Annotated in this window: 43 protein-coding genes and 3 pseudogenes; 35 read left to right on the forward strand and 11 right to left on the reverse strand. The window is 60.4% G+C overall.

Annotation, left to right across the window (positions count from 1 at the left end; genetic code table 11):
• The 8 genes from LJE93_00145 to LJE93_00180 all read left to right on the forward strand — a co-directional run.
• Nucleotides 1–1,257: Na(+)-translocating NADH-quinone reductase subunit A (locus tag LJE93_00145; GenBank protein MCG6947316.1), on the forward strand; the 1,257-nt coding region annotated here is incomplete at its 5' end.
• On the forward strand, nt 1,254–2,486 hold the full coding sequence (locus LJE93_00150; protein MCG6947317.1) for an NADH:ubiquinone reductase (Na(+)-transporting) subunit B: 1,233 nt from the start codon (nt 1,254–1,256) through the stop codon (nt 2,484–2,486). The genes LJE93_00145 and LJE93_00150, both read left to right, overlap by 4 nt.
• Entirely contained in the window at nt 2,470–3,255 is a 786-nt protein-coding gene (locus LJE93_00155; GenBank protein ID MCG6947318.1) for a Na(+)-translocating NADH-quinone reductase subunit C, read from the forward strand. Before LJE93_00150 ends, LJE93_00155 begins: the two co-directional genes overlap by 17 nt.
• Nucleotides 3,249–3,872, forward strand: a complete 624-nt coding sequence (locus LJE93_00160; protein MCG6947319.1) for an NADH:ubiquinone reductase (Na(+)-transporting) subunit D — start codon at nt 3,249–3,251, stop codon at nt 3,870–3,872. The genes LJE93_00155 and LJE93_00160 overlap by 7 nt, the downstream gene beginning before the upstream one ends.
• Nucleotide 3,873: 1 nt before the next feature.
• A complete protein-coding gene (gene nqrE / locus LJE93_00165) occupies nt 3,874–4,491 on the forward strand; it encodes an NADH:ubiquinone reductase (Na(+)-transporting) subunit E (GenBank protein MCG6947320.1) in 618 nt (205 codons plus the stop codon).
• A 12-nt stretch (nt 4,492–4,503) separates the two neighbouring features.
• Nucleotides 4,504–5,730, forward strand: coding sequence for an NADH:ubiquinone reductase (Na(+)-transporting) subunit F (gene nqrF / locus LJE93_00170; GenBank protein MCG6947321.1), 1,227 nt, complete (start codon nt 4,504–4,506; stop codon nt 5,728–5,730).
• 158 nt (nt 5,731–5,888) lie between these two features.
• A complete protein-coding gene (locus tag LJE93_00175; GenBank protein ID MCG6947322.1) occupies nt 5,889–6,821 on the forward strand; it encodes an FAD:protein FMN transferase in 933 nt (310 codons plus the stop codon).
• Nucleotides 6,822–6,842: 21 nt separating this feature from the next.
• The gene (locus tag LJE93_00180; GenBank protein MCG6947323.1) at nt 6,843–7,037 is read left to right on the forward strand and encodes a hypothetical protein; all 195 of its coding nucleotides are present in this window, start codon (nt 6,843–6,845) and stop codon (nt 7,035–7,037) included.
• A gap of 109 nt (nt 7,038–7,146) precedes the next feature.
• Here the strand turns inward: LJE93_00180 and dusB are convergent, their stop codons facing one another.
• The 3 genes from dusB to LJE93_00195 all read right to left on the reverse strand — a co-directional run bounded on the left by dusB (nt 7,147) and on the right by LJE93_00195 (nt 10,524).
• Nucleotides 7,147–8,280 (reverse strand): tRNA dihydrouridine synthase DusB, encoded by a 1,134-nt coding sequence (dusB, locus tag LJE93_00185; GenBank protein MCG6947324.1) that lies wholly within the window; start codon nt 8,278–8,280, stop codon nt 7,147–7,149.
• Nucleotides 8,281–8,334: 54 nt separating this feature from the next.
• Nucleotides 8,335–9,825, reverse strand: a complete 1,491-nt coding sequence (locus LJE93_00190) for a leucyl aminopeptidase (GenBank protein MCG6947325.1) — start codon at nt 9,823–9,825, stop codon at nt 8,335–8,337.
• A gap of 132 nt (nt 9,826–9,957) precedes the next feature.
• Nucleotides 9,958–10,524 carry a macro domain-containing protein gene (locus LJE93_00195; protein MCG6947326.1) on the reverse strand — a complete coding sequence of 189 codons (567 nt, stop codon included), beginning with the start codon at nt 10,522–10,524 and terminating at the stop codon, nt 9,958–9,960.
• Between the two features lie 578 nt (nt 10,525–11,102).
• Between LJE93_00195 and LJE93_00200 the strand changes: the two are divergent.
• The 6 genes and pseudogenes from LJE93_00200 (at nt 11,103) to LJE93_00225 (ending at nt 17,487) form a co-directional block, all read left to right on the forward strand.
• Nucleotides 11,103–11,204, forward strand: a pseudogene (locus LJE93_00200) (enoyl-CoA hydratase).
• Between the two features lie 182 nt (nt 11,205–11,386).
• Nucleotides 11,387–13,204 (forward strand): ABC transporter ATP-binding protein/permease, encoded by a 1,818-nt coding sequence (locus tag LJE93_00205; GenBank protein ID MCG6947327.1) that lies wholly within the window; start codon nt 11,387–11,389, stop codon nt 13,202–13,204.
• Nucleotides 13,205–13,284: 80 nt separating this feature from the next.
• Complete coding sequence (locus LJE93_00210) at nt 13,285–14,181, forward strand: YicC family protein (protein ID MCG6947328.1); 897 nt, start codon at nt 13,285–13,287, stop codon at nt 14,179–14,181.
• A 50-nt stretch (nt 14,182–14,231) separates the two neighbouring features.
• Nucleotides 14,232–15,827, forward strand: coding sequence for a HAMP domain-containing histidine kinase (locus LJE93_00215; GenBank protein MCG6947329.1), 1,596 nt, complete (start codon nt 14,232–14,234; stop codon nt 15,825–15,827).
• Nucleotides 15,827–16,216, forward strand: coding sequence for a response regulator (locus tag LJE93_00220; GenBank protein MCG6947330.1), 390 nt, complete (start codon nt 15,827–15,829; stop codon nt 16,214–16,216). The genes LJE93_00215 and LJE93_00220 overlap by 1 nt, the downstream gene beginning before the upstream one ends.
• A gap of 137 nt (nt 16,217–16,353) precedes the next feature.
• Nucleotides 16,354–17,487 (forward strand): EAL domain-containing protein, encoded by a 1,134-nt coding sequence (locus LJE93_00225; protein ID MCG6947331.1) that lies wholly within the window; start codon nt 16,354–16,356, stop codon nt 17,485–17,487.
• 66 nt (nt 17,488–17,553) lie between these two features.
• Here the strand turns inward: LJE93_00225 and LJE93_00230 are convergent, their stop codons facing one another.
• The gene (locus LJE93_00230) at nt 17,554–18,990 is read right to left on the reverse strand and encodes a PilT/PilU family type 4a pilus ATPase (protein MCG6947332.1); all 1,437 of its coding nucleotides are present in this window, start codon (nt 18,988–18,990) and stop codon (nt 17,554–17,556) included.
• Between the two features lie 85 nt (nt 18,991–19,075).
• On the opposite strand from LJE93_00230, the gene LJE93_00235 reads away from it, so the two are divergent.
• The 10 genes and pseudogenes from LJE93_00235 to LJE93_00280 all read left to right on the forward strand — a co-directional run bounded on the left by LJE93_00235 (nt 19,076) and on the right by LJE93_00280 (nt 28,315).
• Entirely contained in the window at nt 19,076–19,690 is a 615-nt protein-coding gene (locus LJE93_00235; GenBank protein ID MCG6947333.1) for an RNA polymerase sigma factor, read from the forward strand.
• On the forward strand, nt 19,647–20,273 hold the full coding sequence (locus LJE93_00240) for a hypothetical protein (protein MCG6947334.1): 627 nt from the start codon (nt 19,647–19,649) through the stop codon (nt 20,271–20,273). The genes LJE93_00235 and LJE93_00240 overlap by 44 nt, the downstream gene beginning before the upstream one ends.
• On the forward strand, nt 20,270–21,220 hold the full coding sequence (locus LJE93_00245; protein ID MCG6947335.1) for a PDZ domain-containing protein: 951 nt from the start codon (nt 20,270–20,272) through the stop codon (nt 21,218–21,220). Before LJE93_00240 ends, LJE93_00245 begins: the two co-directional genes overlap by 4 nt.
• A gap of 102 nt (nt 21,221–21,322) precedes the next feature.
• The gene (locus tag LJE93_00250) at nt 21,323–21,880 is read left to right on the forward strand and encodes a cob(I)yrinic acid a,c-diamide adenosyltransferase (protein ID MCG6947336.1); all 558 of its coding nucleotides are present in this window, start codon (nt 21,323–21,325) and stop codon (nt 21,878–21,880) included.
• Between the two features lie 160 nt (nt 21,881–22,040).
• Entirely contained in the window at nt 22,041–23,012 is a 972-nt protein-coding gene (locus LJE93_00255; GenBank protein MCG6947337.1) for a PhoH family protein, read from the forward strand.
• Nucleotides 23,009–25,333, forward strand: coding sequence for an HDIG domain-containing protein (locus LJE93_00260; protein ID MCG6947338.1), 2,325 nt, complete (start codon nt 23,009–23,011; stop codon nt 25,331–25,333). The genes LJE93_00255 and LJE93_00260 overlap by 4 nt, the downstream gene beginning before the upstream one ends.
• Before the next feature lie 52 nt (nt 25,334–25,385).
• Nucleotides 25,386–25,706 (forward strand): annotated as a pseudogene (ybeY, locus tag LJE93_00265) (rRNA maturation RNase YbeY).
• Nucleotides 25,703–26,971: a hemolysin family protein gene (locus LJE93_00270; protein MCG6947339.1), complete on the forward strand. Its 1,269-nt coding sequence runs from the start codon at nt 25,703–25,705 to the stop codon at nt 26,969–26,971. Before ybeY ends, LJE93_00270 begins: the two are co-directional and overlap by 4 nt.
• A gap of 2 nt (nt 26,972–26,973) precedes the next feature.
• Entirely contained in the window at nt 26,974–27,963 is a 990-nt protein-coding gene (era, locus tag LJE93_00275) for a GTPase Era (protein ID MCG6947340.1), read from the forward strand.
• Nucleotides 27,964–28,057: 94 nt separating this feature from the next.
• Entirely contained in the window at nt 28,058–28,315 is a 258-nt protein-coding gene (locus tag LJE93_00280) for a glutaredoxin family protein (GenBank protein ID MCG6947341.1), read from the forward strand.
• A 19-nt stretch (nt 28,316–28,334) separates the two neighbouring features.
• Here LJE93_00280 and arfB read toward each other — a convergent pair whose 3' ends face one another.
• The 3 genes from arfB to LJE93_00295 all read right to left on the reverse strand — a co-directional run bounded on the left by arfB (nt 28,335) and on the right by LJE93_00295 (nt 30,250).
• Nucleotides 28,335–28,757: an aminoacyl-tRNA hydrolase gene (arfB, locus tag LJE93_00285; protein ID MCG6947342.1), complete on the reverse strand. Its 423-nt coding sequence runs from the start codon at nt 28,755–28,757 to the stop codon at nt 28,335–28,337.
• Nucleotides 28,758–28,918: 161 nt separating this feature from the next.
• Complete coding sequence (locus LJE93_00290; protein MCG6947343.1) at nt 28,919–29,221, reverse strand: TlpA family protein disulfide reductase; 303 nt, start codon at nt 29,219–29,221, stop codon at nt 28,919–28,921.
• 12 nt (nt 29,222–29,233) lie between these two features.
• The gene (locus LJE93_00295; GenBank protein ID MCG6947344.1) at nt 29,234–30,250 is read right to left on the reverse strand and encodes a hypothetical protein; all 1,017 of its coding nucleotides are present in this window, start codon (nt 30,248–30,250) and stop codon (nt 29,234–29,236) included.
• A gap of 212 nt (nt 30,251–30,462) precedes the next feature.
• On the opposite strand from LJE93_00295, the gene mtnA reads away from it, so the two are divergent.
• From mtnA to LJE93_00325, 6 genes are all read left to right on the forward strand, one after another.
• Nucleotides 30,463–31,554, forward strand: a complete 1,092-nt coding sequence (gene mtnA / locus LJE93_00300; GenBank protein MCG6947345.1) for an S-methyl-5-thioribose-1-phosphate isomerase — start codon at nt 30,463–30,465, stop codon at nt 31,552–31,554.
• Nucleotides 31,551–32,552 carry an esterase-like activity of phytase family protein gene (locus tag LJE93_00305; GenBank protein ID MCG6947346.1) on the forward strand — a complete coding sequence of 334 codons (1,002 nt, stop codon included), beginning with the start codon at nt 31,551–31,553 and terminating at the stop codon, nt 32,550–32,552. The genes mtnA and LJE93_00305 overlap by 4 nt, the downstream gene beginning before the upstream one ends.
• 232 nt (nt 32,553–32,784) lie before the next feature.
• Complete coding sequence (locus LJE93_00310) at nt 32,785–34,032, forward strand: sensor domain-containing diguanylate cyclase (GenBank protein ID MCG6947347.1); 1,248 nt, start codon at nt 32,785–32,787, stop codon at nt 34,030–34,032.
• 155 nt (nt 34,033–34,187) lie between these two features.
• On the forward strand, nt 34,188–34,532 hold the full coding sequence (locus LJE93_00315; protein MCG6947348.1) for an STAS domain-containing protein: 345 nt from the start codon (nt 34,188–34,190) through the stop codon (nt 34,530–34,532).
• An 89-nt stretch (nt 34,533–34,621) separates the two neighbouring features.
• Nucleotides 34,622–35,806 carry a glycine C-acetyltransferase gene (locus LJE93_00320; GenBank protein ID MCG6947349.1) on the forward strand — a complete coding sequence of 395 codons (1,185 nt, stop codon included), beginning with the start codon at nt 34,622–34,624 and terminating at the stop codon, nt 35,804–35,806.
• Between the two features lie 22 nt (nt 35,807–35,828).
• On the forward strand, nt 35,829–36,551 hold the full coding sequence (locus tag LJE93_00325; GenBank protein ID MCG6947350.1) for a DNA alkylation repair protein: 723 nt from the start codon (nt 35,829–35,831) through the stop codon (nt 36,549–36,551).
• A gap of 33 nt (nt 36,552–36,584) precedes the next feature.
• On the opposite strand, the gene LJE93_00330 is transcribed toward LJE93_00325, so the two are convergent.
• Nucleotides 36,585–37,349, reverse strand: coding sequence for a class I SAM-dependent methyltransferase (locus LJE93_00330; GenBank protein ID MCG6947351.1), 765 nt, complete (start codon nt 37,347–37,349; stop codon nt 36,585–36,587).
• A gap of 180 nt (nt 37,350–37,529) precedes the next feature.
• Here LJE93_00330 and LJE93_00335 point away from each other — a divergent pair, with 180 nt between their 5' ends.
• Nucleotides 37,530–38,663, forward strand: a complete 1,134-nt coding sequence (locus LJE93_00335; protein ID MCG6947352.1) for an HRDC domain-containing protein — start codon at nt 37,530–37,532, stop codon at nt 38,661–38,663.
• Here LJE93_00335 and murA read toward each other — a convergent pair.
• Nucleotides 38,660–39,970, reverse strand: a complete 1,311-nt coding sequence (murA, locus tag LJE93_00340; GenBank protein MCG6947353.1) for a UDP-N-acetylglucosamine 1-carboxyvinyltransferase — start codon at nt 39,968–39,970, stop codon at nt 38,660–38,662. The two genes, LJE93_00335 and murA, sit on opposite strands and share 4 nt — an antisense overlap.
• 170 nt (nt 39,971–40,140) lie before the next feature.
• Between murA and LJE93_00345 the strand changes: the two genes are divergently transcribed.
• The 3 genes and pseudogenes from LJE93_00345 (at nt 40,141) to LJE93_00355 (ending at nt 42,440) form a co-directional block, all read left to right on the forward strand.
• Complete coding sequence (locus tag LJE93_00345) at nt 40,141–40,566, forward strand: DNA polymerase III subunit chi (protein MCG6947354.1); 426 nt, start codon at nt 40,141–40,143, stop codon at nt 40,564–40,566.
• A 401-nt stretch (nt 40,567–40,967) separates the two neighbouring features.
• Complete coding sequence (locus LJE93_00350) at nt 40,968–41,852, forward strand: alpha/beta hydrolase (GenBank protein ID MCG6947355.1); 885 nt, start codon at nt 40,968–40,970, stop codon at nt 41,850–41,852.
• Nucleotides 41,853–41,912: 60 nt separating this feature from the next.
• A pseudogene (locus LJE93_00355) lies at nt 41,913–42,440 on the forward strand (SDR family NAD(P)-dependent oxidoreductase).
• Between the two features lie 5 nt (nt 42,441–42,445).
• Here the strand turns inward: LJE93_00355 and LJE93_00360 are convergent.
• A complete protein-coding gene (locus LJE93_00360) occupies nt 42,446–43,630 on the reverse strand; it encodes an acyl-CoA dehydrogenase family protein (GenBank protein MCG6947356.1) in 1,185 nt (394 codons plus the stop codon).
• Nucleotides 43,631–43,680: 50 nt separating this feature from the next.
• Nucleotides 43,681–45,480 (reverse strand): carbon starvation protein A, encoded by a 1,800-nt coding sequence (locus LJE93_00365; protein MCG6947357.1) that lies wholly within the window; start codon nt 45,478–45,480, stop codon nt 43,681–43,683.
• 33 nt (nt 45,481–45,513) lie between these two features.
• Here LJE93_00365 and LJE93_00370 point away from each other — a divergent pair, with 33 nt between their 5' ends.
• Nucleotides 45,514–45,882, forward strand: coding sequence for a hypothetical protein (locus tag LJE93_00370; protein MCG6947358.1), 369 nt, complete (start codon nt 45,514–45,516; stop codon nt 45,880–45,882).
• Nucleotides 45,883–46,020: the final 138 nt, after the last annotated feature.

Here is a 46,020-nt window from a genome sequence, read left to right on the forward strand (position 1 = left end):
CGTATGCATGTGCAGATCGGCGATGAGGTGAGGCGCGGTCAACTGTTGTTCGAGGACCGCAAAACCGCGGGTGTGCGGTTCACCTCGCCGGGTGCGGGAACAGTCGCTGCGATCAACCGTGGTGCGCGTCGCTCCCTGGAATCCGTGGTGGTGGAATTGACACCGGGGGAACGACGGGGGAGCCCCGCCGAAAGCGATTTTCGCACTTTTCGCGCGTTCACCGGCCGGGATGTGCAGTCCCTCCGTGGGGAGGAACTGAGAGAGCTTCTGGCGGAGTCTGGCCTGTGGACGGCCATTCGGCAGAGGCCTTTCTCAAAGGTGCCGTCCCCGAGCTCCAGCTGTCACTCGATCTTCGTCACCGCGATGGACACGAACCCGCTTGCGCCGAACCCCGAGGTCGTTCTCGAGGGACAGATGAAAGATTTCCAGCGAGGCCTTCAGGCGCTCTGCAGCTTGACCGAGGGAATCGTCTATCTGTGTCGAGCGCCGGGTGCAAGGATCGAACCTGGCCCCGCAGAACGGGTTCGGGTGGAGGAATTCGACGGTGAGCACCCGGCCGGGCTCGCCGGGACGCACATCCACTTCCTGGATCCAGTTCATCGCGAAAAAGTTGTCTGGTACGTCGGTTACCAGGACGTAGCCGCAATCGGACGGTTGATTGAAACCGGGAAGCTGCCAGTCGAGCGTACCGTTGCCCTCTGTGGTCCGATCGTTATTCGTCCTCGGTTGCTGACCACCCGGCTCGGAGCCGAGGTCGAGCCGTTGATCGACGAGCAGCTTTTTTTCGGTGAGGCACGGGTCGTTTCCGGATCGGTGCTTTTTGGCCACCGGGCAAGGGGAACGAAATTCGGCTATCTCGGACGTTACGCAAACCAGATCTCGTGCATCGCCGAGGATCACCGTCGGCGATTCCTGGGCCTGATGACGCCGGGATGGGACCTCTTTTCGACCACCCGCGCATATCTTTCCGGTTTCCGCAGTCGCACGACGAAGTACGATTTCACGACCTCCGCCCGGGGCAGCCGTCGTGCGATGGTGCCGATCGGTCTCTTCGAGAACGTCATGCCGCTCGACATCATGCCGACGTTTCTCCTCCGCGCTCTTCTGATGGATGATCTCGAGCGCGCTGAGGCCCTCGGCTGTCTCGAGCTCGATGAAGAGGATCTCGCACTCTGCTCCTTTGTCAGCCCGGGTAAGGAAGACTTCGCACCTCACCTTCGCCGCAACCTGTTCGAGATCTGGAAGGAGGAGTCATGAGCACCCTCCGTCGGTTCCTCGATGATCTGGGTGACCGGCTCCAATCAGGGGGCAGACTCGATCGCCTATACCCGCTGTACGAAGCCATCGATACATTCCTCTACACGCCGGACGCTGTCACAACCGGCACCACCCACGTTCGTGACGCGCTCGATCTGAAGCGCATGATGTCGGTGGTTATGGCCGCCCTTTCTCCGATCGTCATATTCGCGATGTACAACACCGGGCTTCAGGCCCACCGAGCGATCATGGCCGGAGCTCAGCCTCTCGATACCTGGCAGACGCAGGTCTTCTCGGCCTTCGGCGGCAGCTTCACAACCGATGTCTGGGCGTGCCTGTTCCACGGAGGGCTCTATTTCCTGCCAATTTACATCGTCGGATTTGCGGCCGGCATCACGGTCGAGCTGATCTTTGCCAGTGTGCGGGGCCACGAGGTCAACGAGGGGTTTTTCGTTACCGGTTTGCTGCTTCCTCTGACCCTGCCGCCGACCATTCCCCTCTGGCAGGTGGCCACGGGGGCGATCTTCGGAGTGCTCATTGGCAAGGAGATCTTCGGCGGCACGGGAATGAACATCCTCAATCCGGCATTGACGGCCCGCGCCTTTCTGTTCTTCGCGTATCCGGCGGAGATTTCCGGAGATAAGCCCTGGATCGCCGCGAATTTCGTGGGCGTCGACGGTTTCTCCGGCGCGACCTGGCTTTCACGGGCCACAGTCGAGGGTGTCGCAGCCCTCGGAGAAGTCGGGAATGACCTCTGGTGGGAGGCGTTCTTCGGTTTCATCCCTGGATCGATGGGCGAAACATCGGCGGCACTCTGTCTCCTCGGTGCACTGGTTTTGGTGGTCACCCGAATCGGTTCGTGGAGAACCATGGCCAGCGTAACCGTCGGTACGATTGCCATGGCGTCGGTGCTCAACCTTGTCGGTTCCGATACCAACGCCTTCTTTGGCGTGCCTTTCTGGTGGCATCTGGTGCTTGGTGGCTGGGCCTTCGGCACCGTCTTCATGGCAACTGATCCGGTTTCGTCTGCCTTCACCAATCCCGGCAGATGGATCTACGGTTTCGGCATTGGCGTTATGGTGATTCTGGTGAGAGTCGTCAACCCGGCCTATCCGGAAGGGATGATGTTGGCAATTCTGTTCATGAATATGTTCGCACCGTTCATCGATCATTTCTTCGTGCAGGCGAACATCAAACGGAGGTTGGCGCGTCATGCGGCAGGACAGTAACCTCTACATAATTGGCTTCGCGACGGCCGTCTGCCTGGTATGTTCGATCGTCGTCTCGACCTCTGCAGTAGCCCTGCGGGATCGTCAGGACCGCAACAAGGTGCTCGACCGCCAGACCAAGGTGCTGGTGGTCGCCGGAGTGATGGAAGAGGGCCAAGCGGCTACTCCAGAGGAAGTCGAGCGGCTTTTCGAGTCTCACATCGAGACGCGGATCATCGATCTCGAGAGCGGCGAATACGACGAAACGATCGATCCCGAAACCTACGACCAGCGAAAGGCGACGCGCGAACCCGACCGGAGTTCGGTGGCGCCACCGAATAACGCGGGACTCACACGCCTGCCGGAAAAGGCGATTGTCTACCGTCGCGTCGAAGGCGGCGAGGTTCAATCCCTTATTCTGCCAATTGAAGGGAAGGGTCTGTGGTCGACGTTGTACGGATTCATCGCCCTTGCACCTGACACGACAACCGTGCAAGGGATTACCTTCTACGAACACGGGGAGACACCGGGACTCGGCGGCGAAGTCGACAACCCGAATTGGAAGGCGCTGTGGGTCGGCCGTCAGGCGTACGATTCGGAGTGGCAGCCCGCGATCGAGGTCATCAAGGGTGTTGCTGGGCCGGTGGCGGAAGATCCTCACAGCGTCGATGGACTTTCAGGATCGACCCTGACTTCTCGAGGCGTCACCAACCTCGTGCAGTTCTGGCTCGGTGAGAACGGCTTCGATCCCTATCTCGAGCGGGTCCGTAATCAGGGGAACGCATCATGAACGCGAATCAGAAGAACGCGCTTCTCAATCCCCTTTTCAACGACAACCCGATTGCCGCTCAGGTGCTCGGCATCTGCTCGGCGTTGGCGGTCACTACAAAACTCGAAACCTCAGTGGTGATGTCGATTGCGGTGATCGCGGTGCTGTCGATTTCGAACCTATCGGTGTCGTTGATCCGCAACCTGATTCCGTCTTCGATCCGCATCATCGTCCAGTTGACGATCATCGCTTCATTGGTCATCGTCACCGATCAGGTATTGCAGGCCTTCTTCTTTGACATTTCGAAGCAGCTGTCAGTCTTTGTCGGGCTGATCATCACCAACTGCATCGTCATGGGTCGCGCCGAGGCCTTTGCCATGCAGAACCCGCCTTTCGAAAGCCTGCTCGATGGTCTCGGCAACGGTTTCGGATACAGCCTGATTCTGATCATGGTCGGCTTCTTCCGCGAGCTGATCGGCGCCGGCAAGCTCTTCGGTTATCAGGTTCTGCCACTGGTCACGGAGGGAGGTTGGTACCAGCCGAATGGTCTCTTCGTGCTGGCTCCAGGTGCTTTCTTCATCATCGGGATTCTGATTTGGTTGCTCCGCACCTGGAAGCCTGAGCTGCAGGAGGACTGAGATGTTGGAACACTACCTCAGCCTGGCCGTCAAAGCGATCTTCGTCGAGAACATGGCGCTCGCTTTCTTTCTTGGCATGTGCTCCTTCCTCGCGGTTTCGAAGAAGGTCGACACATCGCTCGGCCTGGGTGCCGCAGTCACCTTCGTGTTGACCGTGACCACACCGTTGAACAATCTCGTGTACAACTACCTGCTGAAAGAGGGCGCGCTGACCTGGCTGAACCCGGCATGGTCCACCGTCGATCTCAGCTTCGTCCGATTCCTCGCCTTCATCGGCTCCATAGCTGCCTCGGTGCAGGTCGTGGAGATGGCCCTCGATCGCTACGCTCCCAAGCTCTATGCGGCGCTCGGTGTATTTCTCCCGTTGATCGCCGTCAATTGCGCCATCCTCGGCGGCTCCTTGTTCATGGTCGAGCGCGATTACACGCTCGCCGAGAGCGCAGTCTTCGGGTTTGGTTCCGGCTTCGGTTTTCTTCTCGCGATCGTCGCCCTGGCCGCGATCCGCGAAAAGATGGTCTACTCCGATGTTCCGGCTCCGCTGCGCGGGCTGGGAATCACCTTTCTTGTCACGGGACTGATGGCGATCGGCTTCATGGCGTTTGCCGGGATCCAGTTGTAGGCAGGTGGCTTGATGCTGACTATCATCCTCGGAGTTGCGGTGTTCGTTCTGGTGATCGTCGCCTTGGTGGTGGTTTTGATGGTGGCCAAATCGAAGCTGGTGGCGGCGGGCGAAGTCACCATCACTGTCAACGAAGACCCGGACAAGGCGATCAGCACGAATGCCGGAGACACGCTGCTCAACACCCTCGCGGCGCAGAAGATCTACATTCCGTCGGCCTGCGGGGGAAAAGGAACCTGCGGAGTGTGCAAGGTCTCGGTATTGGACGGCGGGGGTGCGCTGCTGCCAACTGAAACCTCCCATGTCAGTCGTGGAGAGGCCCGCGAAGGGGTGCGGCTTTCCTGCCAGGTCAAGGTCAAGCAGGACATGAAGATCGAGGTCGAACCGGAGATCTTCGATGTCCGAAAGTGGCAATGTCGAGTTCGATCGAACAGAAATGTCGCGACCTTCATCAAGGAGATCGTGCTCGAGCTTCCAGAGGGAGAGGAAGTGCCCTTCCGCGCCGGCGGATACATCCAGATTGAATGTCCCCCGCACGTCGTCAAGTACGCCGATTTCGAGATTGAAGACGAGTACCGCGGCGACTGGGACAAGTACGACATGTGGCAGTTCGTGTCCAAGGTAGAAGAAGATGTGACCCGTGCGTATTCGATGGCCAACTACCCGGGCGAGGAGGGCATCATCATGCTCAACGTGCGGATCGCCTCGCCGCCGCCGAACATGCCGAAGGTTCCGCCGGGCAAGATGTCGTCATTCATCTTCAACCTCGAGCCGGGCGACGAAGTCACCATTTCGGGTCCCTTCGGGGAGTTTTTTGCCAGGGAAACAGACAATGAAATGGTGTTCATCGGCGGGGGAGCCGGCATGGCGCCAATGCGCTCCCACATTTTCGACCAGTTCAAGAGGATCCGGACTGACCGCAAGGTGTCTTTCTGGTACGGAGCGAGAAGTCTCCGAGAGGCCTTTTACCAGGACGACTTCGACGAGATCGCGGCTGAAAACGACAATTTCGAGTGGCACCTCGCGCTTTCGGATCCGTTGCCCGAAGACGACTGGGATGGCGATACCGGGTTCATTCACCAGGTCGTGTACGAGAAGTACCTCAAGAACCACCCGGCCCCGGAAGACGTTGAATACTATATGTGTGGACCGCCGATGATGAATCAGGCGTGCATCAACATGCTGCTCGATCTCGGGGTCGAGCCTGAGAACATCATGCTCGACGACTTCGGCGAGTAACAGCGGGGGAAGAGTTGTCTCGAACGAGCGGCATCCCACCTCTCCGCCGCTTCATTGTTCCGGCACTCTTTGTGGCCGGTCTGTTCGTGGTCACCATTTTTCGTCGAGACCCTTCGCCCGTCGTCCCCTCACGCGAGATGGAGCTCACGGGGCCCACCATGGGGACCACGTTCACCATCAAGGTTGTCACCGACGAGTTGACTGACGAGGATCGTGTACGCATCGAGAGAGCCGTGCGGCGGGTGATGGACCAGATTGATGAAACCATGTCCACCTACCGTCCGGAGTCCGAAATCGAGGCGTTCAACCGCAGTGGAACGGAGCTGTTTCAGGCGTCCCCCGGATTTCTCGAGGTGGTCACAGAGGCGCAACGCATTTCTCGGCTCACGGGAGGCGCGTTCGATATCACCGTCGGTGCGCTGGTGGACATCTGGGGATTCGGGCCCTCCGGCGCGGCCGACCCCCCGAGCGACGAGAAGCTCCAGGAACTGGTGGCGATCACCGGCTACGAACAGCTTGAGGTCGATACGGAAGGTGGGACGCTACGAAAGGCCAGGGTCGACTGTCGCATCGATCTCTCCGCGATTGCCAAGGGATATGCCGCCGATAGGGTTTCGGCCACCCTCGTGCAGCAGGGACTGCCCGATCACATGGTGGAAATCGGCGGCGAGGTGTGCGCACGAGGTCGGAATGGCAACGGGGAAGCGTGGAAGATCGGAATCGAACGGCCATCCGCCGGTGGTAGGGCTGTGCATCTGGCCGTCAACCTCGCCGACCTATCGCTGGCGACGTCGGGCGATTACCGCAACTACTACGAGCGCGACGGGGTCCGCATTTCTCACACCATTGATCCGCGCACAGGTCGGCCAATAACCCACAATTTGGCGTCGGTCTCAGTGATCAATTCGAGCTGCATGACCGCTGACGCGTTAGCGACGGCGCTCGGCGTGCTCGGGCCTTACCAGGGCTTTGAACTTGCTGAGCGGCACGACATTCCGGCGCTGTTCTTGATTCGGGTCGGTGACGGCGTCTTCGAGGAGAGGCAGACACGTGTGTGGTCTGCCTTGACCAAGAATGTTCAGGGCTCCTGAATTGTTGATGCAGAGGAAACGATGCAGACTCTTGTACTGACCTTCGTCTTCTTTACGATTGCGGTTCTCCTGATGACCGCCGTTGTGCTGATCAGCGGTCGTCGCCTCAAGGGATCTTGCGGTGGCCCGAGTTGTCAATGCACGAACGAGGGCAAGGATATTGGGAGCTGCGAAACCGATGGATCGGTTCTGCCCACCCACCCATCCCAGTTCTGAGTGTCGAGTTATGAGTTTTGAGTTACCGCCCACCCTGCCCGGTGAACCGTGGGGAGGCGGGGGATAACTCAAAACTCAAAACTGAAAACTCAAAACTCTGACGCGGCCCTCAGCCGCCGGAGACTACGTCTTCGGCGTCAGGAGGGGAAGGATCGTCGAGATCGTCCCAGAATCCTTCCGGGAGAATGACCTTCTGGGTTCCACTGCGTTTGCCGCGGCGAACGAGATGGCCCTTTTCGGTAAAAGGTTCGTTGCGATCGATGGTGGCCAACACCCCTTTCAGCTCGGAGACGCTCGTGACTCGCATCAACCGATCCCGGAGGCGCGCGCTCGACCGGAAACCCCTGGTATACCAACCGCCGTGCTTGCGGAAAGAGAGCATGGCCTGGTGTTCGCCAAAACAGTCAACCAGCATTCGAGCGTGCTCGACCATGACGTCTGCCACCTCGCCAAAGGTCGGCGGTGAATGCGGCTCACGGCCGGCGAAGGCGTCGGCGAGTTCGCGGAATAACCATGGCCGCCCGAGACATCCGCGGCCGACCGCGACGCCGTCACAGCCGGTTTCACGCACCATACGCAGGGCGTCATCCGCCACCCAGATGTCGCCGTTTCCAAAGACGGGTATTGACGACAGGCTTCGCTTGAGTTCGCCGATGGCTTCCCAACGCGCGTGGCCGTCGTAGAGCTGCGCAGCGGTTCGCGCGTGCAAGGTGACTCCGGCGCAACCCTCTGCCTCAGCGATTCGGCCGGATTCGAGAAAATCGAGATGCTGGTCGTCGATTCCCAATCTGAACTTGATTGTGACCGGGATTTCGCCGGCCGCCTGCACCGCTGCTCGGACGATGGAAGCCAGGAGCCGCGGTTTGGCCGGAATGGCTGCCCCGCCGCCCTTGCGGGTCACCTTTCGCACCGGACAGCCGAAATTGAGATCGAGGTGGTCGACCCGTCCCTCGCCGACGAGGCGCAGCACCGCCTCGCCGACGTATTTGGGATCGACCCCGTAAAGTTGGAGGCTCCGGGGGCTTTCATCGGGACCGAAATCAGCCAGCTTGAGAGTCTTCTCTCTTCCCTCGACGAGCGGTCTCGCGGTGATCATTTCGCTGATGCAGAGGCCCGCCCCGAACCGTCTGCAAAGTGCCCGAAACGGGAAATTCGTGACCCCGGCCATTGGCGCCAGGACGACGGGAGGGGTGACCTCGATCGGGCCGATGTGGACCGTGGGGATCGGCATAGAACAGAGCATAAATGAAAAACGCCGCGAAGCGCGCGGCGTTTTGGTTTCGGTCGTCCCGAAGGACTATTTCAACAGATTCTCGAGGAATGTGGCTGCGAGCACGACTCCGAAGCCGGACGCCCCTTTTGGCAGACCATTGTGTTCCTTCTCGTTGTAAGCGACGCCCGCGATATCGAGGTGTGCCCAGCTCACCTTTTCGGGGACCCACTGCTTGAGGAAGGTGCCGGCGGTGACCGGCCCACCCCAGCGTCCGCCGACATTCTTGATGTCTGCCCACTCGCTCTTCAGGTAGGTGACGTACTCATCGTAAAGAGGCATCGGCCACACTCGCTCGCCGACCTGCTCGCCGAGCTTGCGAAGCTCAGCGAGGAGATCCTCGTCGTTGCCCATCATGCCGGCGGCTTCGTGGCCGAGCGCCACGACACAAGCTCCGGTAAGGGTGGCAAAGTCGATCACGATGTCAGGATTGAATCGCGCCGAGTAGTGCAGCGCGTCAGCCAGGATCAGCCGGCCCTCGGCGTCGGTGTTGTCTACCTCGACCGTCTTTCCGCTCGAGGTCGTGAGGACGTCTCCTGGTCTGATCGCGGTTCCCGACGGCATGTTTTCGACCGCAGGAATCAGACCGACGACCTTGATTGGCAGGTCGAGATCGGCGACTGCACGCATGGTGCCCATGACGGTGGCGGCGCCGCACATGTCGTACTTCATCCAGCCCATCCCGGCGGCAGGCTTGAGTGAGATGCCGCCGGCGTCGAATGTCACGCCCTTACCGACCAGCACCACGGATTTCTTCGGTTTCTTCGGCCGGTGCTCGATGACGATCATCCGCGGCTCCTGCTCGGATCCCTGGCAGACACCGAGGATGCCGCCCATCTTCTCTTTCTGGAGCTCTTTCAAACCGAGAATCGTGACCCGTAGCCCCTTGATGTTTTCGGCCATTTCCTTGGCCGCCTGGGCAAAGCTCTCGGGGTTGAGATCATTGGACGGTCGGTTACCGAGATCCCTCGCGATTTGCTGGGATGTTCTCAAGAGGCGGACCTTTTTCAGGCACTCTTCGAGATCTTCCTCGGACTCCTTGACGAGAGGAAGAATGTGAAGGCCATCGATCTTCTCAAACTCGTTCTTCTTGGATTTGAACTGGTCGTAGGTGTAATCGGAGATCGCGGCCTCGCGGAGCGCGAAGAGACGCGATTCGGCCGCTGTGAGGCCGTGGACCTTGACCGGAACGCCGATTGCGATCTGATACTCGCGGTTTTTTGTTGCCTGACGCATGACCCGGTTGAGGGTTTCACGCATCTTCGCGTGCGTGATCTCCTGTTCCTTGCCGATGCCAACGAAGGTGACCCGATGAGCGAGATCGAGCGGACACTCGCCCGAAATCATTTCCCCCTCTTCTCCGCGCGGATTGAGGGCCTTTGCCTTGGCCCTCAAGGACTTCCGTTCCTTGGCCGAGAAATCCAGCCCGCTGAGGGGATCGCTTTCGGTGCTCTGGAAGATGTAAATGCAATCGAGGGGTTCTTCGGGGGTTTCGCGAAACTGATGAAGATCTGCCATGGGATGAGGTGGACCCTCCTTAGATAAGTCATCAATACGGCCGCGCATTGTAGCATATCTCTGTCAAGTTCATTTAAGATATTGTTATTCAGTATTTTATGCTTCACGGATGGGCTGAAATCCTGCCTGAAATCACGATTCGGGCATGAAGGTTGCTAGGGCGCGGACTGCAGCCGTGAAATGATCGGCAGTCGGTTCGTCGAAGGCGGTGAATCGTACCAGTCGAAGGGTCGATTCCGGATGATCGGTGAGCCAGGTTCGGACGGTCTCGACGATCAGCGAGGTGCCTTCCTTCTTCGGGTAGCCGAAAATGCCGGTGGAGATCGCCGGAAAGCTGATCGAAGTAACCCCCAGCTCCGCCGCTCTCTCGAGGCTCGCGACCACCGCGGATTCGAGGAGATCGTGCTCGTTTCCCTGGCCCCATATCGGGCCGACAGCGTGGATGACCCAACGGCTCGGGAGGGTGCCGGCGCCGGTGACTGCAGCGCCACCGGTGTCGATCGGTGCGAGCCGGTCCGACTCTTCCTGGATTGCGGCGCCGCCGCGGGCGACGATGCCTCCGGCGAGTCCCCCGCCGTGAGCGAGGTGGCTGTTCGCAGCGTTGACGATCGCGTCCACCCGTTCGGCAGTCACGTCTCCGAGAACGGCTTGAAAAACGAAGCCAGCTTCGTGATGCTCAGCCATGACCCTGGATTCCATGGCCACATTCTAGCCCGCATTGCTGATGAAGTCCCCATTGTGGACAGTGGTGCGGGTAGACTCTGTGCATGAGGAGATTTCGGTGGGACCACAACCGGGATGCACTGGAACAGATTGACAATCTCCATTCGTCGGCACGGGAGATCGGGTATCTGAGAGTCGAGTTTCCGGCGGGTGGTGACGGAAGCCGGATACCGTGGTTGTCTCTCGAGCCGTGGACTAGGAGCCGGGCGGTCACTGTAGCTGTCGTCGAAAGCGGAGAGATTGTGTCGCCGGCATTGGATGTCGCCCTGTGCTCCGACCTCGTCTATCTGTGCCCGAAGGTTGTGCTTCGGCTCTCCACATCCACCGCGCCACCGTCGGATGGCGTGATCTGGGCTCTTGGCCGATCGGGCCGTGCGGCCCTCGCCCGTGGGTTGTTGGAAACCCGAGATCTCAATCCGACCGAGGCCGTGGTGCTTGGTCTCGCGACGGCAGAGGTCGCTGAGGACTGCCCTCTGCCGATTCCGGATGACGCCTCGGTGGCTTCGTTGACCGCGGCCCGAGACCTGATGCGGGCGTCGGCGCGCGGGAGCTCCGGCCTCGCCCTCGAGTTGGCGAGCTTTCGCCTTCTGTTTGCCGCCGGCGATCCCGAGGAGGGTGCGCGGGCGTTCCTCGAGAAGCGCGATCCGAAGTTTTGACGGCGCATCGATACCTGGCTCCGTCCACAACAATCAGCAACGAAAAAGTAAGTGGTCTTCGGGTCCACGCACTTCCCGGTGGAGAGAAAATCGAACCGATCACGGGTGCATCCCTAGCTGACGACTCCGGCCAGTCCGGGTTCCAGCCGCCAGCACTATCCCGCCTCTGCTAACCTCCGGCCATGGGCGATTTTCTGCGTGTCCTGAGGCTCGCAAAGAAACATGGTATGTGGATCCTACTTGCCGCCGTGAGCATGATTGCGGTGGCCGGAACGACCGTGTTTGCCGTCAATCTCGTTCGTCCAATCATCGATCAACTGCTCGGACCGGCCGTTCCGTTCGAACCGGGGCTCGAGCTGCGGCCAGGCGGGCTGGTGGCAGTTCTCGACGATCTGGTGGTTCGAGCGGAGAACGGGATGCAGGGTTGGCTCGGCGGTGAAAAATTGGCAATCGTGATCTTGGCCCTTGTCGCAATTGTGATCAAGAGCGCCTCTTCCTTCCTCGCGCGATATGCCTCGGCCCGGTTCGGCCTGGCGACGATTCGTGATCTGCGCGAAAGGCTATTTCGTTCAATGCTCGCGCAGAGCCCCGCCTTCTACCACGATCGCTCGACCGCAGGTCTGGTGTCGCGGGCGACCAACGATCTCCAGTTGCTGCGCGAAGCTTTGGCTGAGCGGTTTGGTGATGTCGCTCAGGATCTCGTTACGGTTCCGGCAATCTCGATTTACCTCCTGTCCCTGGACGTTCGGCTTACATTGGTGACGGCCATCGCGACACCACTGTTCTTCGCGCCGGTCGTGCACCTCAGCCGCAGGCTGCGGGTACGCGCCCGTCAAGCTCAGGAACGCACCGAAGAGGTGGCGGTGGTGGTGGACGAAACAACGCGCGGAATTCGTGTCGTCCAGAACTTCGGCATGGTCCACCCGATGATGGATCGCTTTCGCCTTGCAAACCAGGAGCAATATGCTGCCAGCCTCGGAGCTCGCGCAATCCATGCCGCCAATGCGCCGGTCATGGAGGTTGTGGGTGCTGTTGCGGCACTGGGCTTGGCCGTATACGCGGGACTGCAAATCACGGCTGGCACGATGACCCCGGGAGACTTTTCGGCCTTCGTGCTCGGAGCCTACGCGCTGTACAACCCGCTCAAGAGACTCAACAAATTCAATTTCAGTCTGCAACAGGCGGCTGTGGCTTCTTCCAGGGTCTTTGAGGTCATCGATGCAGTTCCGGCGGTGAGCAGTTGCCCAGGTGCGAGGCCCGTCGAACGACTCGATAGCGGAGTTCATTTTTCAGGAGTAGGTTTTTCGTATCCGTTCCGGTGCCGCGTCCTGGACGCGCTCGACCTCTCAATTCCATTTCGATCGACGGTGGCGCTCGTCGGGCCCTCGGGGGCAGGCAAAAGCACGGTTGCCCAGTTGATCCCCAGGTTCATCGATGTCGGAGAGGGAGCTGTGAAGGTCGGGCAACACGACGTCAGGGATCTCGACCTTGAAAATCTGCGCTCGAGGATCGGTTTCGTGACCCAGGAGACCTTCCTCTTCAACGACAGTGTTCGAGCCAATGTCGTCTGTGGACGCACCTGGGTCGGCGATGAAGCTGTAGAAAGGGCCGTCAGGCTCTCCGGGGCCGACGCCTACATCGCGAATCTACCGAAAGGACTCGACACGCTGGTGGGTGAAGGCGGCGCGAAACTGTCGGGAGGACAGCGTCAAAGATTAGCGATTGCCCGTGCGGTCCTCTCGGACCCTGATCTTCTGATACTCGATGAGGCGACCTCCGAGCTCGACGCCGAGTCGGAGGCCAAAATCATGGAAGCTCTCGCCGGGAACGGTCACGACTGTACAATCCTGGTCATTACCCACCGGTTGGCAGCCATACGTCGAGCGGACCATATCGCCGTCCTTGCAGATGGGAGAATCGCTGAGCTCGGAACTCACGAAGAGCTGATGGCTGCCAATGGTCGATATCGCCAGATGGTGGAACGACTGGAAATCACCTAGGCTAAATATCGAATGTTCAGACGTTTGTTTTTGGAGCGGGAGCGGGTAATCTGGGAGTTCGGGTAGGCTGGAGTGCGGATATGACCCTCATGAGTATGACTGGGTTTGGCCGAGCGCGGGCAGAGCTGTCGGATCGATTTGCGGCATCCGTAGTGGTGCGTTCAGTCAATCACCGATATCTCGACATTCAGGTGCGGACCAACACCCGCGAAGAAACGCCTGAGATCGATGCAGTTGCTCGTGCGGGCGTTTCGGAGCATTTTCGCCGCGGTCGAGTCACGGCGCAGATCAATCTCGAGCGGAAAACCTCTGCTGATGTCGATGTTGTGGTCAATACCGAGGCCGTGCAGGCGGTGCTCGACCAGCTTGCCCGAGTCTCTTCGGGTCGAGAAATCGGCGGGTCGGTGAGAATCGGGGACATTCTGTCAGTTCCCGGATTGATTACTGTTGCGTCGCCGGACACGATCCTCGACCAGGGGGAGCTGGATGCTCTTCGATCCGCGGTCAACGAAGCGGCTGCGGAGGTTGTGGCAATGCGGCGCGACGAGGCTGCTCGTCTCGTACAACAGATCGAGTCAGAGTTGAGTGAGCTTGCCTCTTTTGTCGATTGGTTCGAGCCGCAGATGTCGGATCTCAGAAAGCGGATTTTCGAACGAACCCAGGAACGGATCGATGGCCTCCTCGGTCCGGAGATAAACGTCGATTCAGAGCGTGTACTGCAGGAGGCTGCGATACTCGCCGACCGGGCAGATGTCGCTGAGGAGGTGGTTCGTCTTCGCTCTCACATGGAGAATTTCAGAGAGCGCCTCGAATCCGGAGGGGTCGTCGGGCGTTCTCTGGACTTCCTGTGCCAGGAGATTCACCGAGAGCTCAACACACTGGGATCGAAATGTCGTGAGTTCGGAGTCGTGGATCGCCTGGTGGATGCCAAGTCCTCTGCCGAACGAATTCGGGAGCAGGTCCAGAACCTGGAGTAAGCGGCGCGCGATATTATCGGAGGGCAGATGGATGGGAGGGCTGCGGACTTGTGACTCGGCGGCGCATCTTGTTGCAGACGAGAATCGCGCGTCACATCACATTCACGGTGGTGGTGAGTCTCGTAATCAGTGCGCTGGTGCTCGTCGTATTCCGTCACCAGTTCGTACGCCGGAACATGGAGCGTTCTGCGCGCACGTACGCGTCGCTGATCAGTGAGCCTCTGACACACCTCGTGCAATTTCTCGGCTCATCGGGCAAGGGCTTGCTCGATCAACAAGTTGCACAGCTTCGAATGATGAACGACGATATCGAACGCCTCGAGATTGTTGATGTTCGAGGCCAGGTCGTGCTCCGCGCCGAGGGTGACAGCGTTGTTCTATTCGGTGACGGCGTCGAGGCTCCGGTGATCAACGATCGAGAGCTCCTTCGAGCCATTTCTGGACTCGAACCGACTGCGAGACAAGTCACCGAACCGGATGGGAGCGATGCATACCAGGTGGTGGCTCCAGTCGTGAAGCAATGGGGAGAGCACGTTTACTCCCTGGTTGGGACCTTCACCTACGCCAATGTCGATCGGCAGCTCCGCTCTTCGCTGTGGTTGTCCGCTTTGATTCTGGCGATCGGTCTGGTGCTGGCGCATCGGGTGTCGGTGATGCTGGCCGGCGGCATCACTCTCGATCTCGATCGTCTGCGGGCAGGTGTGACGAGAATTCAGGAAGGTCGGCTCGAGGAACGAGTCTCGATCAACTCCCGTGATGAGATCGAGGAGCTTGCCAACGCGTTCAACCTGATGGCGGATGAGTTGGTCGCTACAATTCGCCAGCTTCGCGAGGCCAACCGGGAGCTCGAAACCCTTGACCAGACCAAAGCCGACCTGGTGGCAAACGTGTCGCACGAGCTCAAGACGCCATTGACAGCGTTGCGCGGCTACCTCGAATTGATATCGGACGGTGGGCTGGGGACCGTATCGGAGCAAGCGACAGAAGCGGTCATGGTGTGCAGGAAAAACGTCCAGCGACTCTCGCTGAGAGTTGAAGAGCTCGTTCAACTTGCTCATATCGATCGGTTTACCGCCCTCGATGCTGCGCGCGAGGAAATCGATCTCCGGCCGATCTTGGACGGAGTCATCGACACCATTCGTCCGCGCATCGAAGGCAGAGGGGTCAAATTCGTCCTGCAAGTGCAGCCGGACCTCACGACCTTGGAGGCCAATCCGGAGCAGATCGAACGGGTATTCCTCAACCTGCTGGACAATGCCGCCAAATTCACCCCGGAGGGTGGCTCGATCGTCATCATCGCGGAGGCTTCTCGGCATGAAGGTCGCGAAGGGGCCCTGATTCGAATTCAGGACAGCGGTGTTGGCATTCCGACTACCGAGTTGGTCCGGATATTTGATCGCTTCTATCAGGTCGATCCGAGCTCACGCCGGCGGTTTGGTGGGATGGGCCTCGGCCTGTCACTCGTGCGCAGCATCGTCGAGGCTCACCGTGGAGCGGTCTGGGCGGAGAGCGAAGAGGGGATTGGATCTACGTTCTTCGTCTGGCTGCCATTCAAGGAGGTCGAGGAGGACTCTGCAGCGGAGGACGATCAGTCTGTTAGACTCGAAGGTGCTGGCTTGAGTCCTTCTACGATTGGGGAGGTTTGATGGCTCGGGTTTTCGTTGTCGATGATGAGCCGGATATGGTGGATCTCCTTGCGACGATTCTCAAATCCGACGGTCTTGAGGTCGAGACCGATACTGATGGGCGCTCAGCTCTCGCGCGGCTCCTGGCCGACCCCCCCGATCTCGTGTTGCTCGATCTCATGATGCCCGATCTCGATGGAATGGAGCTGCTCAAGCTGCTGCGGCTCGACGCCAACGGAGCAGGGGTCCCGGTGCTCGTGGTCAGTGCCAGGAGCGGCCATCAGGATCAGCTCGGCACGTTGCAGTTGGGAGCGAACGCATACATCTGCAAGCCATTTTCTCCGCGCGAGCTTGTGCGACAGGTGCGCCAGCTTCTCGATGAGGCCTCGCAAGGCGAGACGAGCGCCTGACACGAATGTCTTCCGAAGAATATGCCTCCTCAGATCCCGTCGAACTGAAGACGAGGATTCTGCAATACCGGGCGAGTCTTTTCGACCCTGTCACGAAGCTACCCACCCTGCCCGTGGTTATCGACCGGATTCGGAGAATGCTCGACGAACGTGGAACATTGCAGGTGCTCCTGGTTCGCATCGAGCATGAGCAGAACCTCGAGCGCATTGTTGGGTGGGAGCGGTACGACGCTGTTCTTTCCAGCGTCGCGGTCCATCTCGGTGGTCTGCTCGAAGAAACTGCGGGTTCGGGAAGCCTGTTGTGCCAGGAGCACGTTCGGGGTGACATTTTCCTGGTCGTTCTCGCCGATCACTTCGAAGCGGGAAGACTCCACGATTCGTTCGTCGACGGAATCACCATTACACACGAAACCGGGGAAAGCGAAAACATCGCTGTGCGGGTGGGCCAAGGTGTGATCAAGATGCGGCCGGCTCTTCGGGTCGAAAGGACGATCTACAACGGCATTCTCGAAGCACGCCAGGATTTTCATCGCCGCGGAGAGGCGCTGGATCAGGCGCGGCTGGACGAGGTTCGTCGAATTCTGCGCGAGGGAGAAGTCCGCACGCTGTTTCAACCGATCGTCAAGGCGCCGAGTCGGGAGATCGTCGGATTCGAGGCGCTCAGCCGTGGACCCGAGGGGAGCTACTTGGAAACCGCTGACAATCTCTTCGGTTTCACCGAAAGGGCCGGGATGCTCGGGGAGGTGGAGTTACTGTGCCTGGATCAGGCGCTCGAAAACGCGAAGGCGCTTCCCGGAGGTGCCATCCTCTTCCTGAACCTTTCGATGCTCGGTCTCGAGTACATCGAGTCCGAGGGATTGGGTTTGATCGGTCGGATCAAGGAATCCGGCCGCTCTCCGAGCGAGTGCGTCCTCGAAATCACCGAACGAACCTACGCCGAGAGTGCGAGCAGACTGAGAGAAAGAGTTTCCGAGCTCCGAAAGCATGGATTTCGAATCGCCATCGACGACATGGGAACCGGGTACAGTGCCCTCCACGTCCTTGCCGAACTGCAACCGGACTTCATCAAGCTCGACAAGATGTTGGTGCGTGACCTGCCTGAGGAACCGATCAAACGCAATCTGGTGTCTGCGATCATCGGATTCGCGCGTGACAGCCAGTCGGTCATCATTGCCGAAGGCGTCGAGACCGAAGACGAGGTGGAGACTCTGAAGATCCTGGGAGTCGAACTCCAACAGGGATTCTTCTTCGGCTATCCCAAATCCCACTAGCGACATTGCCAAAAATGAATCGATGGAATGCCGTCGAGCCGACAATCCGGGCGGGTTGAGCCGGTGCTACCGCTTGAAGAAGCCTGACGAGCTCTTTCCGCCATTGCCCTGAATCTGCTGGTTGAGCTCCCTGATCCGCTCGTTCAGTGCATTGATCTTCTGTTGGGACTCTTCCCTGGCTCGCTGGACCTCTGAGCGGGCTATCTCGGCTTCGCGACGCAGCTCGTCGGTGCTGCCGGATGTTTCTTCGATCTGTTGCCTGAGGGCAGTGAGATCCGCCTCGAGGGCCTCGATCTGCTCGTCCTTTTCCTCGATCTTTGCCCGGTGGCGTTCTTCCATTTCTTCATAGAGACGCTTGGTCTCCAGCAGCTCGGTGATCTGAGAAAAATCTGCGGGCGACGGTGCCATTTCACCCTCCCTGAAGCGCTCTTCGATGGACGGGAACATCTCGCGCAGCTTGAGCGAGAGCTCATCCGGCTCGGCCGACGCATCGATCGCTTGCTCATAGGTGATCTTGTTGTGCGCGAGGAGAGAGATCAACGACTGATTCATGCTCTGCATGTGATAGAAGTTGACCGAGTTCTCCATCTCCTCGAGGATTTCCTTGATTTCGCCATTATCGATGTGCTTTGAGATCTTGGGCGAGTTGACCAGGATTTCAAGTGCCGGGAGGCGTTCCTTGCCTTCGGCATCCTCCAGGAGCTGCATCGATACTATCGCTCTGAGGACGAGTGCGAGCTGGCTCCGTACCTGATTCTGCTGATCGACCGGGTAGGAGTCGATGATGCGATCGACAGTCTGGGCGGCGTTGTTCGTATGCAGGGTCGAAAAGACAAGGTGCCCAGTTTCGGCAGCTGTGATTGCCGTCGACATCGTCTCGAGGTCACGCATTTCACCGACCATGATGACGTCGGGATCCTGACGCATACAGTTCCTGAGTGCTTCGTGGAAGTTTGGAGTGTCGGTGCCGACCTCGCGTTGCGAGAGGGTTGCCTTGTCGTCCTGGAAGAGAAACTCGATCGGGTCCTCAATCGTGACGACGTGGCATGGACGTGCCTTCGAGATCATATCGATCATCGATGCCAAAGTCGTCGATTTTCCGGATCCGGTAGGACCCGTGATCAGAACCAATCCCCCGGGATACCGGGTGAAAGTCCCGATGACATCCGGAAGGTTCAATTCTTCGACGCTTTGAATGTCAAACGGCACCCGCCGAAAGACGCCCGCCATCGTGCCCCTCTGCATGTAGATGTTGCACCTGAAACGGGCGATACCGGGCACCCCGTAGCCCATGTCCACGGCCTGTTCCTTCTCGAATCGGGCGCGTTGGCCGGGTTTCATGATGTCGCCCAGCATTTGCTCCACTTCGTCCGGCTGCAAGGGGTTCGCCTTGATCGGAATCAACCGTCCCTGGATTCGCAGGAGCGGTGGCCGCATGGGCTTGATATGGAGGTCTGATGCCCCCTTCTTCGTCATGAACATGAGAAGTTCGTTGAGCTCCACCAACCCTCCTCGGGGCCTCGATATCCACCTTCGAGATTAACATATGGGGTTGCGACCTTTTGTGATCCCGATGCATCTTGTAAGGATGATGAGCACAGGGAAAGGGTTCTTTGCAGAGGTCGATGACGTGACGCTGGCAAGGGCGAGGCGCGGGGACATCGACGCTCTCGAGGGTTTGTACCGGGTCTTTTCGTTGCCTGTTCACACCATTGCGACACGGATCTGCAGATCTCGTGATGAAGCTGAAGAAGTTCTTCAGGAGACCTTCCTCGAGGTTTCACGCAGCATTGGCACTTTTCGAGGTGAGGGGGCCCTTGGAGCCTGGGTGCGCCGCATCGCAGTCTCCAAGGCATTGACATCCATGCGTCGCCGGCGCCGCGAAACAGCGGCCGGGTTTTCCAAAGGCGATGTCGACCACCTCGCGAAGGGGCCTGCCTGCGATGGGACGGTCGGCTGGAAGAGAATCGATCTCGAAAGGGCACTGGCACGTCTGCCGGATGTGGCGAGGGCGGTTGTCTGGCTCCATGACGTCGAGGGTTTCACTCATGCCGAGATCGCCGGCTTCTTTGGCCGTTCAGAGAGTTTTTCGAAATCGCAGCTTTCCCGCGCGCACGAGAAATTGAGATCGTGGCTCGGGTTGGCTGGAGGTACTTCATATGCATCCGACAACGGAAGAACTGCTGGTATTGCGCGACGGTGAGGACGCCGAAGAGACGGCGCGTCACCTCGAGGAGTGTGACGAGTGCCGCAATCGGCTGGAGGAGCTTCGAGCTGTTTCGAGCGCGCTCAAGGAACTGGCTCAGGTCCCACCGCCAGAGGACTCGTGGACGGAGATCCGAAAGAGGGCGATTGGCAAGAGGCGGAGGCCGGTTGGCCTCCAGGTGGGTGTCGCCGCGGCGGTCCTGCTGGCAGTTGCTGTGGCGGCGATGGTCGGGCATTTCGGGGGAGAGAACGGATTCCCCGAAAGAGCTGAATCTGCCGGAACCCGTGAGGCCATCGAGCAGCTGTCGAGTGCATCTCGGGAGCTCGAGCTTCTGTTGAGGGATTCCTCGCTTCAGTCACCGGTCCTGAGCACCCAGAGGGCCGCGATGATCGTGGAGCTCGAGGATCGGATCGCAGTCGTCGACCTGATCCTGGCCCAGAGCTCCTTTGAACAGGATGAACGCACCGTCGTGCTGTGGAGCGATCGCGTCGAGCTTCTGGACGCACTGGTCGCCGCCCGCAGCGGGCAGATCCCCATTGGCGGGATCGTCCATGCAGTCAATGAAGGGAGTCAACGATGAAGAATATTCTGATCGGGGTGTTTTTGATTCTTGTTGCGGGAGCGCTACCGGCTGTGGCAGTTTCCGACGGCGTTCAGGAAGACCGGACCGATTCCAGAAACCCGCACAGGGAGCTGCGCGAGGCGGTAGCCGAGATCCGTTCGCAATACGCAACCGGCGACAGATCGTTCACTGCCCCCAGGATCGCGGGCATGAGCTCGAACATGCGGCTCGGCATTATCCTCGGCGGGAGCTGGCATCAGGCCCGCGAAGAGGCGGCGGGAGCCGCGATCATGGCGGTGACTCCTGGGAGCCCGGCAGAAGAAGCCGGTTTGATGGCAGGCGATGTTGTGATCAGCTTCAACGGAGAGCCGCTGTTTGAACAAGGTCTTGAGCTGCCAGTGGCGTCGATGAAGGCATCGCAGCGCCTGGTGGAGCTTGCCCGTGACCTCGAGAATGGCGATGCCGTGGTCCTCGAATACATCCGAGATGGCTCCACGCACCAGGCCGACCTGGTGGCGCGCGAAATTGACTTCGGTCCAATGCTCGGCAAGCTGCCCGACCACGAGGATCTGGCGGGACTCTACCGTGGCCAGCTGGCCTTCGCCCACCCGGGCGACGGCAAATGGTTCCTTCCACGGACGTGGCTCGACATGGAGCTGGTTGCCCTCAACCCCGGGCTTGGCGAGTATTTCGGGGTGGACAGCGGAGTCCTGGTGGTGCGGGGCCCGGATGACGGGGATACACTTGCCCTCGAGAGCGGTGATGTCATCTTGGGGATCGGTGGTCGCCAAGTGCGTAGCCCTGAACACGCGATGCGCATCTTGCGCTCCTACGAACCGGACGAGGAGCTCACCGTCGAGATCATTCGCCACGGTCGATCGGAGACTCTGACCGGCACGGTCCCGAGTGTGCCGATCCAATTCGACTTCGAATTTCGGGACGCGGGGATACCTGCCGACCACTGATCGTCAGATTCTGCCGCGAGGATGCGTGCTGTCGGTCGGCGATGTCAGTTCTGTCGGCCGATGGAAGTGGCCCGTCGAACGAGAAGTCGGTACAATGCCCGGATGAAGGTCTACACGAGAAAAGGAGACGCGGGAGAAACCTCTCTTCTTTCGGGCGAGCGCGTCCGCAAGGAAAATCCCCGCGTGGAGGCGTACGGTGCGGTCGACGAGCTGTGCTCGCTAGTTGGTCTGCTCCGGAGCGAGTTGCTGCCCGAAGATCTCGATAAGCGGCTGATGGCGGTCCAGGAGGTCCTCTTCGAAATCGGTGCCACGTTGGCCGATCCCGAGGACCATATGGACCACGATTCACGGTCATGGGATGCGGCGCCGATCGAGGAGTGGATCGACCTCATGGATCGGGAGCTCGATCCGCTGAGATCCTTTATTCTCCCCGGGGGCAGCAGGGCCTCCTCGATCGCGCATCTCGCCCGCGTTGTGTGTCGACGCGCTGAGAGGCGGGTTGTCGCCCTGGACGGAACTGGAAGCGCGGTGCCGCAGGGTGTTCTGGCATATCTCAACCGGCTGTCTGACGCCTTGTTTACGCTGGCTCGCGTGATCAATGCTCGGGCCGGTATTCCGGAGACCGAGTGGCGTTCTGACGGCTTGACGGACCCTCCCTGATACAATCGCGAACTTGTGGAGGGGAAGAGTTCGGCCGATTGCCGGTTGTGTCGTCGGCAGACGCGAATCAGTGGAACACTCGGATCCTCGGAGATACCAGATTTCGACCTTGCGAGCCGTGCCGCCTTCTGAAGGGATGGCGGTGAGGAGTAACGCTTAGATGCAACACGTGACCCTCAGCGAGGGCCATCTCGAACAGCTTTTCGGCACCCGTGATGAGAACCTGCGATACCTCGAAGAACGCCTCGGGGTTACGGTTGCTGCCCGGGGGCCCGAGGTCCAGGTGACCGGGAGTAAAGAATCAGAGATGATCGCCAGCAGGATTCTTGAATCCTTCGACCGCATGCTGGCCTCCGGTGGAGCGGTCACGAAGGAGGAATATCGGACCGGCGTGCGTGTGCTCGAAGAAGACGCGGGCGTTGACCTGGTGGATTTCTTCCTCGACGCGTCGATCGCGACTTCTCTCCGGCGTTACGTGACTCCGAGGAACCTCAACCAACGGCTCTTCATCCGCTCGGTGGCCTCCCATGATTACGTCTTTGTCACCGGCCCCGCGGGGACCGGTAAGACCTACCTCGCGGTGGCCTTGGCTGCGGCCGCGCTGATGGACAAGCAGGTGCGGCGCATCGTATTGGTCCGACCTGCTGTGGAGGCCGGGGAGCGGCTCGGCTTCCTGCCAGGTGACCTCGTCGAGAAGATCAATCCCTACCTGCGCCCGGTCTACGACGCACTCTACGACATCCTCGGTTATGAAAAGGTCTCCAAACTCCTCGATCGCCAGGTCATCGAGATAGCCCCGCTAGCGTTCATGCGAGGGAGAACCCTCAACGACGCGTTCATCATTCTTGACGAGGCTCAGAACACCACCCACGAGCAGATGAAGATGTTCCTCACGCGCATGGGATTCCACTCCAAGACGGTCATAACGGGCGACATCACACAAATCGATCTGCCAGGTGCCCGTTCGTCGGGTCTTGTCGAAGCTCTCGAGATCTTCGATGGTGTCGAGGGTTTTGCGTTTATCCGTTTCACACATCGAGACGTCGTGCGCCATCCCCTGGTGCAGGATGTCGTCGATCGTTACTCGCGGTGGGAAAAGAAGACGCGAGAAACAAACGGTGAGCGCTCATGAAAAACAACGGCAACAATCAGGCTGAGGGCAGGAGGTCGAACACGCGCATCAAGCGTGGCCTTGAGGAGGGTGCGAGTTGGTGGGATCGTGTGCTCAACCTTCCGGTTCTCTGGGCTGTCATCGCCATCATCGGTTGCACGTGGCTGGTGAATCCGCGAGTTGGCAGTGGCCCGCCGGATTGGCAGCCCGGCGAAGTTGCCAGTTTCGATCTCGTTATCCCGGTTGACATCACGCTACCGGACGAGGCGGCAACCAGAGCTGCCCGGGAAGAAGCAACTGCTTCGGTACTTCCCGTTTACGATCTCGAGCCGAGACTGAAGATCGAGCTGCAAAACGAGCTTCATATTCTGTTCGAGGGGTGTCGGGCGAGGCAGGACGGCGGAGACGAAATCGTCAATCTGGGATCGATCACCGACCTTCGTGCCACTGAAGAGTTGTTACGGATTCTGGATTCGTCTTCGTGTTCTGAATCTCTCGAGAATGCCCTGGTCAGTGTGGTCGGCCAGACGTACCGTGACCATATTGTCGACGATCGAAGGGGCCTGGAACGACGTGGTTCGAAAGGTGTGGCCATCAGGAATCTCGCCTCGGGAGGCGATCGAGCTTCTACGCTCGACGAGCTGTCGGCGGCGGTTGATGTTCGCACTGGACTGGGACAGGTGCTGCACGCGCGTCTCCTCGAACAGCCCGCCGTGGCCCGCAGGTGGATCAAGCCGATCGCTGTGTTTCTCGAGGCCAACATCGCCCCCGACCTGGTGTTCAACAGAGCCGAAACTGCCCAGCGCGGCCGCGCAGCGGCGGCAGCCGTCTTGCCCCGCTCGCGAGAGCTTCGCCGCGGGCAGGTTCTCGTCAGGCGAGGAGATACGGTAACCGAAGAAATGGCGGACACTCTGTTGGTCCTGCAAAGCCAGAGTCGGGATGCGACGACATCCGCCCAGGCCGCGGGGATCGGCCTCCTGATTGCCCTGATGGTGATCGGTTGGTGGCCAGTGATGGGGCGGTCTGGCAGCCCACCGGAGGTTCGGCGTCGCCTGTCGAGCATCTTCATCCTGGTATTGGTTTTCGCGGCCGTGATTCGGCTCGGTCTGTTCCTGGCAAACTCGGTCGCCTTCAACGCTCAGGGTGAGGCACTGTCAACGGCGGAGGCTTACCTCTGGGGGCTTCCTTTCGCCGCCGGCCCGGTAACGGTTCTCGTCCTTTTCGGACTGCAACCTGCGCTGCTCTTTGCTCTCTGCGGAGCCGGACTCGCCGGCGTGATGCTCGGCGGTGATTTTTCGGCCGCAGTCTTCGCCCTGACCTCTGGAGCTGTGGGCGCCTTTGCCGCGCAGAGATCCGGAGATCGTGCATCTCTGAGCCGTGTCGGTGCGTTCATCGGTCTCGCCAACGTCGTCCTGGTGTTGGTTCTCGAGCTGTACCGAGGTTTGCAGAGCTCACCCGCAGCCGTCAGCCTGTCGGTGCTGAGCGCCTTTGCAGGGGGGCTGCTCTCGGTCGGAATCGTGTCTTTTCTGCTCCCGGTCCTCGAAGGGGCGTTCGGGATTACCACGAATACCCGTCTCCTCGAGCTCTCGAATCAGAACCTGCCGCTCTTGAAGCGCTTGTCACTCGAGGCGCCGGGTACTTATCAGCATTCACTGGCCGTGAGCAATCTGGCGGAAGCCGGCGCCGATGCTGTAGGTGCAAATGCCTTGCTTCTTCGAGTGTGTGCCTACTATCACGACGTTGGCAAGCTGGTGAAACCCGATTACTTCGTCGAGAATCAGCGCAACGGCAATCCGCACGACGCTCTGTTGCCGTCGATGTCGGCCCTCGTCATTCAGAGTCACGTCAAGGAGGGGTTGGAAATCGCCCGAGAAGCGAAGCTTCCGCTCCCGGTTCGCCAGGGCATCGCAACCCACCACGGCACCAAGCTGATTCGGTACTTTTACAACCGCGCCCAGGAACGCCGGGCCGACGACAAGACCGAGGTCCGAGAGAGTGACTACCGCTATCCGGGGCCCAAGCCGCACACCAAAGAGCTGGGAATACTGCTTCTCGCAGATGCGGTCGAAGCGGCTGCACGGACCCTGGAAAGCCCGACTCCGGCAAAAATCCAGGCGATGATCGACAAGATCTTCGGCAACGCACTCGAGGATGATCAGCTTGACGACTGCGACCTCACGTTCTCGGAGCTCGACAAAATCGCTTCGGCCTTCCTCTGGGTGCTCACGAACATGTACCACCACCGGATCGACTATCCGGGATTCGACTTCAACAGGAGGCAACGTGCTGGTGGCTCGGGTCCACATCAGGTGGGAGCGGAGGCCGTCCAAACCCGCGGCTGAGCAGCTGCGGGCTGTGATCGCCGGATGCGTGGGTCGACTCGGGGTTCGAGGGGCTGAGGTGCACCTGGTTCTCACCGACGACCGGACAATACAAGAACTGAATATGCGGTATCGGGGGATAGACCGTCCGACCGATGTTCTCTCCTTTCCCGACGGCGATGAACTCCCATCGGGGAGGCATTTTCTAGGCGAAATCATGATCTCCCTCGACAGCGCGCGGCGGCAGGCGAGTGAGCTCGGACATGACGAAGTTCGCGAGCTCTGCGAACTCGCCCTGCACGGAACCCTGCACTTGTTGGGCTATGATCATGTACGAGACCATGGAGAAATGAACGAAATCGAATTGAATCTGAGACGGGAACTTCTGCCATGAGCGCTGGTTTGGCCTCTTGGCTGGGCCATCCTGTGACGATCACGCTCGTCCTCGCGGTCCTGACCATCCTGGTTGCAACCTCTGAATTGCTTCTGAGGTCGCTCACCGGGCTCGGAAACGTCCGCTTTCAGGGAATTTTGGAGGAAAACCCTGGCCTCTTCGGGGGCAGGGACCGCGTCACTCTCTCACATGTCGTGGATGTCGGACGTTGGCTCCAAATTGTCCTCGTCGGTGTTGTGTGGTTAGTTGTGGCGCGGGTGTTTGTTCTCAGTGATGGCTGGAAAGTGGCATTGGTAGTGTGCTTGCCGTTGTTGTCGATCGGGGTGGCACATTTCCTCCTGCGACCACTGTCGGAGGACAGGATTGCCGTTCTGCTGCGTCTGGTGGGTCCGTTCGCAACCCCGCTGATAGCCGTGCTCGCCAGCCGCGATCCGTCTGCAGCGACGCCTCCGGTTGAAGACGAAGAGGAGGAGGCCAGCGAGGCGGAGATACAGGCCTATCTCGAGGCCGGGGAGAAAGCGGGCATTTTCGAGAGTGAAGAGGGAGAGATCGTCGAGTCGCTCGTCGACTTCTTCGACACGGTGGTCCGAGAGGTCATGACCCCCCGAACCGAAATGGTGACGGTCTCCGACGAGGTCGGGTTCGACGAGTTGCTGCGGGTGTTTGCCGAGAGCCACAAGAGCAGGATCCCCGTGTATCAAGAAACGATCGATCGAATCGTCGGCGTGATCCACGTCAAGAATCTGGTCGAGCAACAATTCGAAGAGACCGAACCCTCGGTGAAGGAGCTCTGGCGAGAATGCCTCGTAGTGCCGGAGACCAAGCCGCTCGGGGAGCTGTTGCGCGATTTTCAGCGCGAATACCAGCAGATGGCGATCGTCGTCGATGAATACGGTGGCACGTCCGGGCTCGTGACGTTGGAGGATATTCTCGAGGAAATCGTCGGCGAAATCGAGGACGAGCACGATTCGAAATCGCCGCCGGATTGGCAGGAGCTGCAGCCCGGTGTCTATCGTTTACAGGGTCGCGCCTCGCTCGAGGTGCTTCAGGAACTGCTCGGCGTCGAAGTAGGCGACGAAGACATTGACACCGTCGGTGGCCTCGTTTTCTCGATGCACGGCACCGTGCCCGAGCCGGGCACACGCGTCGTGGACGAGGATAACGGTCTGCTGTTCGTTGTCGAGGAAATGGACGAACGCCGGATTGTGAGTGTAACGGCGAGGCGAGCCGATCCAGCCGAAGGTGCCGTGGCGGAAAAAGACTGACGATGACTGAATCGGGAACCGGCACCGGATCGTTCGCAACGTCGGCCGGTGATCGCCCCGAGATATCCCGCGCTGGAACCGTGGCACTTGTCGGGCGCCCGAACGCCGGCAAGAGCACGCTGCTCAACGCGTTGATCGGTGACAAGGTGGCGATCGTCTCGGACAAGCCGCAGACCACTCGCAATCGAATCATCGGCATCCTTTCCGAAGAACGCGGCCAGGCGGTGTTCTTCGACCTACCCGGGGTTCACAAGCCTCTGCACAAGATGAATTCACGGATGATGCAGGAGGTCCGTTCAGCCCTGGAAGAGGTGGATGTTGTCGTGCACCTGGTGGATTCCACGGTCTCCTGGGGCGGTGGTGAGGCCTATCTGTTCGAGCTGCTCGACTCGATTCGCCCGCCGGTAATAGGAGTGCTGACGAAGATCGACCTCCTTCCCTCGAAGACGGACCTGCTGCCGCTGATCGAGCGCTACGGCGAGAGGCGAGGGGATTCGACCATAATTCCCATCTCCGCCCTCCAGGGGGATGGGCTCGATGAGCTGCTCGACGAGCTCTTCGATGCGTTGCCGGAAGGGAAGCCGATCTATCCGACTGACCTCACGTCCACCCAGACGGAACGGTTTTTCGTCGCTGAGGTGATACGAGAGAAGCTCCTCGAACGGACGCGTAACGAGCTGCCGTACACGACTGGCGTGATCGTCGATCTCTTCGACGAGAGCGGCCGTGTTCTGCATATCGAAGCGGTGGTCTACGTCGAACGCAAGAGCCAGAAGGGCATAGTCATCGGAAAGGGCGGCCGAATGATCCGGGCCATCGGCCAGGCGGCCCGAGAAGAGCTCGAACGCGTGCTCGGTGCAGATATCTACCTCGGCCTCCGGGTCAAGGTCCATTCGCGTTGGCGGGACGACCCCCGCGTTCTCCGTGAGATGGAGCCGGGTGCCGCTGATCTGTCGGAATTCGTCGACGATCTGCCCGAGACAGACCGATGAAATTTCGAATTTCGAATTTCGAATTTTCCACCCACCCAGTAACGTGTCGGGGGGGTGGCAGGGAGTTCTGAATTCCGAATTCCGAGTTCGAGAGGTGGCTAGCGAAGTGGCGCTCGACACGATTCTCGTCTTCACCGCCGACGGGTGCCCGCACTGCCGGGCGCTATGCGCCGATTTTGATCGGCGGGGGGTCGTGTACCGGGAGATCAACGTGAGCCAAGAGCCCGGCCAAATGACCCGCCTTCGCGACCTCGTCTGGGAGCATCGTCTTCCGGTCGTGGCGGATCACGAGCGCGTTTCCATCGGCTTTCGCGGCCAATCGTCGACATTCGCCGACCTCGGCCTCGAGTAATCGAGTTTTTCTGCCGAACTCAGTCGTCGAGCTTGGGCCGCGCCCGCATCGCTTTTTTTCGTGAGCGCCGCCGTTTCGACTCCAGACGACGCTTCTTGATCGCCCTCGGGACTTTTGTTGGCACCCGTGGATCTTCTTCGGCGAGCGCTTCGCCGAGTAATTCCTTGAATCGATCCACGGCTGCTTTGCGGTTCGCTTCGCGGGTGCGGTGACGCTGAGATGAAACCTGAAGGACGCCGTCCTTGTTGATCCTGGTCGCCAAACCCTCCTCGATTCGCATCCGCTGCTCGGGGCTCAGAGATCGTGATTCTGGAAGGCTGAAGAGAAGGCGCACCTTGGTCTCGACCTTGTTGACGTTCTGTCCCCCGGGGCCCGAGCTGCGCGCGAACTCGAATCGGAGCTCATCCTCGTCGATCGAGAGGTCGTCGTTGATGTGAATCATGAGACGAGTATGAACGACGCTTGCTCAGCTGTCACCGGACGGCCGCGAGCTCAGGATACTGATCCGGTGGCTGCCCGACCCACGACCCCAGATTCGCAGATGAAAAAACCCCCGCCCGGGAAGGGGTGGGGGAAAATTCGAAATCCGAAATTCGAAATCTGTTACAGCAGGCTCTTGATTTCCTCTTCGATGTGCTTTTCATCACCAGCCTCGAACCCGAGGTGGTAATACATGATCTTGCCGTTGCGGTCGATCAGGAAGGACGAGGGGTGGTAGATCACGTTGAACGTGTTGTTGGCCACCTCCGTGTCTCCCTCGCCGTTCTCGAGCATCGTGTATGTGAGCCCGTTCTTCTCGATGAACGTGGTCGCACGCTCGGTTTGTCGTTTGGTCTCGACGGCGATGACCTCGAATCCCTGGTCCTTGTATTGCTCATACAACGGCTGCAGGCGTGGCAACTCCACGCGGCATCCGCCTCACGTGGGGAACCAGAAGGCGAGCAGCGTGACCTTGTCGGTGCTGATGTCTGCCAGGCTGACCGGATTGCCTTCGTAATCGAGGAGCGTGAAGTCGTCGACCTTTTTGGCGAGCTCATTGCGGGTTGCCCACAGGAACTCGTCGAAACCCTCGTCGTTGCCGTTCATGGCAGCGTAGGCCTCGCGAAGGTAGGACTCGGAGCTCGAGCTGTCTTGTCCAAAGAGAGTCTGAGCGCCGAGGAGTTCGACGGCCTTGTCGATGTTCCCCTCGGCCAGGGCCGCCCGGCCCCAAAACGTGTAGAGCGGGTTGTTGGGTACGCCGAGGTAGGTCACACTTCCGATCGCGTCGGCTTCTGCAAAACGGTTGAAGGCGGGCTGGGTGTTGCCCTGGTTGTAGAGTGCCCAGGCTTCATAGGCGAGGCTCTGCCCCTTGCGGAGTCGGACCATCGACGCCACCTTTTCGTCGGTGAATTCACGGTCCGGATATTCGGCGCGAAAGCTCTCCGGTGTCGCCAGTTGAAATGCTGCATGCGCGTGCTGGCGTGCCTGCTCCCACTCTTCGAGATCGGTCGCGATTTCGTATATCCACTGATGCTCGTCGTAGCCGAGCGGTCGCACGGCTTCAAGAGCACTCGCGACCTCAGCGACGTCGAGTGGGACCTCCACCGAATCGGCCAGGTCGAACAGACTCATGCTGGCTACGAAACGCTGTTCCGGGTCTTCGATCTGGTCGACGGTGGCATAAACGGCGTCGAAGGCCCCTTCAGGATCTCCCATCTCGTGCCCGCGGTAATAGACGACACGGCGAGCCAACAGGCCACTGTGCTCGGTGTTCGGAAACTCCGCCAGGTATTCCTCGGCGAGCCGTGCCTTGTCCGCTGCCGTTTCCAAACCGCTCCAAGCTTCGTTGAACTCGGACCAGGCCTCCTCGGCAGGTTTGATTCCTTCCTGTTTCGTGCACGAGCCGACGACGCCGACGAGCACGATCAGAATCAGGACCGTTGTTTTTTGATTCATGAACCCTCCTTCCGTGAGCGCGCGCCATTTTCTTAGTTGCGCGTCTGTGCAGTATACGCGCACCGGATGATGCATCGGTCATACGGCTTCCACCACCCACCCGCCCACGGCTATTCGACACCTCGCCTTGACCATGCGATCGCCAAGATCGATTGATTCGTCTTAGAGCCGTAGAGCCGTCGAACCGCAAGGCTTCGTATATAGTCCTTTTCATGCGAATCGGCGATCAGTGGTACCGGACGATCTGGCCGTCCGATGACGGATCGGCGGTCGAGATCATCGACCAGACCCTCCTCCCCCATACCTTCGAGTTACGGAGCTTGAGGACCGTCGAGGATGCTGCGGAGGCCGTCAGCTCGATGAGGGTTCGGGGCGCACCCCTGATCGGGGCGACGGCGGCCTATGGCTTGGCCCTGGCTCTCCGCAGCGACAGTTCGGACGGCGCACTCGAAAGCGCCGCTCATGCGCTGGCCGAGACTCGGCCGACCGCGGTCAATCTGCGCTGGGCCCTGGAAAAAGTAAAAAGAGCGGTTGGGCCCTTGTCTCCACAGGACCGGGCCGACGAGGCTTGGGCCTGCGCTGCACTGATCTGTGACGAAGACGTCGAGATCTGCCGCCGGATCGGTGCGCACGGCCTGGCCAGATTGCGCGAGGTCGCTCACCGGAAAGAAGGAGCGACGGTCAATATTCTGACGCACTGCAACGCCGGCTGGCTCGCCACCGTCGACTGGGGGACAGCACTGGCGCCAATCTACATGGCGCATGATGCGGGAATAGCAGTTCACGTCTGGGTCGACGAAACCCGGCCCAGGAATCAGGGCGCTGCCCTCACCTCGTACGAGCTGGCAGAGCATGGGGTTCCCCATACCCTGATCGTCGACAATGCGGGTGGCCACCTGATGCAACACGGCATGGTGGACCTGTGCATCGTGGGCACCGACCGAACCACCGCTGCGGGCGATGTCGCCAACAAGATCGGGACCTATCTCAAGGCACTCGCCGCCCACGACAACGGTGTGGCCTTCTATGTCGCTTTGCCGTCCACGACCATCGACTGGACTCTCCGCGATGGGCTCGCGGAGATTCCCATCGAAGAACGAGCCCCGGAGGAGGTAACTGTCATCGCAGGCCGCACCGAAAACGGCGAGGTCACGAAGGTCGAGATCGCGCCGTCAGGATGTCGGGCCGGGAACTGGGCCTTCGACGTGACGCCGGCTCGACTCGTGACCGGACTGATCACAGAATGCGGTGTGTGCGATGCCTCGATCGAGGGCCTTGTCGGGCTTTTCCCGGAGCGAGGATGATGAGACGCCTGATTATCGGTTTACTGTTGGTTGTGTTGGCCATGTCGCTTCAGATGGGCTGCCGATCGACAGCTGCACCCGAACCGGCATCGGCTTGGGACATCGAACGGGCGGAGGTCATCGAGTGGAGTGCCGACCATCCTTCGTTCGAACAGCACTTCGCACTCGAGGCATCCGGACTTGCCGCTTCTCAGGGACTGTTGATCGTTCCGTCAGAAAAGTACGGACGTTTGCTGATAATAGACATTACCGGGGAGGCCCGAGCCAGGACCGTTCGAGTCGGGGTGCCACCTCATGCGGAGCTCGAGGGTTCCGCAATCACTGCAAATGCGATGGTTCTCTGTGACGAAGCGCATGCGGCGGTCTACGAAATACAGATCGGAGATCTCCGAAAGATCTTCGAAAGAGGAGTGGAATCGCCCTTGCGGGCTCTCACGCTCAACCTCGAGGGTGTTGATGCCCTCGGAGGGAAGATTGGCTTCGAAGGGATAGAGGTCGATCGGAAGGACGGAACCATTTACCTCTTGCTCGAACGTGACGGGACGGAATCGACCGGTTGCGTATCCCGGATCTGGAATCTCAAACGCTACGGGAACTCGCTGCGATCAGAACGAGAACCGATCGAAATCGGGCTCGAGGATTGCGCCTGGCGTCTGACCGGTCTCGCGTGGTGGAACGGTCATCTGATCGCACTCAAGACGCAGTATCCGGGGGAACGCTACGAAGTGGTGACGGTGGACGTTGTGACGGGCGGCATCGAGGTGGTGAGTGACCTGACCGGGTTGTTGAGATCTCTCGCCTCACGAGGTTGGTCGAACAACGTTGAAGGCATCGAAGTGGGACCGGACGGATCACTCTGGCTGGTGGCTGATAATGCGGTGACAGGGGTGATTGACAATCCGTTGCCGCCACCTGGCGAGAGCCAAACCCTTCTGCTGCGTATTCCGCCAAAGCGGACCGACGGGATCGTGCCGGGGAAACGAACCACTCACCCTTGAGTGTCTCGGCCAGAGATTCAAATCCGGGAGGTCTCGACGATGCCTCTGATGAGCCGCATTTCGAGAAGTGCGAGGTGTGGGCGCCAGCCGGACATGACCGACGGCACGGGCCGCGATTTGCGGTGGGATTTCATGTTTGGAATAGATGTACAATTGAATGGGTAACCGTTTCGACCGTTTCGGGCTCGGAGAGTCCAGCAGGGCTCTCGGAATCCGTTTTGGAGGTACGTGTTTGACTGATCTTACCCAATGGTCGCCGATCGTGCTCGCTGCGATGGCACTCGGACTGGCACTCGTCATTCTTCTGATTGCGGTCCTCCGTGCTTTGCGTCGCGAGAAGAGTGCGCGCCAGGCGTCCGAGGGGAAAATTAGGGAAGTCGCCGAGGAGGCGAGCCGAAAGTACCGGCGACTCGAGCAGGACCACCAATTCCTGGTCGATTTTTTCCGCATGTTTTCGCGCCTTGTCGGAGAGCTTCATGCCGAGCGGCAGGTGAGGATGATTCCCAACGCCCTTCTGAGCGCGATGGTTCAGATCTTTCGACCGGAGGTCGCCGCGGTGTTGGTGAAGCGAGGCACGCAGAAATCCGATCCCTCGGTGAAGGACCGTCTCTCGATTGCCGCCTTGCATGCGATTCGCGGCGCCCTCAAGCCGGGAATGGAGTTCGATTTCGGCGAGGGTCAGGCGGGAATCGCTGCCGAACGCGGCCACGTCATGATCAGGAAGGATTTCGAAGAAGACCAGGTGGCTGCGTATCAGAGATCAACGGTTACGGTCGAGCCCAAGTACGACATCGTCGCACCGATGGTCGCGGGGGGCGAGACGCTGGGGGTGCTGGCGGTGTCGCGTCCGGAGCGGCATCACGACAACGAACGAGATGTGCTGGAGATGATCGCCCGCGTTGGCGCGTTGACCTGGAAGAACGTGCAGGCCTATCGCGACAAAGAAGTCGAAGCAGAGGTTGACAAGCTGACCAGGATATTCAACAAGGGCGCCCTGCTCCGCCGGCTGGGTTTCGCCCTCCATGAAGCACGCAACAGCGGCAGCAAAGTTGCTGTGTTCATTTTCGACCTCGACAATTTCAAGGTATTCAACGACACCAACGGCCACCTGGCAGGCGACAGGCTGCTCGCGAAGTTGGCGCAGTTGGTGAAGGACACAGTACGCGCAGACGACATCTTCGGCCGTTTCGGTGGCGAGGAGTTCCTCCTGGTGATGCCCGACCGAACGGGAGCGCAGGCGATGACGGCCGCGTCGATGGTCCGAAAGCGGATCGAGGAGTACGCGTTCGAAGGCGAATCCACGCAGCCGCTCGGAAAAGTGACGATTTCGGGAGGCGTGGCGGTCTTTCCGGATGATGCATCGGAGCAGGTCGAGTTGATGCAGGTGGCTGACAGGGCGCTGTATCGCGCGAAGCAGAGTGGGCGCAACCAGGTCTTTCGCGCCGAAGAGCCCGGCCTCAATCCGGTCGATACGCGCTGAGGCCTCGCCCGTCCGCCCACCCGATGCTGGATCCTAGATACTCGATCCGCCCACCCACCCCTCGACGAGTCAGCGAGACGATTCATTGATTCGATGCATCCAGCATCCAGCATCCAGCATCGAGCTTCCGCCGCGTGGGTGGTAAGATGCCGGCCATGAAAGTCGATGTTCGGCATGTGGGTGATGTCATCATTGTGGATCTCGAGGGACGGCTCGTAATGGGAGTCGGTGATGAGCTCCTGCGCGACGTCATGAACGAGCTGATTGCCGAGGATTGGAAAAAGATTGTCCTCAACCTGCGCAAGGTATCGATCATTGACAGTTCGGGTATCGGCGAGGTCGTATCCGGCTGGAAGCTCGGGCGGCGGTTTGGCGCTTCAGTCAAGCTCTTGCGTCCGGCGCCGCAGATTCAGAGGACCCTGCGGCTGACACAACTCCTGCCGTTGCTCGAGGTCTTCGATGAAGAGGACGAAGCCGTGGCGAGCTTTCAGACCGACTGATTCGGGCGCGAGGTAGGGCTGCTCGGCGCCTTCGCTCGTGGGGGTTGGAGAGGGATCATCGCAACAACCGAAGGGGGAGGGGGTCGCCGATGTTCGACAGCTTTCGTGAGGGTTTCAAAAACGAACTGGACAGCATTCGTGAGGCAGGTACCTACAAAGAAGAACGAGTGATCTCGTCTCCCCAGAGCGCGGCCATCAGTGTGCCCCAGGGTGAAGTCATCAACTTCTGCGCCAATAACTACCTGGGCCTTGCAGACAACCCGGATATCATCGCTCGCGCGAAGCAGGCGCTCGACGAGCGTGGCTTCGGTATGGCTTCAGTGCGGTTCATCTGCGGCACTCAGGACCTCCACAAGGAGCTCGAAAACACGATCAGCAGCTTCAACGGAACCGACGACACGATTCTCTACTCCTCGTGCTTCGACGCCAACGCGGGGCTCTTCGAGACGATCCTCGGACCCGACGACGCGATCATCTCCGACCAACTCAACCACGCTTCAATCATCGATGGAGTGCGGCTCTGCAAGGCGGAGCGATTCCGGTTCGCGAACTCGGACATGGAGGAACTGAAGAAGATCCTCGCGCAAACCCAAGGCCACCGTCGTCGCCTGATCGCGACGGACGGCGTGTTCTCGATGGACGGCTACCTGGTCAAGCTCGATCGGATATGTGATCTCGCGGATCGCTTCGATGCGATGGTGATGGTGGACGACTCACACGCCACCGGCTACATCGGCAAGACCGGGCGCGGGACTCCGGAGCATTGCGGTGTGCAGGGTCGGGTCGATGTCATAACGTCCACCCTCGGCAAGGCCCTCGGCGGTGCTTCCGGCGGTTACACGACGGGTCGCCAAGAGATCATCGACATGTTGCGCCAGCGTTCGAGGCCCTACCTCTTCTCCAACACGCTCACGCCGGCCCTGGCGGCTGCCGGAATCGAGGTCTTCCGAATGCTCTCCGAGACCACCGCACTGCGTGAGAAGCTGATGGACAACACGCGCTATTTCCGCGACAAGCTGTCGAAGGTCGGGTTCGACCTGCTCGACGGCGAGACGGCGATTGTGCCGGTGATGCTGTACGACGCCAAGCTCGCAACCGATGTCGCAGACGCGATGCTGGAGGAAGGGATATACGTTATCGGCTTTTCCTACCCGGTTGTGCCGCAGGGCCAGGCTCGAATCAGGGTCCAGATCTCGGCCGCGCACGAGCGCGACCATCTCGACCGAGCGGTGGCTGCGTTCGAGACCGTGGGCAAACGACTCGGCGTGATCTGAGGGCTGGCCGTCAGGAGTCTCCATGAGCGCGACCAGCCAGGCAGAGGAGTTGGAATCCGCTCTTCGAGCTTTCGGCGACACTGATCGTGCCGTTGGCGCAAAGGCCTATCTGAAGAGCGATCTCGAGTTCATCGGAGTGGCGGCCAAACCGCTCCGGGCAGTTGCGCACACATTTCTGGCAGATCATCCCGGGTTCGACCGCGCATCGTTACTCGACCTCGTACAAGTGCTCTGGAAGCGACCTGTGTTCGAACTCAAGGGGGTAGCGGTGGCGCTTCTCGAACGCCGGACGATTGATCTCGTCCCGGGGGATCTCGATCTCATCGAAGATCTTTTGCGTCGTTCGCACACCTGGGCGTTGGTCGACTGGCTCTGCACCAAGGTGGCGGCGCCGCTCGTCGAGCGCGATCCCCGCATGACTGCGATCGTGCTCGAACGCTGGTCCAGGGATGAAGATTTCTGGGTCCGGCGAGCCTCGATGCTCGCCCAGTTGCCAGCCCTTCGAGCCGGTGGCGGTGACTTCGAACTCTTCGCCTCATTTGCATCGACCATGGTTGGCGAGAAAGAGTTCTTCATTCGCAAGGCGATCGGCTGGGTGCTTCGGGACGTGAGCAAGAAACGTCCGGAACTGGCGTTCAGCTTCTTGTTGGAGCATATCCGCGAGGTCTCCGCGCTGACCCTCCGAGAGGGATCCAAGTATCTACTGGACGGGCAAAGAGAGACTCTGAACCGGGCGTGTGGTTGACACGAACGACCGGACCGAGAATTGGGAAACCAATCAGCGTCTTCGCGCCGCGAAGAGGAGCCCGACTCCCCAGGGGACACCGTCGAAGAGTCGGTCGAAATCGAATGCGGTCCGGATTGTGGCGACCAGCCACCGGGTTCTGCCAAGGGCCGAGATTGTGCTCAGCCCTCGGTCGCCTTCAACCGTTCCCTGGTGGTGGAGCCGTCGGCGGTTGACCCGCTTGAGAAACCAATCATCATAAAGTCTCAGCAGCGGCCAACCCCATGCTACGACCATCGCTTCCATGCCGACGGCGTCGAAAAGTCTCTCCAGATCCGACCTCGAATACCTTCGCAGGTGCCCCGCCCAATCGTCCCAATCCGACCATTGATCCGGTCCCGCCGGAACCGTGCCGACGAGCCAGCCGGCCGGTCCGAGCACCCGCCCGAACTCGGCGACCGCGACCTCCTGGTCGGGGATGTGTTCCAGAGTCTCGGCGGTGGTTGCGCTGATGAAGGTACCGTCCGCGAACGGCAAGTTCGTGACATCGGCGACCACCGGCAGGACACGTGCCGCGACACCGGCATCGGCGGCGCGCGTTGCGAGGACGCGCATCGATCGTAACGAGAGGTCCGCCGAAATGACGGTGTGTCCCGATCGAGCCAGGGCAAATGAAAGTGACCCGACACCGGCAGCGCACTCGAGATGGATGCCCGGCGCTGGCACCAGCCGTCGTAGCTGTCGAGTGATTCGCCGTTCCCGATGCGCGTGCCTCGGTCCGAAGAACTCCGGATCGACTCCCCACTCCGCCTTGCCCATGGAGGGAGAATAACAACATTCGAATTGGGATTTAAGAGTGAGGAATGAGGAATGTCGCCCACCAGACCACGAATTTCGGATTTCGGATTCCCCCCGCCCCACCGGAGAACGGGGGGTGGGTGGGAATGCAAAATTCCGAATTCCTCATTCAGAATTCTCGCTCTGCTACCATCCCCACCCATGTCCGAGGACCTGAACCCCCTCTGGATCGACACCCCCGAAGGCCTGCGGGATGCCGCCTCTGTGTTTTCGAGTGCGCAGAGGATTGCACTCGACACCGAGGCCGACTCGATGCATTCGTACTTCCACAAGGTGTGCCTCATTCAGGTCAGCGCCAATGCGCACCACATGGTGATCGATCCCCTGGCGATCGGGCCTGACGATCTTGCGTTGCTGTGGAAGATGGTTGGCGACCCCGAGATTCCGATCCTGATGCACGGCGCCGACTACGACATCCGGATTCTGGATCGCGATTACGGCGTGCGAGTTGCCGGGCTCCAGGACAGCCAGATCATGGCCCAGTTGTTGGGCGAGGAGAAAACCGGACTCGCCGCGCTGCTCGAGAAAGAGCTCGGAATTCACCTCGACAAGAAGTTTCAACGAGCTGATTGGGGGCGACGCCCACTCAGGGACGATCAACTCGCGTATGCGGCGGCAGACACCGCCTACCTGGGCGATCTTGTGGATCTGCTGAGGTACCGTCTCGAGGATTTGGACCGATGGAGCTGGGCGGAAGAGGAGTTCCAAAAGCTCGAGATGGTTCGCCACAATCCCGTCGAACCGAATCCGCTCGCCTTCGAGAAGCTCAAGGGAGCGCGCTCGCTGCGCGGTGACGCACGGGACCGTCTCTTCTCTCTCTATCAGTGGCGGGATCGGCAGGCACGCTCACGAGATGTTCCACCCTTCAAGATCCTGGGCAACAAATCGTTGCTGGTGATGGCAATGGATCCTCCCTCGGATCTTGAAGCAATGGGTGGGGTGGACGGTGTGGGACCGCGCGCCGTTCGCCGTTGGGGCCGTTCATTGCTGCGTGTGGTGGCCACTCCCCGGCGAGCCCCGGCGCGGGTTCGCCGGCCGAGGCAGATATCGCCCGATGCCGCCGAGCGAAGACGGCTGAAGAGCTTGCTCGCAGTACGTGACGAGAAAGCCGGGGAGCTCGGCATCCAGGCCAGTTTGCTCTGCTCGCGTGGTCTGGCAGAATCGGTGTCCTCGTACCAACCGCCATGTTCATCACACGAGGATCTCGCCCGAGCCGGTCTCGACGGATGGCGGCTCGAGGTCCTCGGCGACGATTTCCTCGGTGCGATTCCCTAGCTTTTGATCCGCTGGATATCAGCGCCGAGTTCTTCGAGCCGGGTATGGAGGTTCTGATATCCCCGTTCGACCTGACGGATGTTGTGGATCACGCTCTCACCCTCGGCGGCGAGTGCCGCGATGACGAGAGCCATGCCGGCGCGAATGTCCGGGCTGGCCAGGACCTGCCCGTGGAGCTTCGAGGGCCCGACAACCACGGCGCGGTGAGGGTCGCAGAGCACGATCCGTGCGCCCATCGCGATCAGGCGGTCGACCCAAAACAGCCGGCTCTCGAACATCTTCTCGTGGATCAGGATGGTGCCGCGCGCCTGGGTGGCCAGGACGACCGAAATCGAGGTGAGATCGGCCGGAAAGGCCGGCCAGGGGCCGTCATCGATTTTGGGAATCGCGCCGTGAATGTCCTCCTGGATCACCAAATCCTGACCTGAGGGCACGATGATGTCGTGTCCCTCGACCCGCCAGGTGATGCCGAGCCTTCCGAAACAGAGCTCGGTCATTCGGTGGTGCTTCTCTGGCTCTGCGCCAACGATTCGCAACTCACCGCCGGTGACGGCCGCGAGACCTATGAAGCTCCCCACCTCGAGGGGGTCGGGTCCGATGGTCGCTGCGGCACCGCCTAGGGTGGGGCGGCCTTCCACCTCGAGTGTGTTCGTACCGATGCCCGAGATCGAGCCTCCCATCGAGTTGACCAAGTGGCACAACTCCTGGACGTGCGGCTCTGAAGCGGCGTTGCGGATGGTGGTCTTGCCGTCCGCCAGAGAGGCCGCCATGACCGCGTTCTCGGTCGCCATCACACTCATCTCGTGCAGGAAAACGTCTGACCCGATGAGGCCGTTGGGAGCCCTCAGGTGGTAGCGATCCGAAGCGATCTCGACCACCGCACCGAGCGCCTGAAACGCGTGGAGATGGGCGTCGAGCGGTCGCCGACCAATGCGGTCGCCACCCGGGCGTGGCAGCTTGGCGCTTCCGAATCGGGCCAGAAGAGGACCGGCGAGCAGGAAGGACGCCCTGATCTCGCAGGCCAACAGCTCCGGGACCGGTCGTGCCTCCACCAATGAGCTGTCGATGAGCCACGAATTCGGCCCTTTCTGCTCGACGTTGGAACCGAGCTCGGACAGTAGTTCCAACATTACTGCCGCGTCGCGAATCTGCGGCACGTTTGCGAGCTCCACTGTTCCTTCCGAGAGCAGAGTGGCGGCGAGCATTGGCAGGGCAGCGTTTTTGTTGCCGCCCGGCACCAAAGTGCCGTGGATCGGACGGCCACCACGGATCACGTATGCGAATTGGGCGTCATCGAGGATTCTCATGGATTCAAAGTAACAGGGCCTGATGACGAAGGCGTGCACGCTTCGTGGCAATTCAGTGGCGACAAGCAGGTACCGGCTATTAGCCGTGAGCGGCTCGCCGTGGTTGATGAAATGTGGGTGCGGGACCTGAGTGATCATTGCTCGGAGCCGATCGGTTAGAATTGCCCTCGATGGCCCGTTTGGAACTCCACGAACTCAAGACTGACAAACGAGCCGGTGAGCTGGCCGCCCTGCTATCGCGACTCCATGCATCGCGCGAGAGGCTGGTGGTGTGGGTGGCTGATGAGGGCCGCCGCCAGATTCTCGATGACTACCTGTGGACCTTCCAGAAGCTCGCATTTCTGCCTCACGCACTTTGGGCCCCGGAGCTGGGCGAGGTCGAGGAACCGGTTGTCCTGGTCGGTGAACCGATGAATCCCAACGGTGCCTCGATTCTCGTGGTCGGCGATGACCCGCCGCCCGGGGCATGGGCGGCGACCTTCGACGAGGTTCACGACCTGATCCCTCCGGGGGAGGCCGGTGAGCGGCGAACGGAGTTTTGGGAAAGGTGGAAGGCGGATCCGGAGACAGACGGCGAGATGTACGAACGCGAGTAGAGACTGCCTCTCCGGCACACAATCAATATTGAGATCAAAACGCAGGCATGGCGATGACCGGTGGTAGAATTCCACCTGTCATGACCCCGCAGTAGGCACCCGGTGAGTCAGTGTTCAAAAGGGGGAGCCTTGAGAAGCAACAAGGTCGGCATCGTCGGTCTCGGTCCTGTGGGTTCGATCCTCGGCGCGTACCTGGTGCGCAGCGGTATGAGGGTGTACGGCGTCGAGCAGGCCGCGGCCGCTACGGCGCCAAGGAGGTCGGGGAGGGTTCGATGGTGCCGGTGCTCGGCTCGATCGCCAGCGCCATCTACGACGCGATCGGTGTGCGCATGACCGAGCTGCCCATCACGCCACAGAAGATCCTCGATGCGTTCAAGGAACAGCGCGGAAGCGGGGAGTAGGTGGGGCCCGATCGTGTTGCGGCGCCCTCGTTGGCGCAAGCCGATGACATCGAGAGTGAGAACTGGCACGATTGGGGCGGCACCGGGCCGACGCTTCACTTCGCCCACGCCAACGGCTTTCCCCCCGGCACCTACCGCAAGCTTCTTGAAGAGCTGGCTGTTGGTCACCACGTGGTTGCCATGGCAGCGAGGCCGCTATGGCGGGATGCGAGACCCCGGCCTCTCCGGAACTGGTCGGCCTTTGCCGAGGACCTGCGGACGGAGCTCGGGCGCCGCGACCTGCGCGGCATCGTTGGCGTCGGCCACAGTCTGGGCGCGGTCATCTCGCTGCTGGCCGCGGCCGGCGACCCGGGGCTGTTCTCGGCCGTGGTCGCGATCGACCCCCTCATCCTCACCGGCGTTCGTTCGATCTACTGGGGGGCCGTGAAGGCTCTCGGCCTGAGTGGGAGAATTGGCATCGTGCGCGGCGCCCGACGCCGGCGCGAGATGTGGTCGAACCGCACCGAGGTGCGGTCCAGCTACGCGAGCAAGAGGATCTTCGCTGGCTGGGAATCAGAGGTGCTCGATGACTATGTTGATGTGGGGATGGTTGAAGTGCCGCAGGGCGGGGTGCGCCTTCGTTTTCCGAAGGAGTGCGAGGCGAGGACCTTCTCGGCCGCGCCCCACAACCTGTGGCCGGAGCTCCGCAGAATTTCCGTGCCCACCCTCTTCGTGCAAGGTGAGCACAGCGACACCTTTGTCGACGCCGCGCGGACCAGGGTGGAGCGGGAGGTACCAGGATCCCGCACGACGGTTGTTCCAGACAGCTCGCACTTCGTGCCGATGGAGCGACCCGCAGAGTTGGCCCGCGTGATCAATGAATTCCTCGAAGAGGCAGCGCTATGATGACTTAACGTTCTAACGTTCAAACGTTTCAACGTTCAAACGTTTCGCCATCCGCCCCGAATGTGGCTGGGAACAGGTGGGAGGCCCAAGGTGAAGCTGGACCTTGAAGACGAAGGAGCGATCTTAACCGGTGGAAGCCTCGGCAATGGGCGGGCGGTCGCGCTCGAGCCGGCGCACGAGGGCGCAAATGTGGCCGTCAACTACCGGCGTCACCACGACGAGGCGATGGCCCTTGTGGCGGAGATCGAGGGAATGGACCGCAAGGGCCTCGCGGTCAAGGCCGACGTCTCGAGTTACTCCGACTCGGAGGCGATGGTGGCGAACCTGGTGGAGGCCTTTGGCCGCTAAGACATCTTGGTATGCAAAGCCGGCATCACCTGGGACGGCGTCATATGGAAGATGACCGAGTAACAGTGGGACGCGGTCATCGACGTCAACCTCAAGGGCTACTTCAACCACAACAAGACGGCGGCGCTTCACTTCAAGGACCGGAAGTACGGCAAGATCGTCAATATCTCCTCGATCAACGGCATCCGCGTCTATTACACCGTCGAGCAACCAGGCACCTCGTGGGGAAAGGCGCCCTGAGACCTTCACTCCGCCGGCGAGGGATCGAATGAACGCATTCCGGTGAGGTAGGCCCCGACCGCCAGGGTGTGCATGTCGTGGGTGCCCTCGTAGGTGTAGACTGACTCGATGTTCATCAGGTGGCGCATGATCGGGTATTCGTTGACGATGCCGTTGGCGCCGTGGATCTCCCGCGCCAGCTTGGCGCACTCGCGGGCGACCCAGCAGTTGTTACGCTTGGCCAACGAGACCGCCTCGTGACTCATGGTTCCGTTGTCTTTCATCCGGCCGAGCTGGAGTACGAGGAGCTGTCCTTTGACGATCTCGTTGAACATCCAGACCAGCCGCTGCTGGATGATCTGCTGCGCCGCGATCGGCCGACCGCCGAACTGAATGCGGTTCTTCGCATAGTCGAGCGCCGCCGTGAAGGTGGCCATCGCCGAGCCGATGACTCCCCACGCGATGCCGTAACGCGCCTGGGTGAGGCACATCAGCGGGTTCTTGAGGCCGGTGGTGCCAGGCATCAGGCTGTCGGCGGGCAGCCGACAGTCCTCGAACACCAGCTGCGAGGTCACCGAAGCTCGGAGGGAGTACTTGCCCTTGTGCTCGACCGTCGAAAAACCGGGGGTGCCCCGTTCGACCAGGAAGCCGCGGATGCCGTCGTCGGTGCGCGCCCAGACGACTGCGATATCGGCAATGCCACCGTTGGTGATCCAGGCCTTCTCGCCGTTGAGGATCCAATCGTCGCCGTCACGCTTGGCGCGGGTCCGCATGGCGCCCGGATTCGATCCGAAGTCGGGCTCGGTGAGACCGAAGCAGCCGACGGCCTTGCCCCTGCCGAGCAGCGGGATCCATCGGTCCTTCTGATCCTGGCTGCCCCACGAGAGGATGGGATACATCACCAGCGCCGATTGCACCGACATGAAGGATCGCAGTCCCGAGTCGCCGAACTCGAGCTCCTGGTTGATGAGGCCGTAGGAGACGCTATTGAGGCCCGGCAGGTCGTACTCGTCGAAGCTCGCGCCAAGAAGGTCGAGGTCGGCCATTTCGCCGACCAGGTGGCGTGGGAATTCACCCTCCCAAGCCCACTCCTCGATTTCGGGCATGACGCGGTCGCGCACCCACGCGTGCACTGAATCTCTGACCATCCGCTCCTCCTCGCTGAGGAGGTGATCGATGTGGTACAGATCGAGGTCCTCGAATCGGGTCATGGTGGGCCTCCCGTGTGCTCGGTGATTATACCCGCGGATACAGAGGCGGATTATTCTTCCGGAAGCGCGATGTCGAGCGCCTCAACCGCTGCGGTACGGGTGAAACGCCTCACGGCAAGTACCGCCTCGACCACCAGCCACAGCGCGATGAACGTGATCGCGCCGCCGACGAAGAGAAGCGTGTGGTTCCCGTCGCGCCAGAAGGAGAGAAGCTTCGTGGCCATGGCGATGAGGGTCGTGACCATCATGAAGACCATCGGCACCAGATATGGAAGGGCGAATCTCCGCCGCTGCAGCAGATAGAGGGAAACCGTCAGCAGAGCGAGACCGGCGAGGAGCTGGTTAGTCGAGCCGAAGAGCTGCCAAAGGACGAGACCTGCCGACCGTCCTTCGATGCGGTAAAAGGCAAAAAAGGAGATGGCGATCACTGCCAACGTCGACGAGAGGTAGCGGTTTCCGAGCGGCGCGAAACGGATCGAGGTCCCGATCTCCTCGATGTTGTAGCGCAGGAGCCTGGTGGCCGAGTCGAGAGTCGTGAGGGCGAAGCTCACGACGACAACCGCGATCAGAGTGCGGGCTGTCTGCTCGGGCAGCCCGACCGTTGAAACGAAGCGGGTCGAACCCTCGATGAATGCACTCATGCTGGAACCGAGCCCCTGGATCGAGTCCCAATTGGCGTAGTGGTGTCGCCAGGCGGTTGGTGACACGAAACCGGCTGTGCAGGCGAGGACTGCAGCGAGCCCAAGTAATGATTCGCCGATCATTGCGCCGTAGCCGATGGGACGGGCGTCTGGTTCGCGGTCGAGTTGCTTGGCAGTGGTGCCCGATGACACCAACGAGTGGAAGCCGGACGCCGCGCCACAGGCGATGACGATGAAGACGAACGGGTAGAGCGGTGGTGCGCCGACCGGGTGGGCATCGACCACGGGAGCGGCAAACTCCGGACGGAGGATAAAGAACCCGATGTAGGTCAAGCCGAGACCGACGTAGAGCAGGAGCGAATTGAGGAAATCGCGGGGTTGCAGCAGCGACCACACCGGAAGCACAGATGCGAGCCAGGCGTAGGCGAGGAGGATCCAGGTCCAGCCTTCCGAAGAAGCCCAGCGCACCGGCAGAGCGGGCGAGGCGATGACGACGACGAGGATCAAGACGAATGCCACCGTGATGAGGGGCATAAGCGCGAACCCGCGGCGGCGCACCGACCATCCGATAAGAACGGCGGCAACGAGGATCGCCGCCGAGGGCACCACCGATTCCGGGTAGTAGTCGGCCGAGAAAAGTAGACCAACAACGTAGGCGAAGACTCCCATCGCGAGGGCGATGGCAAAGAAGATGATAGCGTGCATCAGCGACATTGCACGCGGCCCCATCAAGTTTTCGGCGATAGAACCGATTGAGAGACCCTTCGCCCGTACCGAGATAACGAGGGCGCCGAAGTCGTGGACGCAGCCGATCAGGATCGAGCCGAGGACCACCCACAACATTGCGGGCAGCCAGCCCCACACCACCGCGATTGCCGGACCGAGCATCGGAGAGAGGCCCGTGATCGACGCGTAATGGTGGCCAAAAAGCACGATTGGGCGGGTCGGGACGTAGTCTATTCCGTCCTGCAGCGAGTGTGATGGGGTGACCGCATCCGCGCGCAAGGCGAAGATTTGTTGCGCCAGGAACCGCGAGTAGAGAAGATACCCTGCGAAATACAAAGCGAAACAGATCAGGACTACGAGGATCGATGTCATGCGCGCCATCTTACCCGCGTTTCTGTCCCGAGCCCGTCTTCGTATCCGCGCCCGTACCCGAAAGAACGACGCCCAGTCTCGATCTTCGGCCGCCGACGGATGCCATATCATCGGGCGAAGATAGTGACGAGGAGTGGCCTGACGATGAATCGTCGTAAAGAACACGAACCTCCGGCTGCCATCGCCGAGTGGGGTTGGCGTTATCACCACATGGGGATCCCCACGACCGAACGGCGTGCCGGGGAGGTGTTTCTCGAAGAGCTGCGGATGTACGTCTCCGGCTTCGACACCAGTCCGTTCGGCGTGGAATGGATGCGATTCGAACCCGGGAGTCCGGTCTCTGAGATTGTCCGCACAGTGCCCCACATCGCGTTCGAGGTCGATGACCTCGGTCGTGCGCTCGAAGGGAAAGAGTTGATTGGCGTCCCGTCATCGCCGATGGCGGGCGTCAGAGTCGCGATGATCCTCCACAACGGTATGCCGGTGGAGCTGATGGAGTTTGAACGGGCGTAGATCTATGCCTGATCGTATCCTGTGCCGGTCATTCTTCCTCGGTGGGCAGATTCCGTAACCATCGCCTGGCTCCTGCTTCCGACCTCACCGCCCCCGCGACCTGTGCTGCGGTGAGCGCGTTGACTGCCCGGCCGAGCT

The sequence above is a fragment of the Acidobacteriota bacterium genome (assembly GCA_022340665.1).
GTDB lineage: Bacteria > Acidobacteriota > Thermoanaerobaculia > Thermoanaerobaculales > Sulfomarinibacteraceae > Sulfomarinibacter.

Excerpts from the sequence above, each read along its gene's own strand:
- LJE93_00270 (MCG6947339.1), top strand. The coding sequence starts at position 25,703 with ATGAGCGCTGGTTTGGCCTCTTGGCTGGGCCATCCTGTGACGATCACG.
- LJE93_00175 (MCG6947322.1), top strand. The coding sequence starts at position 5,889 with ATGGGGACCACGTTCACCATCAAGGTTGTCACCGACGAGTTGACTGAC.
- LJE93_00330 (MCG6947351.1), bottom strand. The coding sequence starts at position 37,349 with ATGGGCAAGGCGGAGTGGGGAGTCGATCCGGAGTTCTTCGGACCGAGG.
- arfB (MCG6947342.1), bottom strand. The coding sequence starts at position 28,757 with ATGATTCACATCAACGACGACCTCTCGATCGACGAGGATGAGCTCCGA.
- LJE93_00235 (MCG6947333.1), top strand. The coding sequence starts at position 19,076 with ATGATGAGCACAGGGAAAGGGTTCTTTGCAGAGGTCGATGACGTGACG.
- mtnA (MCG6947345.1), top strand. The coding sequence starts at position 30,463 with ATGCGAATCGGCGATCAGTGGTACCGGACGATCTGGCCGTCCGATGAC.
- LJE93_00240 (MCG6947334.1), top strand. The coding sequence starts at position 19,647 with ATGCATCCGACAACGGAAGAACTGCTGGTATTGCGCGACGGTGAGGAC.
- nqrE (MCG6947320.1), top strand. The coding sequence starts at position 3,874 with ATGTTGGAACACTACCTCAGCCTGGCCGTCAAAGCGATCTTCGTCGAG.
- LJE93_00150 (MCG6947317.1), top strand. The coding sequence starts at position 1,254 with ATGAGCACCCTCCGTCGGTTCCTCGATGATCTGGGTGACCGGCTCCAA.
- LJE93_00255 (MCG6947337.1), top strand. The coding sequence starts at position 22,041 with ATGCAACACGTGACCCTCAGCGAGGGCCATCTCGAACAGCTTTTCGGC.
- LJE93_00325 (MCG6947350.1), top strand. The coding sequence starts at position 35,829 with ATGAGCGCGACCAGCCAGGCAGAGGAGTTGGAATCCGCTCTTCGAGCT.
- LJE93_00365 (MCG6947357.1), bottom strand. The coding sequence starts at position 45,480 with ATGATATGGCATCCGTCGGCGGCCGAAGATCGAGACTGGGCGTCGTTC.
- LJE93_00360 (MCG6947356.1), bottom strand. The coding sequence starts at position 43,630 with ATGACCCGATTCGAGGACCTCGATCTGTACCACATCGATCACCTCCTC.
- LJE93_00370 (MCG6947358.1), top strand. The coding sequence starts at position 45,514 with ATGAATCGTCGTAAAGAACACGAACCTCCGGCTGCCATCGCCGAGTGG.
- murA (MCG6947353.1), bottom strand. The coding sequence starts at position 39,970 with ATGAGAATCCTCGATGACGCCCAATTCGCATACGTGATCCGTGGTGGC.
- LJE93_00180 (MCG6947323.1), top strand. The coding sequence starts at position 6,843 with ATGCAGACTCTTGTACTGACCTTCGTCTTCTTTACGATTGCGGTTCTC.
- LJE93_00315 (MCG6947348.1), top strand. The coding sequence starts at position 34,188 with ATGAAAGTCGATGTTCGGCATGTGGGTGATGTCATCATTGTGGATCTC.
- LJE93_00305 (MCG6947346.1), top strand. The coding sequence starts at position 31,551 with ATGATGAGACGCCTGATTATCGGTTTACTGTTGGTTGTGTTGGCCATG.
- LJE93_00335 (MCG6947352.1), top strand. The coding sequence starts at position 37,530 with ATGTCCGAGGACCTGAACCCCCTCTGGATCGACACCCCCGAAGGCCTG.
- LJE93_00190 (MCG6947325.1), bottom strand. The coding sequence starts at position 9,825 with ATGGCAGATCTTCATCAGTTTCGCGAAACCCCCGAAGAACCCCTCGAT.
- LJE93_00345 (MCG6947354.1), top strand. The coding sequence starts at position 40,141 with ATGGCCCGTTTGGAACTCCACGAACTCAAGACTGACAAACGAGCCGGT.
- LJE93_00205 (MCG6947327.1), top strand. The coding sequence starts at position 11,387 with ATGGGCGATTTTCTGCGTGTCCTGAGGCTCGCAAAGAAACATGGTATG.
- LJE93_00250 (MCG6947336.1), top strand. The coding sequence starts at position 21,323 with ATGAAGGTCTACACGAGAAAAGGAGACGCGGGAGAAACCTCTCTTCTT.
- LJE93_00195 (MCG6947326.1), bottom strand. The coding sequence starts at position 10,524 with ATGGAATCCAGGGTCATGGCTGAGCATCACGAAGCTGGCTTCGTTTTT.
- dusB (MCG6947324.1), bottom strand. The coding sequence starts at position 8,280 with ATGCTCTGTTCTATGCCGATCCCCACGGTCCACATCGGCCCGATCGAG.
- LJE93_00260 (MCG6947338.1), top strand. The coding sequence starts at position 23,009 with ATGAAAAACAACGGCAACAATCAGGCTGAGGGCAGGAGGTCGAACACG.
- LJE93_00220 (MCG6947330.1), top strand. The coding sequence starts at position 15,827 with ATGGCTCGGGTTTTCGTTGTCGATGATGAGCCGGATATGGTGGATCTC.
- LJE93_00245 (MCG6947335.1), top strand. The coding sequence starts at position 20,270 with ATGAAGAATATTCTGATCGGGGTGTTTTTGATTCTTGTTGCGGGAGCG.
- LJE93_00225 (MCG6947331.1), top strand. The coding sequence starts at position 16,354 with ATGCTCGACGAACGTGGAACATTGCAGGTGCTCCTGGTTCGCATCGAG.
- LJE93_00155 (MCG6947318.1), top strand. The coding sequence starts at position 2,470 with ATGCGGCAGGACAGTAACCTCTACATAATTGGCTTCGCGACGGCCGTC.
- LJE93_00320 (MCG6947349.1), top strand. The coding sequence starts at position 34,622 with ATGTTCGACAGCTTTCGTGAGGGTTTCAAAAACGAACTGGACAGCATT.
- nqrF (MCG6947321.1), top strand. The coding sequence starts at position 4,504 with ATGCTGACTATCATCCTCGGAGTTGCGGTGTTCGTTCTGGTGATCGTC.
- LJE93_00295 (MCG6947344.1), bottom strand. The coding sequence starts at position 30,250 with ATGAATCAAAAAACAACGGTCCTGATTCTGATCGTGCTCGTCGGCGTC.
- era (MCG6947340.1), top strand. The coding sequence starts at position 26,974 with ATGACTGAATCGGGAACCGGCACCGGATCGTTCGCAACGTCGGCCGGT.
- LJE93_00210 (MCG6947328.1), top strand. The coding sequence starts at position 13,285 with ATGACCCTCATGAGTATGACTGGGTTTGGCCGAGCGCGGGCAGAGCTG.